The 57,671-nt window shown below is 60.0% G+C and carries 56 protein-coding genes (2 of these 56 cut by a window edge); 26 read left to right on the top strand and 30 right to left on the bottom strand.

Annotation, left to right across the window (positions count from 1 at the left end; genetic code table 11):
• From V9G17_16565 to V9G17_16550, 4 genes are all read right to left on the bottom strand, one after another.
• A protein-coding gene (locus tag V9G17_16565) for a tetratricopeptide repeat protein (protein ID MEI2754209.1) crosses the window boundary here: on the bottom strand, positions 1-110 show its 5' portion. It extends 328 nt beyond the left edge of the window; only the first 110 of its 438 coding nucleotides appear in the window; its start codon is at positions 108-110; its stop codon lies off the left edge, out of view.
• 35 nt (positions 111-145) lie between these two features.
• A complete protein-coding gene (locus V9G17_16560; GenBank protein MEI2754208.1) occupies positions 146-421 on the bottom strand; it encodes a DUF507 family protein in 276 nt (91 codons plus the stop codon).
• A 70-nt stretch (positions 422-491) separates the two neighbouring features.
• The gene (locus V9G17_16555; protein MEI2754207.1) at positions 492-773 is read right to left on the bottom strand and encodes a DUF507 family protein; all 282 of its coding nucleotides are present in this window, start codon (positions 771-773) and stop codon (positions 492-494) included.
• Between the two features lie 69 nt (positions 774-842).
• On the bottom strand, positions 843-1,253 hold the full coding sequence (locus V9G17_16550; protein ID MEI2754206.1) for a cyclophilin-like fold protein: 411 nt from the start codon (positions 1,251-1,253) through the stop codon (positions 843-845).
• 131 nt (positions 1,254-1,384) lie between these two features.
• Between V9G17_16550 and V9G17_16545 the strand changes: the two genes are divergently transcribed.
• From V9G17_16545 to V9G17_16510, 8 genes are all read left to right on the top strand, one after another.
• A complete protein-coding gene (locus V9G17_16545; GenBank protein ID MEI2754205.1) occupies positions 1,385-2,158 on the top strand; it encodes a ribonuclease H-like domain-containing protein in 774 nt (257 codons plus the stop codon).
• A gap of 17 nt (positions 2,159-2,175) precedes the next feature.
• A complete protein-coding gene (locus V9G17_16540; protein MEI2754204.1) occupies positions 2,176-2,964 on the top strand; it encodes a Stp1/IreP family PP2C-type Ser/Thr phosphatase in 789 nt (262 codons plus the stop codon).
• Between the two features lie 85 nt (positions 2,965-3,049).
• A complete protein-coding gene (locus tag V9G17_16535; GenBank protein MEI2754203.1) occupies positions 3,050-3,961 on the top strand; it encodes a nuclear transport factor 2 family protein in 912 nt (303 codons plus the stop codon).
• 75 nt (positions 3,962-4,036) lie between these two features.
• The gene (locus V9G17_16530) at positions 4,037-5,038 is read left to right on the top strand and encodes a hypothetical protein (protein ID MEI2754202.1); all 1,002 of its coding nucleotides are present in this window, start codon (positions 4,037-4,039) and stop codon (positions 5,036-5,038) included.
• A 389-nt stretch (positions 5,039-5,427) separates the two neighbouring features.
• Entirely contained in the window at positions 5,428-9,645 is a 4,218-nt protein-coding gene (locus V9G17_16525; protein MEI2754201.1) for a PilZ domain-containing protein, read from the top strand.
• A 106-nt stretch (positions 9,646-9,751) separates the two neighbouring features.
• Positions 9,752-11,032: an ATP-binding protein gene (locus tag V9G17_16520; GenBank protein MEI2754200.1), complete on the top strand. Its 1,281-nt coding sequence runs from the start codon at positions 9,752-9,754 to the stop codon at positions 11,030-11,032.
• A 1-nt stretch (position 11,033) separates the two neighbouring features.
• Positions 11,034-12,446 (top strand): sigma-54 dependent transcriptional regulator, encoded by a 1,413-nt coding sequence (locus V9G17_16515; GenBank protein ID MEI2754199.1) that lies wholly within the window; start codon positions 11,034-11,036, stop codon positions 12,444-12,446.
• Positions 12,447-12,635: 189 nt separating this feature from the next.
• Positions 12,636-13,778 (top strand): HD domain-containing phosphohydrolase, encoded by a 1,143-nt coding sequence (locus V9G17_16510; GenBank protein MEI2754198.1) that lies wholly within the window; start codon positions 12,636-12,638, stop codon positions 13,776-13,778.
• On the opposite strand, the gene recN is transcribed toward V9G17_16510, so the two are convergent.
• From recN to V9G17_16445, 13 genes are all read right to left on the bottom strand, one after another.
• Positions 13,775-15,472: a DNA repair protein RecN gene (recN, locus tag V9G17_16505; protein ID MEI2754197.1), complete on the bottom strand. Its 1,698-nt coding sequence runs from the start codon at positions 15,470-15,472 to the stop codon at positions 13,775-13,777. The genes V9G17_16510 and recN overlap by 4 nt on opposite strands.
• Before the next feature lie 18 nt (positions 15,473-15,490).
• On the bottom strand, positions 15,491-15,838 hold the full coding sequence (trxA, locus tag V9G17_16500) for a thioredoxin (GenBank protein MEI2754196.1): 348 nt from the start codon (positions 15,836-15,838) through the stop codon (positions 15,491-15,493).
• 106 nt (positions 15,839-15,944) lie between these two features.
• Positions 15,945-16,466, bottom strand: coding sequence for a hypothetical protein (locus V9G17_16495; protein MEI2754195.1), 522 nt, complete (start codon positions 16,464-16,466; stop codon positions 15,945-15,947).
• Between the two features lie 244 nt (positions 16,467-16,710).
• Complete coding sequence (gene lptD / locus V9G17_16490) at positions 16,711-19,068, bottom strand: LPS assembly protein LptD (GenBank protein MEI2754194.1); 2,358 nt, start codon at positions 19,066-19,068, stop codon at positions 16,711-16,713.
• Positions 19,069-19,195: 127 nt separating this feature from the next.
• On the bottom strand, positions 19,196-20,491 hold the full coding sequence (locus tag V9G17_16485) for a folylpolyglutamate synthase/dihydrofolate synthase family protein (GenBank protein MEI2754193.1): 1,296 nt from the start codon (positions 20,489-20,491) through the stop codon (positions 19,196-19,198).
• 115 nt (positions 20,492-20,606) lie between these two features.
• A complete protein-coding gene (gene accD, locus V9G17_16480) occupies positions 20,607-21,443 on the bottom strand; it encodes an acetyl-CoA carboxylase, carboxyltransferase subunit beta (protein MEI2754192.1) in 837 nt (278 codons plus the stop codon).
• A gap of 10 nt (positions 21,444-21,453) precedes the next feature.
• Positions 21,454-22,242, bottom strand: a complete 789-nt coding sequence (locus V9G17_16475; protein ID MEI2754191.1) for a 3',5'-cyclic-nucleotide phosphodiesterase — start codon at positions 22,240-22,242, stop codon at positions 21,454-21,456.
• A gap of 213 nt (positions 22,243-22,455) precedes the next feature.
• Positions 22,456-23,163 carry a hypothetical protein gene (locus V9G17_16470; protein MEI2754190.1) on the bottom strand — a complete coding sequence of 236 codons (708 nt, stop codon included), beginning with the start codon at positions 23,161-23,163 and terminating at the stop codon, positions 22,456-22,458.
• A gap of 60 nt (positions 23,164-23,223) precedes the next feature.
• Positions 23,224-24,276, bottom strand: a complete 1,053-nt coding sequence (gene moaA, locus V9G17_16465) for a GTP 3',8-cyclase MoaA (protein ID MEI2754189.1) — start codon at positions 24,274-24,276, stop codon at positions 23,224-23,226.
• Between the two features lie 62 nt (positions 24,277-24,338).
• Entirely contained in the window at positions 24,339-24,812 is a 474-nt protein-coding gene (locus tag V9G17_16460) for a molybdenum cofactor biosynthesis protein MoaE (GenBank protein MEI2754188.1), read from the bottom strand.
• Complete coding sequence (locus V9G17_16455) at positions 24,809-25,078, bottom strand: MoaD/ThiS family protein (protein ID MEI2754187.1); 270 nt, start codon at positions 25,076-25,078, stop codon at positions 24,809-24,811. Before V9G17_16455 ends, V9G17_16460 begins: the two co-directional genes overlap by 4 nt.
• A 1-nt stretch (position 25,079) precedes the next feature.
• Positions 25,080-25,577 carry a cyclic pyranopterin monophosphate synthase MoaC gene (moaC, locus tag V9G17_16450; GenBank protein ID MEI2754186.1) on the bottom strand — a complete coding sequence of 166 codons (498 nt, stop codon included), beginning with the start codon at positions 25,575-25,577 and terminating at the stop codon, positions 25,080-25,082.
• A gap of 154 nt (positions 25,578-25,731) precedes the next feature.
• Positions 25,732-26,916, bottom strand: a complete 1,185-nt coding sequence (locus V9G17_16445; GenBank protein MEI2754185.1) for a YncE family protein — start codon at positions 26,914-26,916, stop codon at positions 25,732-25,734.
• 291 nt (positions 26,917-27,207) lie between these two features.
• Between V9G17_16445 and V9G17_16440 the strand changes: the two genes are divergently transcribed.
• Entirely contained in the window at positions 27,208-28,566 is a 1,359-nt protein-coding gene (locus tag V9G17_16440; protein ID MEI2754184.1) for a dicarboxylate/amino acid:cation symporter, read from the top strand.
• 29 nt (positions 28,567-28,595) lie between these two features.
• Here V9G17_16440 and V9G17_16435 read toward each other — a convergent pair whose 3' ends face one another.
• Complete coding sequence (locus tag V9G17_16435; protein MEI2754183.1) at positions 28,596-29,867, bottom strand: DUF445 domain-containing protein; 1,272 nt, start codon at positions 29,865-29,867, stop codon at positions 28,596-28,598.
• A 95-nt stretch (positions 29,868-29,962) separates the two neighbouring features.
• Complete coding sequence (locus V9G17_16430) at positions 29,963-32,371, bottom strand: fatty acid cis/trans isomerase (GenBank protein ID MEI2754182.1); 2,409 nt, start codon at positions 32,369-32,371, stop codon at positions 29,963-29,965.
• A 248-nt stretch (positions 32,372-32,619) separates the two neighbouring features.
• Between V9G17_16430 and V9G17_16425 the strand changes: the two genes are divergently transcribed.
• Positions 32,620-32,931, top strand: a complete 312-nt coding sequence (locus V9G17_16425; GenBank protein ID MEI2754181.1) for a hypothetical protein — start codon at positions 32,620-32,622, stop codon at positions 32,929-32,931.
• Between the two features lie 217 nt (positions 32,932-33,148).
• Here the strand turns inward: V9G17_16425 and V9G17_16420 are convergent, their stop codons facing one another.
• The 4 genes from V9G17_16420 to V9G17_16405 all read right to left on the bottom strand — a co-directional run bounded on the left by V9G17_16420 (position 33,149) and on the right by V9G17_16405 (position 37,681).
• Positions 33,149-34,594: an ATP-binding protein gene (locus V9G17_16420; GenBank protein MEI2754180.1), complete on the bottom strand. Its 1,446-nt coding sequence runs from the start codon at positions 34,592-34,594 to the stop codon at positions 33,149-33,151.
• On the bottom strand, positions 34,591-35,274 hold the full coding sequence (locus tag V9G17_16415; protein ID MEI2754179.1) for a response regulator transcription factor: 684 nt from the start codon (positions 35,272-35,274) through the stop codon (positions 34,591-34,593). The genes V9G17_16420 and V9G17_16415 overlap by 4 nt, the downstream gene beginning before the upstream one ends.
• Before the next feature lie 240 nt (positions 35,275-35,514).
• Entirely contained in the window at positions 35,515-36,180 is a 666-nt protein-coding gene (locus tag V9G17_16410) for a glycosyltransferase (protein MEI2754178.1), read from the bottom strand.
• A gap of 460 nt (positions 36,181-36,640) precedes the next feature.
• Entirely contained in the window at positions 36,641-37,681 is a 1,041-nt protein-coding gene (locus V9G17_16405; GenBank protein ID MEI2754177.1) for a TIM44-like domain-containing protein, read from the bottom strand.
• A gap of 289 nt (positions 37,682-37,970) precedes the next feature.
• On the opposite strand from V9G17_16405, the gene V9G17_16400 reads away from it, so the two are divergent.
• The 10 genes from V9G17_16400 to V9G17_16355 all read left to right on the top strand — a co-directional run bounded on the left by V9G17_16400 (position 37,971) and on the right by V9G17_16355 (position 46,449).
• Positions 37,971-38,120, top strand: a complete 150-nt coding sequence (locus V9G17_16400; protein ID MEI2754176.1) for a hypothetical protein — start codon at positions 37,971-37,973, stop codon at positions 38,118-38,120.
• Positions 38,121-38,453: 333 nt separating this feature from the next.
• Entirely contained in the window at positions 38,454-39,365 is a 912-nt protein-coding gene (locus V9G17_16395) for a caspase family protein (protein ID MEI2754175.1), read from the top strand.
• A 41-nt stretch (positions 39,366-39,406) separates the two neighbouring features.
• Positions 39,407-39,925, top strand: coding sequence for a hypothetical protein (locus V9G17_16390; GenBank protein MEI2754174.1), 519 nt, complete (start codon positions 39,407-39,409; stop codon positions 39,923-39,925).
• 334 nt (positions 39,926-40,259) lie between these two features.
• Positions 40,260-40,499 (top strand): hypothetical protein, encoded by a 240-nt coding sequence (locus V9G17_16385; protein MEI2754173.1) that lies wholly within the window; start codon positions 40,260-40,262, stop codon positions 40,497-40,499.
• A gap of 338 nt (positions 40,500-40,837) precedes the next feature.
• Positions 40,838-41,323 (top strand): hypothetical protein, encoded by a 486-nt coding sequence (locus V9G17_16380; protein MEI2754172.1) that lies wholly within the window; start codon positions 40,838-40,840, stop codon positions 41,321-41,323.
• 180 nt (positions 41,324-41,503) lie between these two features.
• Positions 41,504-42,439 (top strand): dihydroneopterin aldolase, encoded by a 936-nt coding sequence (gene folB, locus V9G17_16375; GenBank protein ID MEI2754171.1) that lies wholly within the window; start codon positions 41,504-41,506, stop codon positions 42,437-42,439.
• The gene (locus tag V9G17_16370) at positions 42,436-43,284 is read left to right on the top strand and encodes a PHP domain-containing protein (protein ID MEI2754170.1); all 849 of its coding nucleotides are present in this window, start codon (positions 42,436-42,438) and stop codon (positions 43,282-43,284) included. Before folB ends, V9G17_16370 begins: the two co-directional genes overlap by 4 nt.
• Positions 43,285-43,456: 172 nt before the next feature.
• A complete protein-coding gene (locus V9G17_16365) occupies positions 43,457-44,866 on the top strand; it encodes a serine/threonine-protein kinase (GenBank protein MEI2754169.1) in 1,410 nt (469 codons plus the stop codon).
• A gap of 8 nt (positions 44,867-44,874) precedes the next feature.
• Positions 44,875-45,711, top strand: a complete 837-nt coding sequence (locus V9G17_16360) for a Stp1/IreP family PP2C-type Ser/Thr phosphatase (protein ID MEI2754168.1) — start codon at positions 44,875-44,877, stop codon at positions 45,709-45,711.
• Positions 45,712-45,720: 9 nt separating this feature from the next.
• Complete coding sequence (locus V9G17_16355) at positions 45,721-46,449, top strand: FHA domain-containing protein (GenBank protein ID MEI2754167.1); 729 nt, start codon at positions 45,721-45,723, stop codon at positions 46,447-46,449.
• On the opposite strand, the gene V9G17_16350 is transcribed toward V9G17_16355, so the two are convergent.
• The 3 genes from V9G17_16350 to V9G17_16340 all read right to left on the bottom strand — a co-directional run bounded on the left by V9G17_16350 (position 46,446) and on the right by V9G17_16340 (position 48,761).
• Complete coding sequence (locus tag V9G17_16350) at positions 46,446-47,048, bottom strand: cysteine rich repeat-containing protein (GenBank protein ID MEI2754166.1); 603 nt, start codon at positions 47,046-47,048, stop codon at positions 46,446-46,448. The two genes, V9G17_16355 and V9G17_16350, sit on opposite strands and share 4 nt — an antisense overlap.
• 123 nt (positions 47,049-47,171) lie before the next feature.
• Positions 47,172-48,185, bottom strand: a complete 1,014-nt coding sequence (locus tag V9G17_16345; protein ID MEI2754165.1) for a hypothetical protein — start codon at positions 48,183-48,185, stop codon at positions 47,172-47,174.
• 162 nt (positions 48,186-48,347) lie between these two features.
• A complete protein-coding gene (locus V9G17_16340) occupies positions 48,348-48,761 on the bottom strand; it encodes a secondary thiamine-phosphate synthase enzyme YjbQ (GenBank protein ID MEI2754164.1) in 414 nt (137 codons plus the stop codon).
• A 190-nt stretch (positions 48,762-48,951) separates the two neighbouring features.
• Between V9G17_16340 and V9G17_16335 the strand changes: the two genes are divergently transcribed.
• The 6 genes from V9G17_16335 (at position 48,952) to V9G17_16310 (ending at position 54,462) form a co-directional block, all read left to right on the top strand.
• Positions 48,952-49,716 carry an SH3 domain-containing protein gene (locus tag V9G17_16335; GenBank protein MEI2754163.1) on the top strand — a complete coding sequence of 255 codons (765 nt, stop codon included), beginning with the start codon at positions 48,952-48,954 and terminating at the stop codon, positions 49,714-49,716.
• A gap of 158 nt (positions 49,717-49,874) precedes the next feature.
• Positions 49,875-50,582 carry an HAD family phosphatase gene (locus tag V9G17_16330; protein ID MEI2754162.1) on the top strand — a complete coding sequence of 236 codons (708 nt, stop codon included), beginning with the start codon at positions 49,875-49,877 and terminating at the stop codon, positions 50,580-50,582.
• A complete protein-coding gene (locus V9G17_16325) occupies positions 50,579-51,511 on the top strand; it encodes a cobalamin-binding protein (protein ID MEI2754161.1) in 933 nt (310 codons plus the stop codon). Before V9G17_16330 ends, V9G17_16325 begins: the two co-directional genes overlap by 4 nt.
• Positions 51,512-51,518: 7 nt before the next feature.
• On the top strand, positions 51,519-52,394 hold the full coding sequence (gene hpnD / locus V9G17_16320; GenBank protein MEI2754160.1) for a presqualene diphosphate synthase HpnD: 876 nt from the start codon (positions 51,519-51,521) through the stop codon (positions 52,392-52,394).
• Positions 52,358-53,701: an FAD-dependent oxidoreductase gene (locus V9G17_16315; protein MEI2754159.1), complete on the top strand. Its 1,344-nt coding sequence runs from the start codon at positions 52,358-52,360 to the stop codon at positions 53,699-53,701. The genes hpnD and V9G17_16315 overlap by 37 nt, the downstream gene beginning before the upstream one ends.
• Before the next feature lie 89 nt (positions 53,702-53,790).
• Positions 53,791-54,462 carry a uracil-DNA glycosylase gene (locus V9G17_16310; protein ID MEI2754158.1) on the top strand — a complete coding sequence of 224 codons (672 nt, stop codon included), beginning with the start codon at positions 53,791-53,793 and terminating at the stop codon, positions 54,460-54,462.
• Between the two features lie 64 nt (positions 54,463-54,526).
• Here the strand turns inward: V9G17_16310 and V9G17_16305 are convergent, their stop codons facing one another.
• The 4 genes in view from V9G17_16305 to tldD are tightly spaced (at most 36 nt apart) and all read right to left on the bottom strand, a layout consistent with a single transcriptional unit that may run on beyond the window.
• Entirely contained in the window at positions 54,527-54,982 is a 456-nt protein-coding gene (locus V9G17_16305; GenBank protein MEI2754157.1) for a hypothetical protein, read from the bottom strand.
• A gap of 36 nt (positions 54,983-55,018) precedes the next feature.
• Positions 55,019-55,573: a YbhB/YbcL family Raf kinase inhibitor-like protein gene (locus V9G17_16300; protein MEI2754156.1), complete on the bottom strand. Its 555-nt coding sequence runs from the start codon at positions 55,571-55,573 to the stop codon at positions 55,019-55,021.
• 20 nt (positions 55,574-55,593) lie between these two features.
• Complete coding sequence (locus V9G17_16295) at positions 55,594-56,952, bottom strand: metallopeptidase TldD-related protein (GenBank protein ID MEI2754155.1); 1,359 nt, start codon at positions 56,950-56,952, stop codon at positions 55,594-55,596.
• A gap of 2 nt (positions 56,953-56,954) precedes the next feature.
• Positions 56,955-57,671: the 3' end of a metalloprotease TldD gene (tldD, locus tag V9G17_16290; GenBank protein MEI2754154.1), read on the bottom strand. It continues 720 nt past the right edge of the window; 717 of the gene's 1,437 nt are visible here — the last part of the coding sequence; its start codon lies off the right edge, out of view — the gene reads right to left on this strand; it ends in the stop codon at positions 56,955-56,957.

Raw genomic sequence — 57,671 nt, 5'->3', positions numbered from 1 at the left:
GCCTTGACCCCATAGTCCAACGTCAAGGGAACCAACGGTTTTGGCTTGGAGTGAGTGCAGGCGGGCAACAACACCACCATCACACAGAAAACCATCCAGAGAGCTTTCATGACACAACCTCGTCGAAATCGCGCGCGACGCCGGATTAGGGCTTGGCGCGCTTCTTTTGTTCTTCTTCAGCAGTTTTCCGATACATCACGTCCCATTCCTGACTCCCCTCCACGATGTGTCGGGAGTAGGAGGCCAGCTTGGTCCGGACTTTCTTATCGACCTCCGCTTCCAACACTAATTCTGCGGCCACTACCCGCTTGATCTCGCGCAGCACTTTCCCATCATCTTCAGTAAACCGGCAGTGCGAACTCTTCTTCAGGGCACCGAGGGCAAGGTGGGCAAGATGGCTGGCTTTATCGTCGCTGATCACGGGGTAGACTCCAGTCCTGAGGCGGCCTCTCCACGCTCCCACAAGGCGAACGTGGACGTACCGATCGCACCTATAAAATAATGCCGCGTTCGCGCACCAGCTTCTGCTTGATCATCGTGAACATCTTCTGGTAATCGACCTGTCCCTGCTCGATCTGTCGCTCGTACGGCTGCATCATCCGGCGTACTTCGGCATTGAGACGATCTTCGACTCCGAGTTCTTCCGTCATCGTCTGTTCCAACGAATCCCGCAACGCCTTCCGATCCCCGGTCACTTCCAGGTAGCCCAATTCGTGAAGCCGAGCGATGACTGATTCGGCCATGTGATGGACCCGCTCTTTTGCCAGCCTCATCGCCACACACTCCCCGTCGACAATCCGATGCACTCCACAACACCGATACGCATGAGCTTACCTAAGAGCTTACCCAACCGACGGCGCCTGTTCAATCCGTTCGACGCGGATCGTGCTCGCAGTCATCGCCTGCCGTAACGTCGCCGCATCCCCCACCACACGACCGACCACATTGACCCGATCGGCAGGCACGGGATCCGCGCCCATGCTCATCGGCGTGCGACCGAAGAAAATCGCCAACACCTGGCCGGCGCCCCAGAAGGCCACGTCGCCGACTTTGACTTGCGTCGTCGCCGTTTCACGATGGTCCTTCACACCGGGAATCTTAAAATAGAACTCTTCGCCCCAGACATTCAATGGGCCTTCAGCGGGCAGCGCCCGGTAGAGTTCTTCGGCCGTCCGCGTGCCTTTCAACTCTGCCTCCAACTGTATCCCGCCGACCTTGATTCGAATACGCTTCGCCGATCCGTTCGTGGTCATGTTCCCTCATCTACACCGTAACACTCTGTGCCGCTCACGTGTACGAAACTCCGCACCAGTCGCGGACTCTAACTTGTTTATCCCTTGAAATCAAGGCTACAATCCAGGCGGAAGGGGATCGCGGCCGCACGATGTTGACCTCGACATTCGTCCACCTGAAGGGCATCGGCCCATCCACGGAGCGGCGGCTCTGGGAGGGTGGCATCGCTGATTGGGCGGCCTTTCGCCGTGAGCCACATATCCCCGGCATCTCCCCCTCGCGCAAAACTCTGTACGATGACGACCTCGCCTCGGCGCAGGAACAGCTTGACCGCCGCAATGCCTCCTATTTTGCCGACTGCCTGCCGACCCGCGACCACTGGCGACTGTTCCGCACCTTCGGTCCGCGGGCGCTCTATCTGGACATCGAAACGACCGGACTGTCCGCGCACGAGGGGCAGGTGACGATCGTCGGCCTCTATCGCCAAGGTCGCATGCGTACTCTGGTCGGCGGACAGGACCTGACACGTGGCGCGATTCAAGAAGAAATAGACCAAGCCGACTTGCTCATCACGTTTTTCGGCAGCGTCTTTGATATCCCGTATCTCCAAACCTGTTTCAGTGGCTTGCAGGTGCCCATTCCCCACTTCGATCTCTGTTTCGCCGCGAGACGCGTGGGCCTGCAGGGAGGCCTTAAACACATCGAGCGCGAGTTGGACATCGCGCGAGAATCCGATCTGTTGACACTCGACGGAATGGAGGCCGTTCGGTTATGGCACCACTATCAAGCAGGCGACGAGGCGGCGCTGGATCAGCTCATTCGGTATAATGCCGCCGATACCAGAAACCTCGAGCCGCTGGCTGAGTGGCTGTACGACCGGCTCACGATGCGCTACGGTCCCCAGTCGCTCCTACCGATCGGATAACCTGAGCACGCACCGACATGTGGGAATGGACGGCATTCGGAGAAACGGACCGCGGGTTGGTCCGTCACACAAATCAAGACACGTTTCTCGTCGACAATCGGCATCGGCTATGGGCCGTGGCCGACGGGATGGGAGGCCATGCCGGCGGAGACGTTGCGAGTCAACTGGTGATGGACTCGCTGGCTGAATTGGCGCCGACGCTCGCAGAGAATGCCTCGGACATCAATGTCGACGACACCACGCACGCGACGGCTCGTCTTGAGACCATGGCACAGCAGGCGCAGACCTCCGTACTGACCCATGCGGAGCACCACCCGGCATTACGCGGCATGGGAACGACCCTTGTCCTGGCCCATCTTCTGCCGCAGCCGACGCCCCGTCTCCTCGTACTCAACATCGGCGACAGCCGCGCCTACCTGGTGAGAGCCGGCATCATCAGACAGTTGACGCAAGACCATACTCTGATTGAAGAGCACGTCCGTAGCGGGCGTCTGACGCCTGAGCAGGCGGCACGCCACCCGAACCGCCATGTGCTCACCCGCGCCATGGGGCTTGCCTCCCACCTGGAAAGCGACCTGTTCGTTGTCGATCTTCTCAACGGAGACCTTCTGCTCCTCTGCTCAGACGGCCTCACCAAAATGTTGACCGACGAACACATTTTGCAAACCGTCAGGCCTCATCAACAGAATCCAGCGCGCGTCACCCGTACCCTCATCGAGGCAACGCTTGATGCGGGAGGAATCGATAACGTGACGGTGGTGGCCTGCACCATTACTGAGATACCCAATGAGGCAAATATCGATTGACACCACTTCAAGACCCAGGTAGCCTCGCTCAATTGCCGCCTCGTACAATCCCGAGGTTTTCATCCACCTAATTCGCATATTATTTATGCCTGTTCAGTCCTTGATCTCCCGATACAACCGCCTGTGGTTACGGTCCCGGCTCTTCATCTGCGGCCTCTCGATCATCCTGCTCAGTTCGCTCGCAGCAGCCAAAGAGCCGCTTGATCCGGAAGCCACGTTGCGCGTCATCGTGCAAGCGAACGCCGACCGGGATCTCCCCACCATGTCCAAATACATGTCGCACGATGCCGACGCCGTCGGATACACCATCGATGGACATAAATATGTCGGCTGGACGGCCTTGGAGGCCGACATGCACACCGAATTCACCTCCGTGGCCAAGCTAGAACTTCCCATCACCTATCTGCAGTTCTGGCACAAGGGAGATATCGCCTGGTTCGCGATGGAATTGGACTATATTCGTTATCTCAATCCCGCAGACATGACCCAGCGTATGGTGATGCCGTTGCGTGAAACAGGGGTCATGGAACGACGGGACGGCACCTGGACCCTCGTGACCTGGCACGAGTCTACAAGACAGCCCGACACCGGCATGGGAACCGCCGTAGTTGCCCCCGACGCCACCATACGTCGCGTCTCCGACAATCCGGCGCCCGGGTCGAACGACGTCAATTTGAGCGGCGAATGGGAAGTCACTGAAGTCGAGGACAATAAGAAATATGTCGCCACACTGGATGCCCACGGCAACGGCCCCTATACCTGGCAGGGGGGGCAGTTTTCGACCACCAGTTTCAATGACCGGCGCTGGCAGGGTACCTGGAAACAAACCGGCAATGACCGTGAAGGGGCCTTCGAGGTCGTGATCTCCGAAGACGGCACTGAAGCCAAGGGCATTTGGTGGTACGTGCGGGTCGGCACCAGAGACAACATTCCGCCCCGGCAACATGGCGGCACGTACCAGTGGAAACGCCTCACCCCGCCCCCCACGACTCACTAGCGGGCGCCTGCATTGCTCGACATTGTTTCACACACACACTCACGGACGGCCGGTCTGTCATAACGAGGAGGGGCTATGAATCGTGCGCTACTAGTGATGGTCATGCTGCTGATGGGCACAAGTATAGGGTACGCCGACGGTGGCCACGATCACCACGCGATTCCGACGATGCCGAGTTTAGGCAACACGAAAATCACCATCGACGACCGTACGGTCACCCTCACATTCGGGCCTGTCGATTTGCCGACCGGGCACGACGGCGATCTGGCCTCCAGCATGCCCAAAAAAGTATTCCAGTTGCCGGAAGACACGTACATGATCGGGTATAAGTCCGAGGTCTTTACCCAAGACGGCCAACCGCTCCCGAAGAACTACCTCCATCACATTCTCATGCTTAACAACGACAAGCCCAGCGTCTCCTGTGACGGGGAACCGTTGTTTTTCGCCGGCGCCGGCTTGGAAATGACGGAAGCGCGATTTCCCGATGGTTACGGGGTGAAACTGGGCAAAGGAGAAAACCTCATGTCCGTGGTGGCGTTCTATCACAAAGCTCCACCGACAAAAGATGTGATGGCCCGGTTCACCATGTATATTGCGCCGAAGGGCACCAAGGTGCAGGAAATGGATGTCTACCAGGTGGGCGTCAACATTGTCTGCTACAGCAAGTTCGCCCAACGGGGCGCTGACCAGACCGACGAGGGTATCGAAATCAAGTCTGGCGTCTCCGTACTCTCCGCCCCCCTGAAATTCAACATGGACGGCTGCGTCAAGTTTGCCTATCCGCATGGCCACGACGAACTCCTCATGGTCGCCCTGGAGAATAAAACCCTCAACGAAACCCTCCTACGGACGGTTCCGGAAGTGGATGCCGACGGTACGTTTCGCGATTTTCGCCCCCACCAGGTCTACAGAAATGACAAAGGGTTCACGGTCACCAAACAGGATAATTATGAAATGGTGATGGTCCACCACCATCCCCTCCAGAATCCCAACATCCAGCATGGAATGGGAAACTACCTGCTGTATATGACTCCTGGGGTGTGCCCGCAATCCTCCCACACCGCCTCAGCGCACTAAGCTCGACAAGTCCCCGCTCACCGTAGTCATGTGACTGCGGTGAGCATTGCTCCCCATCCACTCCACCACCCCGGCCTTCAGATGGCCGACGCAATCCACCACCGATTCACCTTCCTTGCCATAATTGGCTCTGAATCCATGGATGTGATCATTTTTGTTCCCCTGTCATATCGAACGCCCCTACCGAAGTAGCCGCGCCCCCTCGGGCAGCGGGCTGGGATTCGCAACGCGGTGTATGATATTGAACCAATCATGCAATTCCACCGACTTCCTGAGTCCATCATTGTCCCGTTGGAAGGGGGAACATATTCTTCACCATACGGTAATGCCGTTCGAGAAGTCCGTCCAGCCGAAGCCCGGTGGAATGATGGTACCCCTGTTTGAGGACCATGAAATCTTCCATGTCGCTGCCTGAACCGACCCTCAATATCCTCCTCATCAATGAACGACCTGACGAAATCAAGTTGGTCACCTCCAGCCTGAGAGGGTTCTTTACCGGCTGCCGGATCGAGGCTGGTTACTCCTCCGAAGAGGCCCTGCTGTTCAGCCAACAGAACGAATGGCACATCATTCTTCTCGATCAGGACTTGGCACCGGAACGCGGCCTCGACATTCTTGCTCGCCTTCGTCGCAATGCGCCCTATGCGGCCATCCTCCTCCAGACCAACGACAGTGACTCCCATACAGCCGTCCAGGCACTACAAAACGGGGCCGACTTTCTTCTGTTCAAACGTTCACCCGGCTTCGTGAGCGAGCTGTTGTTTTCGGTGCAGGAAGCGGTTGAAAAGCGCGACCTCCAAATGAAACTCGACCACACCTTCCAACGCCACCAACGAGTGATCGAGACGTTGAGCGACTTGGTCTACGAACTGGATCGAGAAGGTCGCTTTGTCTACGTGGGCGCCAGCGTGACCGCCGTGTTGGGATACACCCCCGAGGAACTTGCCGGCCAACACTATTCGATCCTGCTGCCTCCCCTTCAAGAATCAAGTGGGCGATTCCGACTGAACGAACGTCGGGCAGGCAATCGTTCGGTACGCCGACTTGAACTCACCCTCTATCGAAAATCGGCATCGGATGAACCCCCGACGCCGATCGCGGTTGAGATCACCGCCAAGGGGCTCTTCAACTCAACACACCGCTATCTCGGCACCGTGGGCATACTGCGCGACCTTTCTCAACAGAAAGCGCAGCAAGACCGCCTCGCGGAACTGGAATCACGGCTCCAGGAAACCAACCGCCAGCTCACCCTGTCCCGGGAGGCAGCCCTGGTCTCGCGCCAACTCCAACAACCTCTCACCACGCTCTTACAGGACTCCCAACGGTTGCTGAGCTCCATTCAAGACAGCAAGATCGAACAGCATGTCGAAACGATGGTTGAAAAGGCCTCGCGGGCCAGCCAACTCGGCCACCAACTGGTCCAGGCAATCCATGCTCCCTCTTTGCAGTTCGCCCCCCTTTCGCTGAACGACATTATTCAGATGGCTCTGCACACAATCCGGCAGGAACCGGAGGGAGCGGAGGTCCTCGTCACCACGCGCTTTGCTGAACACCTTCCGCGCGTTCAAGGTGCAGCGGACGCCCTGGAACATCTCGTGAGAATCCTGCTCGGCTATGCGCATCGCCAGGCCACTGATTCCGGCACTCCTCCTACGCTCCTCCTTGAAACAGCTCCTCTCCCTGCACCCGAGCGTGGCGCCATGGCACGCCATACTCCTCCGGACTCGAGCGTTCCACAATCGTATGCGAGCTTCACCATCAGGGGAACCTCCGGACATCGCTTGGGAGCCTCGCGCGAACAGCTTGACAGCCCGACTTCACCTGAAGAGTTCTTTCGCGCGCACCAGATTGTCCAGGCACACGGAGGCGCTATCGAAATCGAGCACGCGCCAGAGGGAGGAATGACCATCACAGTTCGAATCCCTGCTTCGACTGATCTCGCGTACGCTGCCAGCACCGATCAGGCCCCCGAATCTTCGATCGTTACGATCCCGCACAGGACACGCAGCACGATTCACACACCTGCTCAACCCCCAGCACAACACCAATCAGACCGGCGCCGATCCGAGCGCAAGCTGTTCTCGCTTCCCGTCCAATTATCGATCGGAGGCACTGCCCTTCGAGGCCTGCTACGGAACATAAGTACGGGTGGCGCGCTCCTGACCGTCCATGATCTGGCGCCCTCCATCCACCTGCAACCGGCCTATGTCGTCATCAAAACACCGGTGAGTTTCCTCGAGCTGCAAGGCGTGGTACACGAACGGCCCGCAACGTCGGCCGACCTCCCCTTTCAAGCGATCACACACTTCGTGATCGCGTTTTCTCCCGGCAGTGAGCGCGATCGCAATGTCCTCCGGTCGCTGCTCGAGGGGTTGCAGGACGGCTCGACCGTCGTGACCTTCGAGGGGTTGATCCTTCCACTGTCTTCTCCCACAGACCGCCATCCCGCCGATGGCCTCCCATCCACGACAAGCCCCGCAGACAGACGTGAAGCCATACGCCTACACGTCCCATGTTTGATCCGGCAGGCCGGTACATCGACCCGCCCTCCCTGGCTTGCCCTCAATCTGAGCTTAGACGGAGCCTGCATCGAACTACCTGACGATTCGGAACCCTCAAAGATTCACCAGATCATTCACCTGGTCCTCATCGAGCCGAACACGCCTTCCCCGATCGACTCTCAGCTTGAAGGTTCCGAAGAACCGTGGCCGGCACGTATCGTCTGGACCCGTCGCCCCCCGACCAGGCCAACGGGGAGTCCGATGCTTCCAGAAACAGTGCGATGCCGACTCGGGATACGATTCGAAGAACTCTCTCCAGCACAAGAGCACCGACTCCGAAGCCTGCTTGCGCCGCGAATCCGTGCGCCGCAAGATCTGGCCGAATCGGTGGCCAATTCGCCAGTGCGCACCACCACACATACCGTACGCAATCCTGCGGGACTCACCATTGCCCTCAGCCACGATGTTCCCTCGCACACACACAGCGAACCGCCTCCGTTGATGCTGCTCTGCCCCGGGTATGGAGTCACGCAACAAGCCTTCGTGGGCTTCGCCTATGCGCTCGTCGGTTCAGGGGTACAGGTGATTCGATACGATCACAGCCGTCACATCGGGCTCAGTGGCGGGGATGCGGCGCAAACTACACTTACCTCCCTGGAAGATGACCTTGATGCGGTACTGAGTTTCGCACAGAAGGAATGCCCGGGAGCCTCGATCACTATTTTGGCACACGACCTCCTCGGGCGGATCACCCTACGTCGGCAAGACTGGCACCGACGGATCCGTCGCCTTCTCCTTCTCAACCCCACACTCGATCTCCAACATTGCCTGACGAGCCTCCATCAACGAGATATCCTGCAGGAACATCTCGCGGGGGTCCGACTGGGGCTGGGCAACCTCTTGGGTATTCCACTCGATATCGACCATTTCCTCGCCGATGCCGTGGCGGCACACTATACGGATCTGAAAGCACTCCAGGAGGATCTCACGCACTGTGAAACCGACGTCGTGCTTCTTACGGCCGGACCAGGTACGACGGACTCGCAGATACCCAACCCGACCCCGGCGCTTCTGGACGATGTGCTCCATCGACTCGGAGCACGAGGAAGCCGGGTGCTCCTCTCATCTCCTCTGCTGACCGCCGACACCGTCACCCCGACAGCACGCCACGCAACCTGGCAACGAATCGCACAGCTCTGTTCGAAGCCGGACACCTTCGCGCACCCCCCTTCCACCCTAGCCGCCCACGATCTTTCGCGCGCAACATCTGTTCGCGTCCGTTTCGAGCGAGATCAACTTCGCATCAAGTATGCGACAGGAATCGGTGGCCGAGAACGCCTTTGGGCTGCGCACATCGATCTCACGCGGACCTTGGATGAGCTCCCGGCGCACTGGCAATACGTCGACCAGCTGTATCAACTCCTCCAGCCACTCGACGGGGGACTGACGCTACTCGACGTCGGCTGCGGCATGCATTCCTTCTCCAGACTCTTGCTCCTGAATCTCTCCTACCGCCTCCGTGCGCACACCTGGCATCACAACCAGCCGCTGCACTATGTCGGCATGGACGTTTCATTCGCAGCGCTGCAGGACGCGCAATCCGCCACACACGACGCGCTCACACACGTAGATCAGTTGTTTTCAGGGCGTATCTCGGGACCGACCCCGGTCACTCAGCAGTGGGTGCTCGGCCGCTCGCTGGAAACTCTTCCCTTCGCAGACCAGTCATTCGATCGCATCGTGGCAAATCTCTCCCTCACCTTTTCACGATCTCCGCTCCATGCGCTTCGAGAACTCTTCCGTGTCCTTCGACCTGGGGGAAAGCTCGTCATCAGCGCCCTCACTCCCTTCGCGGATCTGGCCGCACTCTATCGCCCCGCCTTGCAGGAACAAGGCGTCGACGCGTTCACCGGAGAGGCCCGCCTGATACTGAACCGCATGGCCCAATCGTGTGTCGCGTTGCGTGTCGGTCAATTGCACGCATTCCAGGAGGAGGCCCTCTCCGCCCGCCTTTCCCAGCTCACGACGATTCCGCCGAGACTCGTGCGGACATTCTCCGGACAGATCCTGCTCGCCGTCGCCGAAAAACCTGATTCCGCTGGCTGAAACAAAACCGCGCCTATATACTTCATCCACAAGCACGAGTCATGCGGTGTCATGGGCGGCACTACCGATACGATGGTGCCCGGATCGATATTTTCTGCGCAGGATTATGACACTCCACGAGCACAGCCGGCATACCCCAACCCTACCCGGTTCCGTAGACCTCCTAAGAGTCATCGGCAATTTCGCCGACACGGTAGGTTGTGCGACCGACCTCCCACGTCTCGCTCAAAGCCTGTTAAAGACCCTGGCCGAACAGCTGCGCCTGCCGGAGGCGGCTCTCTGGATACAGGAGCCCGGCGGGCAGTATCGCCTGCTTGCGTCTCAGGGGCAGGACACCCCTTCGCGCCTCCCGCTGAGTCTGCCGGATGATCACGCACTCCCGGCGTGGCTGGCCGATGAGGCGCACAGTCTCCGCTACGACCAGAATTCATCTTCTCCGGCCGGTTTAGCCATGGCATCCCTACACGCAGCGCTGTGCCTTCCGCTTCGAAACGCCACGCACGTCCTCGGATTCTGCACGCTCGGCCCGATCAGCACGGAGCCTCGTCCGGATGAGGAGACCCTGGTTCTGGCCGAGACACTCGTCTGCATCGCCTGCAGTACGTTCGATCAGCTCCTGGCGCAAGACCACTTGCGGCGCTCTTCTACCTTGATGAGACGAACCGATCGACTGCGCTCGTTGGAGATTCTGGCCGGCGGATTTGCTCATGAAATCCGTAACCCCCTGACTTCGATCAAGACCTTCATTCAACTCGCTCCGCAACGGCAGCACGACCCGGTCTTCATCCGTGAATTCAGCCAAATCGCCATCCAGGACGTCCACCGCATCGAGCAGTTACTCCACGAGATCCTCGACTATGCCAGTTACATGACCCCGCAGCCGAGCGAGGTGGACCTGAACGAACTGGTCGTCTCCTGCCTCGGGTTCGTGTCATCTCCCGCGTCGCATCGAGGTATTCGGCTCCAGACGACGCTGGCGCCTCAGCTGCCGTTGCTGTCGCTCGATCGGCAACAAATCAAACAGGTGCTCCTGAACCTGCTCCTGAACGCCCTCGACGCCATGCCCAACGGTCACGGGTTGATTCAAGTCCGCACGCGATTGTTACCGCCGGTGGGCTGCACAACCTGGGTGCAACTACAGGTAGAAGACGAGGGGTGCGGCATTTCGCCCGATCATATCGAGCATATTTTTGACCCCTTCTTCACGACTAAACACACCAACAGCGCGAGTGATGGGTCGGGCCTTGGCTTGACCACCGCCCACCAGATCGTTCGTGAGCACGGCGGCGCCCTGCTGGTGGAGAGTCGAATCGGGGCAGGCTCCACGTTTTCCGTGAATCTTCCGATACCGGATGTGCGCACCACCGTTTCTGCAGTACGGGAGTAACATGAAAAAACGGGTATTACTTGTCGATGACGAGCCGCGAGTCCGAGCCTCGCTGAAAACGGTTTTGGAACCGACCTATGAGATTCTCGAAGCAGCGGACGCCGCTGAGGGCCTCAAGAGCTTCAAGCACGACGCACCGGACTTGGTCCTGCTGGATGTGATTCTCCCGGGAACCGACGGGCTGGCAGCGCTCCAAACGATGCGCACGGAAAACCGAGCCATCCCCGTGATCATGTTGACCGGCACCAAATCGGTAAAAACCGCCGTCGACGCCATGAAGCTGGGCGCCGCCGACTACCTATCCAAGCCGTTCGACGTCGAGGAGCTCCAGATCGTCATCGAGCGCGCGCTGGGCAAACAGGAGTTGGAGCAGGAGGTGCGCCACTTGCGCGCACAAGTCGTCCAGCGCTATGCCTTTCACAACCTGATCGGCAAGAGCCCGGCGATGCAGGAAATTTACGCCAAAATCGAGCAAGTGGCCGACAGCCGCACGACCGTCCTGGTCACCGGCGAGAGCGGGACCGGCAAGGAACTCGTGGCCAAGGCCATCCATTACAACAGCACGCGGCGAGAACGTCCCTTTGTGGCGCTGAATTGCGCCGCCCTACCCGAAACCCTTATTGAGAGCGAGCTGTTCGGTCACGAAAAAGGCTCATTCACCGATGCGACAGCACGGCGTGTCGGCCAATTCGAACTAGCTCACACCGGCACGCTCTTCCTGGATGAAATCGGCGATCTCAGCCCGGCGACACAGGCCAAACTCCTACGCGTGTTACAGGAACGGGAGTTCACCCGGGTCGGTGGCGTGCAGTCCATCAAAGTCGACGTGCGCATTGTCGCGGCCACGAACAGGAACCTGGATGAGATGGTGCGGAAAAACCAGTTTCGGGAAGACCTGTATTACCGCATCAACGTCATTGCGCTGTATCTGCCTCCGCTCCGCGAACGCGGCGAAGACGTCGCGCTCCTCGCCAAGCACTTCCTGGCCAAACGGATCGAAGAAGAAAAGCGCCCGCCTCAGGAATTCACCAAAGACTCCCTGGAGCTGGTTTCGCATTATCCCTGGCCCGGAAACGTACGCGAGATGGAGAACATCATCGAACAAGCATTCATCTGGTCGAAAGGTTCTCCCGTGATCACACCGGAGCACTTGCCGAATATCTTGCGGACCGACACCCGATCAACCTCGCTCCGTGACGATACCCTGGCCGGACGAATGTCGCTGGAAAAAGCCGTTATGGAATTCGAGCGAGAAATCATTCTCGACGCGCTCAAACGCACGACGTACGTACAAACTCATGCCGCCACCATGCTCGGCATCAGCCGGCGCATGCTGAAATATCGCATGGATACTTTGGGCATCAGCAGACCCGACAACGGGAGCACGTCTGACCCCTCACTGACTCATGAATGACACAGAGTGGGGCAACAGTGCTCTACAACCTGTGTCATTTCATCAAAGGCAAAAGTACCTACACCAAATATCTAGTGGCCACGATGCGCAAGACCTGCTATATACTGTTTGGTTTCATAGGAATATGAACGGTATGGGTTTTGCGTTTCACGTCCGCTAAAGCTTGCACTACACCCTGGAGCGCTCTGGATGGGGACCCATGCACCAGCTGAATCTGTAGGCACGAAGCCGTCGGTCCTGGTTGTCGACGATGAAACAGGTCCGCGGGACGCGCTCAAAGTAATTCTTCGCCCCTTCTTCACCATTCATTCCGCCGACAACGCCAAATCAGCCCTGCGAGTCCTCAAAGACCAGCACATCGACCTGATCACGCTCGACCAGAAGTTACCCGACCGCCAGGGTATCGACCTGCTGCAAGACATCAAACAAGACTACGCAGACATTGAAGTCATCATCATTACCGGCTATGGCAGTTTGAAGTCTGCGATGGAAGGGATCCGGCACGGCGCCGCAGGGTACCTCCTCAAGCCGTTCAACGTCACCGAACTGATTACGCTGATCAACCAAACGCTCGAGAAAAAACAGCGGCTCGACTACTTACGCTCGTTTCTGAAAACATCGACAGCCCTGTGGGGTACGGAGCAGGACGCGACTCAGGCCTGGAAAGATTTACACACCAACTATTCCGCCATCGGTAAATCCACCCCGGAGGCCGACGCCAATACAAACGATGTCACAACCTTGATCCCCCTATTGTCCGATCTCCTTGAAGCGAAAGACCGTCAGCTCTTGAACCACTGCAGCCGCGTCAGCTTTTACGCCTCGCTCCTCGCCAACCAATTGAATCTCCCCCTTCCCGAGCAGAAAGCACTCGCGCTGGGGGCATTCCTCCACGACATCGGAAAGATCTGTCTTCCCAACTATAAGTATTCACCGGATGATGAGGATGGGATTAAGAACGGCGCCCACGCCAAGGAACATTCCGAAGCCGGGGCGCGGATGTTGCTGCCACTCGGATTTCAGGCTGAGGTAGGACAGATCGTTGCCTATCACCATGAACGGTTCGACGGATTGGGCAACCCCCACGGCCTTGAGGGGGAAGGCATTCCACTCCTGGCGCGCATCGTCGCCATCGCCCAAGCCTTCGACAATTTGACGGTTGATATGCCGGGGCACCTACCGATGTCCATCGACGACGCCATCCGCAAGATCGTGCTTCAAGCGGATACCCGCTTCGATCCAAGACTGACCGAGCTGTTTGCCAAGGTGGTGCGGGAATGCAAGTCTTCTCTGCCCGCTCTCGCTATCGCGAAAACCTCACCTGCAAGTTAATCCGACCGCGCACGCCGCTCCTTAGCCCCACCGATCATTTCAGCCGCTGCCGCACGCGCGCTCTTGGTCACCGTGACCCCGGCTAACATTCGGGCGACTTCCTCTTCTCGTTCGCGCTCCGTCAGCAGCCTGACCTGCGTGACAGTGCGCTGCTGTCGCACCTGTTTCTCGACCAGATAATGCGCATGGGCCTGAGACCCGACCTGCGGAAGATGCGTCACGCACAACACTTGGTGATGCCGACTCAGGTCACGAAGGCGCGTTCCCATCACCTCAGCCACCGCTCCGCCGACACCGGCGTCGACTTCATCAAAAATTAGCACGGGCACTCGATCACTCTCGGCCAACACGGTTTTCAAGGCCAACATGACACGAGACAGTTCTCCACCGGAGGCAACCTTCGCGAGCGGCTTGAGCGGCTCACCAGGATTGGCCGAAAAGACAAACTCCACGGAGTCTTGTCCCGTCTGGGCATAGGTCGTGGCGCCGGTCAACGGAACGACCTCCACGCCGAAGTGCGTGCGCTCCATACGAAGCGCACTCAATTCTTTTGTCACCTGCATCATCAGCTTCTTTGCCGCCTCGACTCGCTTACGCGAGAGACGTCCGGCCAGCTCACCGACACGCCTCGCCCCATCGTCGACAGCACGCGCCAGATCCTCCAGCTGGGTCTCCGCCGTATCCAATTGGGCGAGCTGGATCCGCAGAGACTCGTGCAACGCCAGCATGGCATCCACTGAGCCGCCGTATTTCTTACTGAGCCGATGCAACCGATCCAACCGCTGCTCGATCTCCATCAATCGAGCTGGATTGGCCTCAACTTGATCCCGATAATGCCGGACCTGATCGGCCAGATCTCGTAAAGGCACAACCGCGTCGTCCACCACTCGCATCCATTCAACCGTAGTCGGGTCGATCGTCTCCATCTTCGCGAGCAGTTTGCGCCCGGATGCCAGCAGGCTCAGTACCCCCTGATCACCCGCGTACAATAACTGGTGGAGTTGATCGGACAGGTCGCCCAGTTGCTGGCTATGCATCAGTCGCGGGCGCTCCTGCTCGAGCCGCGCGTCTTCCCCTGCTTCCACGGCGGTATCGGCAAGCTCCTGAAATTGAAAGCGGAGAAGATCTTCCCGCTCCCGGCGCTGAACGATCTGAGTGCTCACCGTGGCCAGTTCGTCGACCCGTTCCTGCCACGCGCGATACGCTACCTGGTAGTCTTGACGCAAGGTCTGCAGTCTGCCGAAGGCATCCAGAGACTCCAACTGAGCCGAGGCAGACAGCAACGACTGTTGTTCATGCTGTCCGTGCACGTCCACCAATGCGCCGCCCAATTCTTCCAACAGATGAACCGGACACAGATTGCCGTTGAGATAGGTGCGATTGCGCCCGGTGCGGGAGATCACTCGTCGGACGACGATATCCGTCTCACCGGGATGTGAAAACTCCTTGGACTGAAGCAATCGAAGAATGGGATGATCGGGCGGCAACACGAACGCCGCTTCAAGATCGGCCTCTTCGGCCTGGGCGCGGATTTGATCAACGGAAGCGCGGCCCCCCACAAGGAGTGTCACCGCATCGATCAGGAGGGACTTGCCGGCTCCGGTTTCACCCGTTAACACGATGAAACCGGAGCCGAAACGAACGGCCAGCTGCTCAATCACGCCGAAATTCGAGATGCGCAGCTCGGTCAGCATGCCGCTGAAAATCAGGCGCTAGGCAGCGCCGGAATGTTGTGCGAGCAACGAATCGATAATTTCTTTGAACTGGCGTTTCGGACGCGCGCCGACTAACCGCTCAACCGCTTGTCCGTTCTTGAAGAACAAAATCGTCGGAATGCTCATGACCTGATAACGACCGGCAATTTCAGGATTTTCATCGGTATTGAGCTTACGAACCTTGATCTTACCAGTATATTCTTTGGCGAGTTCATCGACGATCGGCGCAACCATCTGACACGGTCCGCACCAGACTGCCCAAAAATCCACCATCACTAATTCGGATGCCTTCATCACATCTTCATCCCACGTCGCATCAGTCGCTTTCAACGCATCGCCTGCCACAGTGTCCTCCTTCGCTCAACCGACCTACGATACCATCGTTCTCAATGTGCTGAAGCGTCTCCACACACCGTTCGTCATCCTATAACATGATTTTACGAGAGTCAAATCACCGCCGCTCCCACTGCCACTCAGGAGGCACACCGGACCACCAGTCGGCCGGTTTTGCCCGCCGCCAGGCATCCTGCTCCTGCCAGAGCTGCTTCACCACGGCCGCATCCAACCGCGCCGCCATCGCCGCAGTGACGTCGGACTGTCGCTGTACCGCCTGCTGAATCACTTCTTTTGCGATCCGTGCAAGCACATCCGGCGGATCGATCAAATCCTCACTCCGTCCAGTCGCGAGATTCATGTACAGCTGCTCCACACGCACCCATTGATCGGTCGCCGAGAGGTGTTCAAGGTATCCATCAAGCGCGTGATACACATAGGTGAGAAACGCGTAGGTGCGAACCGAGGGACGATCCCGAACGGCCGCCTGACGGTAGTCACCGGCCTTCAGAAACACCACCGCACGTTGAAGATGGGAGGGCGGCTCCTCCGCGAACAGGTCAGAGGGGGCCAGGATCTGACTGGTCATCCAGCACAGCAGTCCGATCACTACGCAGAGCCAGGATTGCCTCATCCGCATGGGTCCGCCTCCTTCCCCCCCTCGTCACCACAACAATCAGCGGTCCTTCCCGCGCCGGCAACCGGTCAACGAAACCCGGAATCATGCCGGCCGTCATCAGCCCCTTGAGACCGAAGCCCGCCGGACCTATTCACGTGGAACGCCGCCGCAAGCACACGGGCAGTTCCCTTTGAAAACTGAACGAGAACAGCCTCGCCGGATGAGAGGATCGGATGACGGAGCAGGGAGGCATACATCGTCCAGCCTAATACCGACCCATCGGCATCGATTGAATCGGCAGAGGATTCTGGGTTCGACCATAAGGCCCACCATGTTCGGCCCAAGGCAAGCCGCGATCTCCGACCAACAGGGGCCCCAGAATACTGCGTGCCACGATCGTGCCGAAATTCTGCGTCCATCCGATCCCGGTCATGCTCAACATAAAGGAATAACTCTGGCGGTCCGGGAACTGCAGATAGTACAGTCCGAGCGACCAGCACTTGCACGGGTTTTGATAGAGGGCGACCACGTCGTATTCAGGGCTCCGGCCGCCTTTGACATCATAATAGCCCTTGGCCCCGATGCTCCACCCCCACGGCGTCCTGAAACCACCGCCGATCGTCGCGAACTGAATCTCTTTTGTTGGAGCATAGACCTCGTTAAACGAGACCGGATTCCAAATATCACCGCGTCGAACCCGGTTGCCGTCCTGACTGAATCGCTGCCCGACCTCGAAATACCAATAGTTGGATTGCTGCAGGCGAAGATCGGTATTCCACTGGCTGAAGGTCCCTCGGTAGGGATCGAGAAATGCATCGACCGTGAGATACGAATTCATCGGAGGCAGCATCTGCGTGGACGTCACGTTCTGCCCAAGCGCCTCGTTCACGGATGGGGGCCGGTAAAATTCCGGCGCAGTATTGCCGATCACCGCCCGCATCCAGAGATCGGACATCTTCCGCCCCTGCACGTCCACCATGGCCGGCTGCAGAGGTTGCGTCAGCGAACCCAAGAACGGTAGGACTCCGGGAGTAAACTCGCGCGCACGCGTCTGCACCGCACCCAGGTGGTAACTCTGCGCCACGGTGAGATCCAGCCAGTTGAACGATTGGCCATTGATTTGTTGTTCAAGCAGCTTGGTCCGGAGTGAGTAGGTCAGCAGGTTCTTCTTCGGAATATCGTCGACCTGATCGATCTGCGCAATCTGGGACTGACTGCTGCCGGGGACGTATTCATACATCACACTCGGCTCAATGGTGTGCAGAAAACTCCCGCCGTCTCCTCCGGTATACCGACGACTCAGTCGTGACGACGCATCCATGGCCGCCCAAAAGGTCTCGCGGTGAAGCGGGCTCGCCTCCTGAATCCCGCGCGTGTAATACACTTCCTTGAACTTCACATGCGGCGTCAGGCCGATCACGTGTCCGACATCGATCACATCAGTGGTGAGGCCCGGCATGAAATCCATGCGATTCACCGTGAACCCCTGTTCCCGATAGAAATTCACAAAATTGCTGTCGAGGTTCATGAGCAGCGGCAGCCCGAACGCCGAGGTATTCGGCAACACGTAGCCGACCTCCGGAAGACGCTGGAATGTATCGGGTCCGCCCGAATTCAACGGCTGGAGATACTGGCCCAGAAAATAAGCGCTGCCATACGGCAGACGTTGTGTGGCGAGCAATGTCGATTCACCACTGGGCGACGCCCGCTGCGCCCCCGAATTGCTGAGCTGCTGGAGATACTGCCGATCCGACACGAACGACGCCTGCCCTCGCACCAGGAGCGTGTCCGTCACCTGCTGCACATGCTGGCCGCTAATAATGCCTCGCAAACGCCGCTCGCCGCCACCGGCCTGGTCGACACCCGATACATTCGGCAATTGAGTCTGCTGAAGAAAGCTCGCGAACCACTGCCCGCTCGAACGCCGATTCATGTAGTAGCGATAGGTAAAATCGCTGCCGTATCCCAGGTTGGAATAATACGACGGCGCGATCGTCAGATCCTGGCTGGGGTTGATCGCCCAGAAATAGCCCTGCTGGTAATGCAGCCCGAACCGGTTGTCATACCCCGGCGTCGGGATGAGGAACCCGCTTTGGCGGGTGGTCAGAGGATAGGTCAGCGTCGGCACGGGAATGATCGGCGTATCGCGCATGCAGAGCCAGGCCCGTTTCAGCCCAATACTCTCACCCGTGTTTACGTCGAGATCGTCGAACTTGAAGCGCCAGGCCGGCACTTCGCCGTCCCTGGCGTCGCAATTGGTAAACGAGCCGTCCTTGATCCGGTAGTGATCTTCGGACAGCCGCCGGATGCTCCGTCCGGTGAAAAACGAATTGCTTTGCCGAATATACATCGATCCATGGGCCACGACTCCGGCTTCGGTATTCACATTCAATTCCAGCCGCTCCGAGGTCAGCTCGGAACTCGAGTCGGAGAAATGCACATGCCCGGTCGCCACTAACGTACCGGGCAGTGAATTAATCGTGACATGATCGGCGGTGAGCCGAAGCGACCCTTGCGTCACCACCACCGACCCATCCGCCTCGTAGACCTCCTGCTCCTGCAGATGATCGATGCGTTCGGCTGTGACGGTAAGGGGTTGGTTAGCCGGCGAAGCGGTGGTCACCGTTGACTCCGCCCGAGCAGATCCGACGAAGAGACACAGGCTGAGGAGGAGCGTAAGCAGGACCACCGGGAACGGACAACCAGTCGCCCGCCGCCATATGGGAGCCGAGTAGCAGTCTGGCCCCATCTCAACCACGAACAGGTGAGAGGGCACACCCTCGAAGAAGGGCCTTGATCTCGCCGACCAGCATCAAGGAACCCGTGACACAAATCAGATCGGACGGCGTGGCGAATCGCTTGGCAAGCGCCAGCGCATCGGCGGGGGTGGCCGCGACCAGGGCCGACGGCGCACAGTCGTGCAGCAGCGTGTGCAGTTCCGGGCCGGTGGAGGCACGCGGCAAATCCGCCTGCGTCAGGATCAACGTATCCACCTGTGGCAACAACGGCGCAAGGAATGCACGCGGATGTTTGTCGCGCATCATCCCCACAATCAGACTGACCCGCGCTCCGGGCCTGCCACGCCGCCAATCAGCGAGATACTCAGCCAACACAGCCGCAGCTGCGGGATTGTGGGCTCCGTCCACCATGATCGCCGGCGACTGGCCGACCATGTCCAAACGGCCTTCCCACGCGACATGTTGCAATCCACTCCGCACCGCCGGTTCAGGCACCACGAACCCGCGCTCGCGGGCAAGTTCGATCAAGGCGAGGGCGCAGGCGATATTGTCCAATTGAAACCGTCCTTGCAGCGAGCAGGACAGGTGATCGTACGTTGCCACCATTCCCGCATACCGGCAATCGGCCGTTGACGGACCGTCGCACTGAAACTCGCGCTCGAAACAAAACACGGGAGCGTTCACCTCCGACGCGCGCTGTTCAATGACCCGGCGAGCCAAGGATTCGATGCGACCGAGCACAACCGGCACGGCAGCTTTGACGATACCCGCCTTCTCACCCGCGATCGCCTCCAGCGTGGACCCGAGATACGCCTCGTGGTCCAGGCCAATCGTCGTAATGGCGCAGGCCAGCGGCTCCACGACGTTGGTGGCGTCGAACCGCCCGCCCAGCCCAACCTCAAGCACCGCCACCTCGACTCCGCATTCCGCAAAATACTGGAACGCCAACGCCGTCGTGAACTCAAAAAACGTAGGGGCGAGATCGGGTGCAGCGGCACCGCGCAAGGTATCGACCAGTCTGCCGACCGTCTCCTCCGAAACCATCACGCCGTTGACTCGGATGCGCTCGCGGAAGTCGATCAGATGCGGAGACGTATAGAGGCCAACTCGATACCCGGCGGCCTGCAACATCGCAGCGGTCATCGCCGCAGTGGAACCTTTTCCGTTGGTCCCTCCGACGTGGAGCACCGGGTAACGACGATGCGGCTCTCCCACCCTGGTCAGCAGGGTACGAATCGTCTCCAGCCCCAACTTGATGCCGTGCTGCTGCAGGCCGTACAGAAATTGAACGGTGGCGGAATAGGTCATCGTGGTTATTCGCGAGAGTTTGCCTGCACTAGAAGGCCGTAGGGAAATCCACTTTTTGCACCAGACACGACGACCCACTCACATGGCAGCTTGGAATCGAACTTGTCGCATCCTGCTAAAAATGCCCGACCAGCGTGCTCACTGCTTCTTTCAACTGCTTACGTTCGACGATCATGTCGATCATCCCATGATCCAGCAAGAACTCGGCTCGTTGAAACTGATCCGGCAATTGCTGCTTGATGGTTTGCTCGATGACGCGTGGACCCGCAAACCCGATCAGGGCCTTCGGTTCGGCGATAATGACGTCCCCCAGCATGGCGATACTCGCGGTCACTCCGCCGAAGGTCGGATCGGCCAGGATAGAGATAAACGGAACCTTGGCCTCTCCCAACTTCGCCACCGCCGCAGAGGTTTTTGCCATCTGCATGAGCGACAGAATGCCCTCCTGCATGCGGGCCCCGCCAGAAGCCGTCACGAGGATCAACGGCATACGCCCTTCCAACGCCCGATCGACGGCACGACAGATTTTTTCACCGACCACTGAGCCCATACTACCGCCCATGAACCCGAAGTCAAAAACGCACAGCGCGACCTTCCGCCCGTTGATCGCCCCCTGACCGATGACCATGGCGTCTTTGCGGCCGGTTTTCTCCTGCTGTGCTTTGATCCGGTCCTTGTACGTCCGCGTATCCTGAAACTGCAGCGGATCCTGCGGCTCCAACTCGGCGTCCCACTCCTTGAAGGTCCCGAGGTCGACCAGCAGATTGATGCGTTCAATCACCGAAATGGGGAAGTGATAGTCACACTTCGGACAGACCTTGTTGTTCCGGTCCACCTCTTTGCGATACACAATCTCCCGGCAATGATTACACTTCAGCCACATCCCCTCCGCTACTTTGGAGCGTTTGGGGGGTTCGGCTTCCTCGGTTTTGCCTTTTTTAAACCATGCCATCTGTGCTCACCTATAGTACAAGGGTTTGGCCCTCTTCGAGCGCGGTCAAATGAGGAAGCCCCAGTTGCCCGAGCTCCTGCCGAATCTGTTCGCGAAACCGCGGCTTGAGATGGTAGGCATAGACCGGCAACTCCGGCCGCGCCATCTTGGCAAATTCCTGTGCCAGCAACACCGGAGTCAGATGTTTAGCCACACGCGCCAGCTCATCCATCGCATTGGGAAACGAACTCTCGATAAACGCGGCCCGCAACCCGGTCACACCTTTTGCCCTCTGCCAAAGCGTATCCGTTCGATAGGTATCGCCGCTATAGAGCACCGTGTGTGCCCCTTCACGCAGCAAGAATCCCACGGTCGGCACGACATGGTTGACGCGAATCGGCGTCACGCCCAGCCCGCACAGCAGATCCTCTCGTCCCGCCTCCAGCTCATAGGGCACGAAGACGGGCCTAGCGGGATCGGGCAACCGGAAGAAATCAGGATACACCGTTCCATTAAAAATATGCGTACGGAGCCCATCCAACACTTCAGACATGGCCGCGATGACCACCGGCGCCTCGATCTCGCCGACCAGGTTATCGGCCAACGTCGGCAATTCGCGAATATGGTCGAAATGCAGATGGGTCAGCAGGACCACCCGGATTCGCCGCTGTTCTTCGAGGAACAGGCGCGACCCGATAGTGCCGGCATCGACCAGCAGCTGGTCATTGACCAGAAAGCCGCAGGTGCCGCATTGGATCGGACCGTTCGCCCCTGCAACCAACTGCCCAGACCCATGACAGCCCAGCACGCGGACATTCATAGCCGTGGATTCCCGGAACGTCCCTCGAATCCCGGCGCGCTCTCAGACGCTTGTGGATGAGTCCTCCGCACTGCGAGGCAGAATAACATACCTCTCTAAAAGGCGCACACAGATTTGCACGGACGGCTCTGCTTCCAGCACGTTCCTCTTGGAGAAGGTAACATTCGAACCTGTTCGCGAATGCGACAGACCCATGATAGGCACAGATCCCGGCTATGACCAGCCGCCGCCCAGTCCGATCCGGACCATCATGAGCAGTCCCAAGCCGATACTTGCGAGACAGGCCAGGCCCTGCATCATCCAATAGGCCCGGGGTCCGACGGCCACGGAATAGACCACCGGCAGACTCAGGATCGCCCCGACACCGACCATGCCGAGAATCGATCCGACCCCGAACACAACAATGTACCCGATGCCTTGGCCGATTCCCGTGACGGTCGAGAGCACAATCAACATGAGCGCCGCCGATCCCGCCAGTCCATGGGCCATCCCGATCAGGAGGGGCCGCAGCGATCCCTGATACCAATGCCCATGTGCATGACTCGGCTGCAGATGATGGCTATGTAAATGCATATGCGGCTGTCCATCGTGCTCATGCGTATGGAGGTGCCATTGCTCCCGGTAGATCCGACGGGCCAACGAGAGACCGAGGGCGACCAGCATTACGCCGACGGCAAACTCGAACAGGGTCGCCAACCGGTCGGGAATCGTGAGGTTCAAGGCCAACAGCAGGGTCCCGACACACAACAACATCAGCGTGTGCCCGAGCCCCCAAAAAAACCCCATGGCCGTGGACGCCCGCACGGTCGGACGCTCCGCCAGCACCGTGGAAAGCGCAGCAAGATGATCCGCGTCCAGGGCATGACGCAGCCCCAGCACAAATCCGAGACTGAGGATAGTCAGGGTATGAGGATCGAACATCGGCTGCTCCGAGAGAGGTGCGTCGTCTGCCCCTGTTGAAGGAACAACAGAAACTGACGCTCAACCTCCTCGCGCATGCATTTCCAGGTGGGGATCTTCGCGTAGACGGTTGATTTCAATCAGTCGCTGCTCTCGCAGACCCAGTACTTCCAAAGCTTTGCGCTCTTCGGCACCTCGATCTGCCCGCCCTTCCCAAGCGGCGGTAATCAACGATTTGATCTCGTCGCGGGACCGGCCTTGTCTCAGCGGCGCCCGCAAATCGAGTCCATCTTTCGCATACAGACAGAGGTACCACATGCCGTCCGCCGTGAGGCGGCTTCGGTCACACGAGCGACAAAAAGGCGTGGTGGTGGACGGAATGATGCCGAAGCTGGTGCCGTCCGGTAACCGAAACCGCTCCGCCGGCGCAACACTATTCTCAACGATCGGTTGTACCCCGCCGTAGTGTCGGCCGATCTGCTCCAGCATCTCCGACCGCGACAGTACCTGATTCATGGACCAGTCCGTGGCCCCTCCCACATCCATATATTCAATGAACCGGACCTCGCCGCCTACTGTTTTTCCATACTCGATCAGATCGATGAGTTCGTCGTCGTTGTAGCCCTTGATGATAACCGTGTCGAATTTCAGCGAGGGAAACCCGACCTGCACCACCGCCTTGATACCGTCGAACACCTGATGATGGAGATCGCGCTTGGTCAACGTGCGGAACCGATCGGCTCGCAGGGTGTCCAGACTGATCGTGACGCGATTCAACCCGGCAAACGACAAGTCGGCAGCCTGATCCGCCATCAGGACGCCATTGCTGGTGAGGGCGATTTCTGTGATCCGTCGATTTTCAGACAGCTGCCGGACAAACCGTGGCAGGTCCCGACGCAACAGCGGTTCCCCGCCTGTAAGCCGAACCTTGTCTACTCCCAACTCCGTGAAGATCGCCGTGAGTTCGGCCATCTCTTCGAACGTCAGGATGGTATCGCGCGGCAACCAGGCATAATCGTCCTCGGGCATACAATACTTGCACCGAAGGTTGCAGCGGTCGGTCACAGAAAGGCGCAAGCTACGGAGCGGACGCCCTAATCGGTCGAAAATCGTGGGAGCGGGTGTATCGAGCATGCTGTGATCCATAATGACTCGAAGGCGCGGGCCTCTCCCCCCTGACGGCGTGCCCCTGAGGGCTATGGGTGCTCCTCGACCCACACCTCTCCTTCGGGGGTGTGCTCGAGTTTCCAAATCGGCGTAATTTGCTTCAGTTCATCGATCGCCCACTGACAGGCACGGAAAGCCTCGGCGCGATGCTCAGCCGCGGCAATGATCAAGACAATATTCTCTCCGATGGTGATCTCGCCATACCGGTGCAGGACCAGCACTTCGATCACACCGAAATCTTTGATGGCGCGTTCACGAATCTCGCGCAGTTTCTTCTGCGCCATGCCTTCGTAATGCTCGAAGGTGATGCCGTCTACATCCTTCCCCTTCGAACGGTCACGGGCCGTCCCTAGAAACATGGCAATGCCGCCGATCCGTTTGGAGCGCCGGCGCACCCGCCTGAGTTCCTCATCGATCGAAAAGTCTTCCCGTTGGACGCGGACCAACATCGCCTCATCGTCGGTCGCGGGCTGGTCGGCGTTGGTGACCTGCTCAAGACTCATCGTGTGCTCCTATGATTTCCACCCGCGAAGGGCGGTAATAACGCAACTTCATCTCCGTCGTTGACTTCAAGATCCTCGTGCGCGATCTCTTGATTGACCGACACCAGCACCTTTTTTTTCTGCAGCAATTCGCCGATCTTCGGATAAGCCGCGTCGATCACCGACACCAGATCCTTGACCCGCTTCCCGTCGTGCAGCGCCAGAGACAGCGTCCCTTGATTGCCGGCCAGCATCTTGATCATGCCGAAGAGTTGTATCGTCACCATTTCAGCCGACCTTCCTGGAATAGAGGCCGGACTTCCCGCCGGATTTCGTCAACAGGCAGATGTCGCCGAAGCTCATGCCACGGTCCACAGCCTTGCACATATCGTAGATCGTCAACGCGGCCACCGACGCGGCGGTCATCGCTTCCATTTCCACGCCGGTCGGACCGGTGGTCTTGGCCGTGGCAGTGATCGTGATCGCGCAACGACCTTCGTGATTGGGCTCGGCTGTTTCGGTAAAAGAAATATCGACGCTGGTGAGGAGGATGGGATGGCACATGGGAATCAAATCCGGAGTCTTTTTCGCCCCCATCACCCCGGCAACCTGGGCAACGGCCAGCACATCTCCCTTGGCAATCTTCCCGTGCTGGATCTTGTCGAGGGTGGCAGGCTCAAGAAACACCGTGGCCTGCGCCGTTGCCAGACGTTCGGTGGAGGCCTTCGCCCCGACATCGACCATCCGTGCCCGCCCCGACTCGTTGAAATGCGTAAACTCGGCCATTCTCTACGCCAAATCAGCTGGTTGTCGCCTATGAACCGCCGAATTATAGGAGCCGATGAAAATGGGAGTCAAGAAGGGAAGCGGGCAGAACAGGCCGGTCCCTCGCGTTCCTTCAACGAGGATCCCATCGCCCAATACGGCCATTCCGCTCCAATTACTCGAGCCGGAGACCTGCGCGCAGGTTGCCCTGCCGGAAATGATTCGGCAGCAGCATAATGCAATTCGGATTGAGTCCTTGCGCTTTCAACGTGTCGATACTCCCCAGCACGGTCCCGCCTTTGGCCAGATCGATCACCGTGATAGACCCGTCGCTCAGGCCTTCCAGATTGAGCAGACTGTTTTGGACAAAGAGATAGCGTTCGTCGGGCGACAGGACGCTATGGTGAGCACCCTGGGCTGCAGGAATGGCCTGGAGAAACTTCGGATGGCTCGGGTCGGAATTGTCGTACAGATTCACAAATCCCGGCTTCGCCGTCGTGACGAACAATCGGTCACCTGTCGCATTGTAGAGCATCTCCAGCGGCATACCCTGGTGCCGGGGGCCGTAATCGTCCACCTGCTGAAACGAGAACGACTGACTCGCCGCATCCCAGATACCGGTCCACAGCGTGCCCTCCAACATGTTGGTGATCTGCACCACCGGCGGATTCGAATTGGGCGCAAACATCACTTCGACCGGAGCGGCCTTGGCGGGTGACGGTTTGGACGACACTTTGTGCGTCGAGAGCACCGCCCCAGTACTGGCCTGCAAGACTGTGACGGAGTCGCCGGCCTCCGACATATCCGGCTTCACCGTGCTCGTGATCAACACACGATCGATCCCGCTGTGAATGGCGATGCCATGCGGATAGAGCACGGACGCGCCCCCGCCGCCCGGCGTGCGGACGGTCTTGATCGGTGTATCGTTCACGGCATCGCCCATGATCACGGCGCTCGATCCCATACAGGTTAGGTACCAGGTCCGGTTATCGTCCGATACCACCAGATCTTCCAATGCCTGGCAATCCGGCACATTGATGGCGCGAAGCCGATAGGGAAAGCGAGTGAGGTCCACGACGTGGAGCACGCTCTTGCCTAAGGCTGTGATGTAGGCTTTCGTCCGATCGCGGTTGAAGAAAATATGGTGGGCGACAAGGTCCGGCGGAAGCGGAACCTCCATCAGAACTTTCCCGAAGTCCGCCGACTCGGGATCGATGTCCATAATCGCAATCCCTTCCCGCCTCACCGATTGGTCAGGTTTACTTTCATAGTTGAGCAGAGCCAGCAGTTCCGCCAAGGCCGGCGCCGTAGAAACAAGCAGTAATCCGAGGGTCAGGAAGAGGAGTCGGAAGCGTGTCATGATGGCCTCCTTCGGTTGGGTGGGAATGCTTAAGAAACTACTCCTTTCACCCATTCTCCGCAATGGGCGGCGCAGCAGCTGATCTCCGTCACCGGACTTCGGCCCCATGCCCTCCGTCCGTCGCCAGGATGTTTCAGCGATGCCCTCCCGGGGAGCTCGATCAAAGCCTGTGGATCCAGAGGAGCAGAGGGCGGAGACGGCTCTCCTGAAAAGTCAGGGCTAGTCTTTCCCTCAATCAGGATGTTATCCAGTGGAGAAACCGGTATCCTTCCGCCTCCACGAGAGACCGACATGAAGCCGACGCATCACTGGATCCCGCTGCCGCTCTATACACAAGTACTCATCGCCGTGATCTGCGGCGGGCTGCTCGGTGTCATCTTCGGGCAGGAGCCCTATCTGGGCGGTCTACGCAATGCGCAACTGGGAAAACTCGGCCTCTTTGTCGTCACGTTACTCAAGACGCTCGCCATTCCGCTCATTTTCTTTGCAATCCTCGATGCGCTCATTCGAACGACCATTCCGCTCCGCCAAGGGGGCAAGCTGGTCCTCATCTGCCTCGTCAACGTCTCCGTCGCCATGGCCATCGGCCTCGCCATCATGAACACCTGGCAGCCAGGCCTGGCCTGGCAGGGCCGCGTCGACGCGCTGCTTCAACTGGTGCCGGGCACCAAACCCTCTGCCACCGTGCAAGCTACCGTGCAGGCCGGTTCGGAAAACCCGATTGAGTACCTCCTCTCCTATATTCCCCGCACCATCGCCGACCCGTTTTCAAGCAACAACATCATCGGCGTCGTCCTCCTCGCGCTGGTGCTCGGCACCACGCTACGGCTGGTACGGAGCGACAAAGACCAGACCACCGGGCTGGTCAACGCCCTGGTGCGCGGCATTGAGTGGGTCTATGTCTGGCTGGTGCAGATACTCGAATGGATCATCCTGGTGGTACCGCTCGCGGTATTCGGCGTGGTCGCCCAGGTCGTCGGCAAAGCCGGTATCGGAGTCTTTTCCGTCCTGTGGATCTTCCTCGCCGCGATGCTCGCGGGACTCGCCGCCCATGCGCTCATCTATTACCCGCTGCTCGCCTGGCTGATCGGAAAGAAGTCGCCGAAGGTCTACCTGGGCCAGGGAGCCGACGCCATCCTGACCGCCGTATCCTGCAACAGCAGCCTCGCGACCGTGCCCGTAACGCTCCAGTGTCTCCACCGCATGAACGTCTCGCCGCAATCCTCGCGCCTCGCGGCCTGTGTCGGGACGAATCTCAACAACGACGGCATCACCCTCTACGAAGCTATGGCCGCCCTCTTTCTCGCGCAGGCGCTGGGCTTCGACCTGCCGATGGCGAAACAGGTCTTGATCGTGCTCGCCTCCATCATCGCGGGAGCCGGCGTGGCGGGCATTCCCGAGGCCGGACTGATTATCCTGCCGCTGGTATTAGCCGCCGCAGGCCTGCCGGACCATGTCATCATTGCGGCCATTCCCCTCATCATGACCGTGGATTGGATCATCGCCCGCGCCCGCTCCGGCGTGAATGTCATGAGCGATATGCTCGTCGCCATCTTGCTCGATGCCGGGCACGTCGCGCCTACCGCCGAACCGGCCACCATTCCTCACCGGTCCGGCAAGCAGAATGCGGGAGAAGCCGAGGCGTCCTGAGCAGCGTGCCGGTTGTGCCTGGCCGGAACTTATTTCCCGCTCCCGATCAACAGAGCCAGGGCATGCAGGAGTAGTCCCACCAGACCTCCGACGATGGTCCCATTGATGCGAATGTACTGGAGGTCTTTGCCGACTTCCCGCTCGATGGTCTCCACCATCTGAGTCGGCGACCATTCCCTGACCGTGTTGGCCACCAGCTCCCCGATCTTGTCGCTGTGCCGCGTGGCCAGTGCCTCGACCAGACCCTGCACCCCATCATGCAACAGGGCGCGCAATGCGGCGTCGTTCTGCAACGTGCGCCCGACCTCGGCCAGGGCAGCATCGAGATAGGCCCGAATGTCGGACGGCTCCCGGCTCAAATCGTCCAGCATCCACTGCTTGAGCTGGTGCCATGACTCGTCCAGAAACTGCAACAGCGTCTCGTACGCCAGTAGCTGTTCTTTGAGGGAAGCCTCTCTCCTCAACGCGTCGTCGGACTGCATGAGCCACTCCGACAAGGCATGGAGCCGGTCAATCACCTTCCGCCGCATCGGATCGTGCGGAGCGTCTCGCATCGTACGGAGCGTGTCGTAGACAGAATCCAGCACTTTGTGGGAGACAGAATAATCCAACTTCACAAAACTGAGGACGCGAGACCAGGGGAGTTTTTCAGCCACCGTCCTGCCCAACGAGTCTCTGTTGGCATCCACGTACTCGAGCACAGCGGAGAGGATGTCGTTCAGGAGGCGATCCCGTTGGTGGCTCCCGAGAAAACCTGCCAGCATCCGACCGGCAAGGGGTGCGACGCTCACGCCACGCATGACCTTGGTGGCAATCTCGCGAAGCATCCTCTGCATCGCCGTATCTTCCGACGCGTTCAGCGCCCGGACAAGCAGCTGCGCGACCTCGTGGGTCAGTACACGCCTACGTTCCGGAGCGAGTAACACCTCGATCAGTTCTTCAGGGATCCGCCAGGAGCCGACCAACCGGGCGATCCCCTCTGGTGTGACCAGCTTTCGCTGAGTCAGACTCCCGATGTTGGAGGCAATACGCTCGGTATTCCCGGGGATGATGGCCGTGTGCGGGATCGGCACGCCGAGGGGATGCTTGAACAGCGCCGTCACCGCGTACCAATCGGCGAGCGCCCCCACCATCGCCGCCTCGGCGAAGGCGCGGAGCCATACGAACCAGGGATGTGCCTCTTGTTGAATCAGCGCGACGACAAACAGCAGCGCCATGAACAACAGGAGCCCGGTTGCCAAGGCCCGCATGCGAAGATAGTCTTCAGTTTTCGTCGGCAAGGTCTGCTCTGTGGCACTCACGGCACGTCTCCTCTCTCACAGCGTGAACAGAGCGATCAGAGCCTTCATGCCCTCGCGCTATGAGGCATCGGCCTTCCCCTCCTCCGAGCCACAGCCTACCGATTCTCCAACCGATTGTAGTCCAACAGTCCGGCTTCGAGAGGGTCAATGCGGCGGTAGGCCTGGTGAACAGCATCGCTGTGCGCCCAGAAGTGCTGGTGCGTGCGCCGCACGGCGAAACGTTCGGCGAGCCGATGATAGTCTGCTTCGCTCGTGAGGCCGGCCAGAGCCGCGATGAACTCCGGCAACGCCGCCTGTTCGACATGAAAGAACACATTGGGGTACGCGCCGATGACTCCCTTCGCAACAGTCAGCGCATCCTCTGCCGGAAGACGACGGGACTCGGGGTTGAAGACAGACGCGAGGTTACTGTAGCCGTCGTCGTGCAAGAGCGTGTAGAGGCGGTCATGACGAACGTCGCCGCCGGGCCGGTCCGTAATCGTCAGCAGGGCCACTTCGGGAAACCATTGCAGCGCCTTACCTTTAATATGCGCCAATGCTCGCAACTGAGCGCGGAGCGTCGAATCAAGTTCGTCGTTGATATCATGGAGCGGATTTCGGACCCCGCCGACGTGTTGACGCAGTAACGCGAGCAACTCCTGCTTAGGTTGATTCGTCCGATATCGAATACCGCTTTCTTTTCGAACCTGGAATTGCAGTCCGTAGACATAATCTTTGACCGACTGGGACGCATCCCGATACCAGAAGTCCCGCACCCGCTCTCGTTCCTGCGGCGGCAACAGCAACAGGAAGTTCGATTCCCCTTCCATACGCAGAAAATCCATGTAGAGCCGGGTATCGAGCTGGTGCCCCGCAAAGCCGTAGACGTCGAAACCGGCCACCAGCAGATAGAAAATACGCTCGAACAGATCGTAGGAGACCAGCCACGCGGTTTTGGGTGCCTCGCCGATCAAGCCCTGCACGGCGGAGCCGCTATCGGCGTGACGGAACAACGTGAGGGCCGCGCTCGACTGCATTCCCCGTCTGTTCCAGATGAAGGAGAGATCGGCCGTCTCACTCCGAGGTTGTAGCGCTTCGATATACGCCTGTTTGGCCTTGAGAAAACTTTTCTGCATGCGGGAGTATTTCAGCCAGGAACTGAGGCCGAACCGGCTCACTCCTTCGGCGGTCGGCAAGTAGAGATGGCTGCTGTTCTCCGCCAGGAACGTTTCGCTCTGGTCCAACGCGGCGCTGTCCGGATCGGTGAAGAAAAGCCAGAACCGTTCATCGATGACATCCAAGGCGACCTGTCCCCGACAGACCGGTCCTTTCATGAACTGCATGAAGAACGTGTGGGAGTCGTCGAGCAGAAAACGGTAGCGCGAACGGAACGGCAGAGCCCGGAAGGCCACGAAAGGATTGGAGGCCACACTCACGTCGTATCCTGGCAGAGCGTCCACCTCATACGGCGCGTCGAGAAAGAGCTCGGCGTACCGCTGCTTGCGCGCGGGACTCAGTACGTAGGGAATATGGGTCTTGGCGAGGAGACTGCCGCGCACCGGCTGAAGCCGATAATAGACGCGAGGTACGCCTGGATCATCGTAGGGCCGCCGCGTGACCACCAGATCGATGGGCTGCCCCGGCGCAGAGCGGGATCGCACGAGTCGAAACCACTGGCGGTCGGAGAGTCCCTCGAAATAGAGATGGGTGAGAGTGAGATGCTCATAGAGATAGCGGCTCATCAATTGCTGTTTAGGGGAGTCCCCATTGAAGAACGCTTCCCATTCCTCGATCTGAGCGATGGACATGGGCGAGGCCGGCTCCACGTCCCGGTAGGGCGCGCCCTCCTCGATCCATCGCATGAGAGTCTGGTATTCCTGCTCGTTCACGCCCGGCAAACCGTACGGCATGCCCCAGAGCGGGTGATCGGCAGCAAACGCATCAAACTGAGACTCCGTGGGACATTGTTGCTTTCGATCAAGCGAGAGATCGAACGTCTCGGGGAGCAGCGGCTGCGGAGGCAGGGGGTGTGTCCGCTTGAGCGCCAAGATACGCGCCAAGACTCCGGCGCGGCGCGCCTCCTCAGTCGCCTGCGCTCGTTCCTCAAGGACCGGAAAAAAATCCTTCTTGCGCCAGGCCTCCACCGATTGGGCATCTTCGAAGAGGCGGGTCGGTTCGGCCGTCACCAGGCGCGTTCCCTCGTAGACGGGTTTTTTATTCGCCCCTCGGGTCAGCCCTTCATAGGCGGTCAGATTCAGCTGGCACGGTGAGTCGTAACAACCATGGCACACGGCACAGCGTCGCTCGACAATCGGTTGCACATCCCGCCAATAGTCGACCGTGCCGATACCGGCCGTGCTGGGAGGAAGTGCGGAACGTTGGCTTGAGTCGACTGCCCAGGAAGGGGTTGGCCCGGCGCAAACTGCCAGCACCAGCACAGCCACACCACACAGCCAGGCCGAACACACACGAAGCGCCGAGCCCTGTTCCTTGTGTTTGGGATAACACTCATCTGCGTGGCGCACGCTCGTAGGCTCCCTATCAGGGTCTAACGGGGTCTGACTCTAGCACAAGCCTCTACACCTGCACTATGGATAGACTCGAAGACGGGACACCGGGTCGTACATCGACCAGTCATCTCATGATCGGTTCCCGAGTCCTCCTGATCGCCGCTCCTTTCTCGTGCGGGAGTCCCGATGCAATCGCGACCCCGGATCGAGTACAGTGTATCGATCACACATCGGTATTTGATGGCAGGAGGAACAGAGGAACAATGGCGAGATCGAGACGACCCGAGTTGGAAAAAGATAACCCGACTGCCCCGCAACTCTATGTCGGGCCCAGAAGAAAGCGCGCCCTCTCCCGGGCCACCACACCGGCCCATCCCGCTCCACAGGACCCGATGGCTGCAGCCCTGCGAACGTTGCTGGATGCCGCGGAACAGTTCGTCAACGGCGTGCCCTATGTGCAAGAGCTGGACAAGGAACGCAATGCGCTGCTGGAGGCGATCACGGACGCGCAGTCGCTGGTGTCGGTCGAGCGCGGGACGGTGACGCGACCGGCTCGGGCGAGGAAGAAGGGCTAGCCCGAATTATTCATGAGCGCTTCTGCTGCAATCGCGGATTCGCAGCTGCGACCAGCCTGTCGGCGGGCGGGCTCGCCGCTCGGTCGGTCGACATCCTGTTCAAGGATGCCTTCCTCCCTCACGACTCCGCGCGCCCGTCTCGCTTTGCGACTCCGCACTTTCGCGACGAACCGTCATGAATAATGCGGGCTAGGACGGATTGAAATACGTGGTCACGTCAGGATGACGCCAGGCTGTCCGGCTGGCGGCCAAGCGGCAAACGGATGGTAAATTGCGACCCTTTACCCGGCTCCGTGTCGACGGACACCGTCCCCCCGTGGGCTTCGACAATTCCTTTGACGATAGCCAACCCTAAGCCGATCCCTCCGGACTCCCGTGCCCTGGCCTTGTCCACCCGATAGAACCGATCGAAGAGGAACGGCACATGTTCCGCCTCGATTCCGGGACCCGTGTCTCGGACCGCAATCTCCAGCGAGTCATCGGAACGGCGGAGTTGCACCGTGACCGAACCGCCGGGCGGCGTGTACTTCAGGCTATTGTCCAGCAGATTGATCAGCGCCTGTTTCAACCACTGCTCATCCGCCGAAATCGTGGGGACGGGCACGACATCGAGGGAGAGCGAGAGCTGGCGGTCATCGGCCAGCAGCTTCAACTCGAGGACCAGTTCCTGCAACAAGGGTTCCAGTTCGAGGGGAGCGAGTTGTAACGGCGGCCGATCGCCGGTCACCTTGGTGAGCGTCAGCAGAGCCCGCGCCAGCGCGATCAGTTTCTCCACCTGCTCCAGATTCCCGATGAGGGCCTCACGATACTCCTCCGTGGATCTGGCCTTTTGAAGCGCGACTTCCAGGTTCCCCTGCAACACGGTCAGCGGCGTCTGCATTTCGTGGGCGGCATAATCGACAAACCGGCGCTGGCTTTCGCAGCTCTTCTGGAACCGGTCCATCATGGCGTTAAAGGCTTGTGTCAGGCGGTGGAACTCTTGAAACGGAGAATCGAGCGATAATCGCTCGCCCAGATCCGCTTCCGACATGGTTTCCGCGCGCCGGCTCAACAGACTGATCGGCGTCAGAACCGTCCGCGCGATCCAGGCGCTGCGGGCCCACGCCACCAGGATGACGAGGCCCGACCCGAGCGCCAGCAGAATCGCGAGCCCCTTCAGCGTTTCCTGTGAAAAGTGGAGCGACTCCTCCGCTTGCAAAATATAGCGGACCTCGCCGCGCCTGGGCACCGGGATAGACACGCGGCGCACAGGGGCCCCCTCGCGCAAACGGACCACATCGAAGACGGTCTGGCCCTGCTTGACCTGTGCGAGGAGGGATTCCGGCACGGGAGGGCGAGGCACGACATCGGACCCCTTCCACAGGAGCTGTCCGTCGATCGACAGAATCCGGACGCTATGCGCGCCCTCCCGGAGTTCATGTTGTTCTTCCTGGCTGCGGCCTTTCTCCCCCAATACGACCAATTCATCACTGGCCCCACGGATCACGTCCGGTCGCTGCTCGATAATGCGTCCCAATGTTTCCGCCAGCTCGAGCAACCGTCTATCGACATACCCGTTCAGCAGCGTTTCGCCCCCGATATAGATCAGCGCCGAAAAACCGAGGAGCAGCCCTCCCATCAAAATCACGGCCGTCCGTCGGATCAACCGTCCCAGTGAATTCACCGTCCGGATTCCTCATCTTCCAGCATATAGCCGGCACCCCGCACGGTCGTAATCAACACGGGAGAAAAGTCGCGATCCATCTTCGCACGCAGCGACCGGATATGCGCGTCCACGATATTCGTCATGGGATCGTAACTGATGTCCCACACATGCTCGATGATGGCGGTCCTAGTCAGCACACGATTCTTGTTGCGTAAGAGAAATTCGAGCAGCGCATACTCCTTATTCGTCAGTGCGATTTCAGTGCCGTTCCGGCACACGCGGTGAGTCGCCGGATCCAGCTCCAGATCGGCGGCCGTCAACCGCGTCTGCAGCGGGGGCCCGCCGCGCCGCAACAACGCCCTCGCTCTCGCGAGGAGTTCTGCGAAGGCAAACGGTTTCGTCAAATAGTCATCGGCGCCCAGATCCAGGCCAGAGACCTTATCCTGCACCGTATCGCGCGCGGTCAACAGCAAGACGGGCGCCGTCACACCGGTGCTGCGCAGACGACGGCAGAGCGACAGGCCGTCGAGCACCGGCAGCATGATGTCCAGGATCATCAGGTCGTACGGATTCGCGATGCCGAGCTCAAACCCCTGCTCGCCATTACAAGCGACATCCACCGCATACCGTTCCTCCTTCAGCCCCTTCCGAATAAATTGCGCGAGATCGGAATCATCCTCGACGAGAAGAATACGCATGGCAATCGGTGCTCCGAACCGGCCGGACGGTGAAAAAAATGAACAACGGTGAGGCCCCCACCACGGAGGCCCTCACCATCATATTAATACATCAGCCTGGCCCTAATCGATCAGAGAGAGGGTCCTAGGGGAAGAGAGACTCGGATGCGTGAGCACGAAATCCCCTGAAGACGGCGCCCAGGGGAACTGAGAACGCGCGACGATCGGCGAGCCCGGCAGGCGCTCGCCGACCGGCCGGCATTAGTATGGAAATGTCGCGACAGATCCCTGTTCAACCCTGCCACCGTTCAGGCTCCTGACAGGACGCAGGTGAGGAGCCGCGCGGTTTGGGCGGTCAAGACCGAGTGCGCGCCACTCATATACCGCCTCATACGTGCGCGCAATCTTCGCCACGGCCGCCGGGCCGTTCTTCGCCTCACGCATGTCCGCATACGGAATCACGGCCTGCCAATTCAAATCCGGCGCGTGGGTGAGTTGCTCCGCGGACATCGCGATCAAGGCCAGCTCCTTAAACTCACGATAGACCCTGATGACTTCAGGGACATCCAGAGATTCATACACCGTCGCAACGATCGGAATCGGGCTACGACGCATCAACGGCAAACAGGACAGGCCCGAATGCACGTGGATGATGTCGAACGACGGCACCGTGGCAAACGCTTTCTCCAGTGCGAGCATCGCCAAGGCCTCCGCAAGATGGCGCTTGGGGGCAGGATACGACCGCATCGAAAAAGGAGCGACCGGGACTACAGTCCCGGCTGTCCTGCTGTCCCCGCTGGCAAACACCGTCACGTCATGTCCCAGCCGGGTGAATTGCTCCGTCAAATGGACAATCATTCCGCCTTGTGGGTGCTGACTCTCGACTGAAACCTGTTCCCAAAACGGGCTGATGTGGCCAATCCGCATTGTGTGTTCCCTTTGTCCGATCCAGCCGGAGACGTGCACTTCAGACTCGCCGGTGCCGGCGACGGCGCACGCGAGTCATCGACGGGTCAGCGATGGGCGCTGCGATGAATCTATGGTTCTGAGGGGGCCTTGCGGGCAGTCGGATAGCCGCCCGCTCTACGTTCAAAGAAACGGTACAACGGCCATCATGAAAATTCGGCGAAGAGGTGGTGAAGTCATCATGAAGTGATCGCACGATGCCCGAGACGTGGAGCCGTCGTGCGATCTCTCAAGCAAGCGGGTCTGCTGGGGGCTCTTGTCGGGACGTTCAGGAAAGGGCTGCATGACGTTCGGGGAAACGGCACCGCTGGATGGTCTATGCCGTCCTTCATCGGAAACAAAACGGGGGCAGCCACCTGCGTGACCGCCCCCGTATCCAACTATCTCGCGCTGTCCCCACCGGGGACCGCTCGACTCAATCTTACGCCACCTGCTGAATCGCGGACAGCAACCACTTACCATGCTGATACCGCATAAAGGTCCAGACCTCGGTCGTTTCGATGGGCTTCTCCGCACTGCCTTCGATGAGATACCCAGCGTCCCCCGCGGCCTTTGACAAGGACACGGTATAGTCCAGGGCACTCCAACGCAGGCTGACCGTCGCGTACTGCACCGTGTTTTCAAGCCACGACTCCCGGACTTCAGCTTGGAGCAGCACCACATCCTCCACACGGTTCACCTGATCCCGGCTGGTCAGTTCGGCCAGGCCGGTGCTGAAATACTCCAGCATTTCCGGCGTCACCAGGCGGCGCAAGACGGACAGATCCTGCTTACCCCAGGCGGTTTGAATATCGGTCAACGATTGCTGGAAGTCAGCCTTGTCGGCTGAGGTGATCTCGCTATCGATCGTGGCCGTTCGAAGCGTCGCCACGGGCGCATCTTCCAGCAGGGTTCCACTACTCGCCGCGCGGCTCCGTGTGATGCCCGAGAAATCAGGCGCCACCGCAGGCTTGCGGGATCGCATATAGAAAAACAGCGCCCCGGCTCCCATCAACAGCAGTAAAATGAACATCCCGCTCGGGCCGGACGATCCGGCCTGACCGTTGTCTCCGACCAGCTCACCCGCTTCGTTCGTCCGCGCGCTGCTGTCGGTCGCCCCGAACAGCATATGACCGATCCATGATCCGGCGAGACCGCCGGCAATACCCGCGAGCAGGGGATTGCGCTGCAGCCACGAGGGCTGCGCAGCAGGCGTCGGCCTGGCCGTCGAGGCCGGACCGCTGGCCACGGAAGGCGGCGGGCTCGTGGCCTGCCTGGCGGTCGTGGATTGCTCGATCGGCTTCGCGCCGTTGTCCTGATAGGTGCGTGACCCGCGACTGCCCATGCTGCCCGAAGAGCTACCGCCGCGCGACCCGCTGGAGAACCCACCCCCCGATCCACCCCGCGCCTTCGCAAAGGAAATGGTCGGCACGCCGACCAAAGACAACACAAGACATGCAGCCATCAATTTAGTGGTATTCAAGCGATACGTCCTTTCTATGGAACGTGAGAACAGTCTGAAACCTCACCCGAATCTTGCATGAGCGCGTCTGCGGCGGGCTCGCAATGCGACTCCTCGGTTTCGTAACGAACCGTTAGGAATCATCCGGGTTACGGTTATCCTACCAGCAATGTCGAAAGAAAACCTAGATTTCATCCCCGGCTCCTGCGAATCGCATCGCAGCCGGCTTCCTTGTAAGATAGCCGTGACGCATTCGTTCGACGCTCTCGTTTCTGGAAACGACGCGGACTTTACCTCGAAAGGAGTCATCGTGAAACAGGGATATCGGTTGATCGTCGTGGATAAAGATGGGGTGTTGGTGTCGGAATTCCAACTGACGGAGCAGGCGTTGGCCGCGCCGGAGGCGTTCGTCACCGCACTGAAGGAATCAGTCGAGGCCATCGAAGAGGCGGAACCGTGAGGGTTACGCCCTCCCGATGTGTTGGCGACTATCCCCGGAACAACTCACATCTACCTAGACTCAGGAGGCAGCAAAGATAGGTTAGGTAGTGTGCTGGCCGAAACCTCTTCCGTCTGGCCCTGCTCCCCACTGGCTCTATTCCGGTTCATCCGGTTGGGGGATGCGATGGATGGAGAGAACGCTGTGACGTTCACCCTGCCGCGGGTCGCTTCAAATACCAGTATTTGCCGCATGCTCTCCGTTGACAGATTGCGTGGTAACGACTACCGTACCGCCATCTTTTGACATCAACGACTTCATTCTGATCGCTTCTCACCGACCACGGAGGTACGTATGGCCAAGACCACCTCGTCATCCAACAGCAAACCGAAGGGACTCTCCTTACACATCGGCCTGAACGCCGTGAGCCCCGCCGCCTATGGTGGCTGGAGCGGCGACCTCGCGGCCTGTGAGTTCGATGCGAAGGACATGGCGGCGATCGCCACCTCGCGCGGCCTGAAAGCCACCCTGCTGCTGACCAAGCAGGGAACGCGAGCCAAGACATTAGCCGCCATGCGCAAAGCCGCCAAGACACTGCGGAAAGGCGACTTCTTTTTTCTGACCTATTCGGGCCACGGCGGTCAGATCCCCGATGTCACAGGTGAGGAATCTGACAAGCAAGACGAAACCTGGTGCCTGTTCGACGGCCAGCTGATCGACGATGAGTTGTACTTCGAATTGAGCCGCTTCGCGGCGGGCGTGCGCATCCTGGTGCTGTCCGACAGCTGCCACAGCGGCACCGTCACCCGCAACATGCCCCCGCAATTCGATCCCGGCCGATCGGTCGGGCGCTCGAAAATGATGCCGATCTCCGTCGGCCTCCGCACCTATCGCGAGCACCGGAAGTTCTACGACACCTTGCAGCAGGGCGTCGCCAAAGTTGCCGGCAAGGCCTCTGTGGCAGATCCGGATAGTGTGCTCGCCCAACTGGCCGTGAGTCCGCGCCTGACGGCCATCGCGAAGGCATTCAAACCATCCGTGATCCTGATCTCAGGCTGCCAGGATAACCAGACCTCCATGGATGGCGAGCAGAACGGGGCGTTCACCGAACAGTTGCTGAAAGTTTGGAATCATGGGAATTACAGCGGGAACTATGCCAAGTTCCACGCCGCCATCCGTGCGGGACTGCCGGCCAGCCAGACACCCAATCTGTTTACGCTCGGAGCCGTCGCCCGGTTCTTGAGGCAACAGCCGTTCTCGGTCTGACGAACGTTCGCAGGGAGCGCATCTCCCGGGAGGCGACGCGCATGAGCCTGAAGCAACTCCTCGGCATCGTGGTGATCGTGCTGTGGCTGGGGTATTCAGGCACGCTCGCCGCGGCGGACCTGACTGGCGCATGGAAGGGTCTGCTCAGCAGCGCCGACGGCAGTCAGGCTGAAGTACAGATCGACTTCAGTCCGCAGGGCTTTCCCCTCTACTCGTACACCAACAACAAGGGGCTGACGCGGCAGGTGGAGTTGTCGCACGCGGGTCAAACGGTGGAATACGTCCCGCCAGGCGGCGGCGTGCAACGGATGATCGTGCAGCGTGTCGACAAGGGGCAGGGGCGATTGTCGGTCGGTATCGTCGGTTCCTTTGAGCGGGCGAGTCAGGGCTATCTGGATCAACGGCAGGAAGCCGCCCTCTTCGAGTATACCCTCGTTCCCGGTGGCCTGAAGATGCGCGTCACCACCAGTTCGACGGCTCACTTCAGCGACAAGGATCTGATGGTGAGAGGCGATCCGAACGCCGTCGTCGCGGAGGGAGTTCTGCAGAAACTTCGTTAAGGTGACGCAAACGAAGAGAGCCCGACGGACAGCCGCCCGTCTGCGTCACCGAGACAGTGCGGTGTTCGACATTCTCCCGGTCACACAGGCGGGAGCCGCCATCATGAGGCGGCAGTGAGGCCCCAACGGAACCGGATCAGCGACCCTTCTTCGCGCTTTTTTCGGCGCGCTTCTCCATGAGCGTCTTAGCAGGTTTCTTCTTAGCCGTCTTTTTCTGCTGCATGCCCTTCGCCATACCCACCCTCCCGTGGTAAATGAATGCCTATGACCCTGTCGATATCAGTGCCCCTCGTTCATACACGCAATCCGAACAAAATGGAATAGGCGCGATCCCATGGCAGGTCCACCTCCGTTGTCTTTTTCCAACTCGCTCACCGCGGCGCAACGCACCGCCTTTTATGAGAGGCACAAACCCATCGCGGTGGCGATGATCCTCCTCGTCTTCCTTCTCCCCTTCGTCGGCGTGTATCTGGGCGGCTTGATCGGCGCGGTGTCGGGCGTGATCATCTCGGTCGTCTGTTATTACCTCACGCCCTATCTGGTGCTCACGCTCCGTGGACGAAACGACCACTAACCTAGCAGGATGCGGAAAAAGTCCGCCAGCAGCGTTCTCGCGGCGCTCAGCGGCTCACCGTACGACGCGAGTACGATTCGCCACTTCGCTTGCTGCGGCCTTGCTGGACGTCCTTTTTGCGCATCCTGCGGGACACTCTCAAATCGACACGGCGCAGGACGTATGAGTGGATCGTAATGTATTACGTAGCCATCGAGTTTTTCTGCAGCCTGCTAGAGTACAGCGTGCGCCACACTCGCGCGCCTCCTGCAGAAATTCAGTCTTTACTACTCCGAATGCCCAACCTGCCCTACAATTCCTTCGAGACGTGTGCTTATTCACGACAGGAGGACTGTGGGATGTTTGGGAAGTTTCTCCCCTCACGATGGTTCGGTTCGAAAAACCGTCGCACACCATTGCAACTGACGCCACGTCGGTTCACCGGTCAATCCGTGGAGGAACAGATCCAGCGGCTCCAATCGGCATGGGGCGATGTCCTCTCGCTGCCCTTGTGCCTCGTGGCGCTGGCGCTCTACGAGTGGTGGCGCTGGTTGTTCTCCATCCCCTCGAACCCGTTGCTCCTCACCATCGTGGCGGCCGCAGCCATTCATGCCACCTGGCGGCGCCGCGCCGTGTATACAGCGGACCTGAAGCAGCTGCGCCTTGGCCGGACCGACGAAGCGACCGTGGCTCAACTGGCGGAGCTGTTGCGCCTGACCGGCGCGCGCCTCCTACAGCGCATCACGAACATCCATATCCCCTCAACGGTTCTTTCCTCGATCCGCCCGGCTTGCGCGTCGCTCGTGAAACGTCGTTCGTCTCTCGTCCGGATCTTTCATGTCTGACGTTCACCTTTCACGCTTCACGTGTGACCTTTCACGCCTTACGGTTCCCGGATCGACGCGTCGTTCGGCTCTCGTCCTGGCGTCTTTGCTATCAGCTATACGCCATCAGCCATAGGCTCTTCCTTCCCGCGTCCCCCACCTTGCTTGACAGTCCGAAAGTCCATCCACGACAATGCCGCCATGGCGCAGCGCATCATCATCGAACGATTGGAATTCTACGGCCGCTGCGGCGTCACCGAAGAGGAACGCCGCAAACCACAACAGATCGCGATCGATCTTGAGTTGGAAGCCGCGCTGGACGCCGCCGGACTGTCAGATCGCCTCGATGAGACCATCGACTATGCCCAGGTCGCAGAGCGCCTCGTCGCGCTCGGCGGTTCGCTGACCTGCCGGCTGTTAGAGTCCCTGGCGGAACAGCTGATCGCCATGTTGTTCGCCGAATTCCCGGTCGATCGGATACACATGTGGATCCGCAAGCTCCACGCGCCGCTCGCCATGGTCGCCGGGTCGGTCGGCGTCCGGTTCGAACGCACGCGGGTCGCCCGCCCTACTCCGCGCACAGGACCGACTCCTGCCCCGTTTCTCACACAGCAACTGGGACGATTCCCCACAGGTCGGGTTCTGGATGTCGCCGCAGGCCGTGGCCGTCATGCCCTGCATCTCCTGTCTCACGGCCTACAGGTCGAAGCGATCGATCGAGACGCGCAGGCGCTCGCGGCGCTGGAAACGGCCGCGGCGACGCAAGGCCTCTCGGGCCTCACCACCCGGGTACTCGATTTGGAAGAGAAGCCCGACCATCCTCCGAGTTTGGGCCAAGAATGTTATGATGCCATCGTGGTCTTTTTTTATTTGCATCGTCCGCTGTTCCCTGTGCTGATGGACGCCCTGAAACCGAACGGCCTTTTGCTCTACGAAACCTTCAGCATCGAGAACTACTTCCGCTATCAGCATCCGCGCCGATGGGAATTCTGTCTGGCGCACAACGAACTCCTCAGACTGACCGCCCCTCTTCGTGTGCTGCATTACGATGAGGGTGAACATGACGGCCATGGCGACGGGCCATGTTACACCGCGCGCTTAGTCGCGCAGAAAGCGGGGCCTGAGATACCACGATGAGCCGCATTGATCTTCACCTCCATACCACTCATTCGGACGGCAGCTTTTCCACCCGTGAGGTGATGACCTTCGCCAAACAGGCCGGCGTGACCGCGCTCGCGATCACCGACCACGACATCGTGGCGGGGATTGCGGAAGCCACCGCCATCGGGACCGAACTCGGCATCGAGGTCGTCCCCGGCGTCGAAATCAGTTCGCGCCTCGGCGAGAGCGAACTCCATATCCTCGGCTATTTTTTGAACTGGACCGATCCGCTCCTGGCCCAGCGCCTGAGCAGCTTGCGGGACAGCCGCCATACGCGGAACCCGAAGATCGTCCAACGGCTCAACGAGCTGGGCATCCCGATTACCTATGAGGAAGTCCGGGCACTGGCCGGCACGGAATCCGTGGGCCGCCCCCACATCGCCCGCCTCCTGATGGAGAAGAAATTCGTCACCTCGGCTAAAGAAGCCTTCGACCGTTATCTGGCCAACGGCCGGCCGGCATTCGTCGATCGTGAATTGCCGCTACCGGCCCAGGCGGTGCAATGGATTCGTGAGGCCGGCGGGGTGCCGGTGCTGGCGCACCCGACCTGGGTCAGAACGTCGGCAGACGGCTTGCGCACCCTGGTCCGTGACCTGAAAGTCACCGGCCTGGGAGGCATCGAAGTGCACTACAGCACGCACACGCCCAGCCAAACCACCGAGTACCTGGAGTTGGCGAAGCAGTGCGACCTCGTCGTGACCGGAGGAAGCGATTTCCACGGCGTGACCAAGCCCGATATCGAGGTCGGCATCGGACGGGGTCAGTTGAAGGTTTCCGAGAAACTCCTCGATCCGCTCAGAAAAGCCGCGACCACCGCCTAACCCCCCGACACGTGCCCACAGACTGAGGCGTCTCGCCCGTTCCACTCGGCCGGCACTCGTCCGTCCCCCAGGGCAGGCCTCGCCTCGTCTCACGCTGCACTATTCCCTCGTTTCGTTGACACACCAAGACCTTCCGCTACACTGAGGCTCAGGCACCACGCGACTCCAACACATGACCACATCCTGGGGCTGGATCGGCCCGTATCTAATCGTTATTATCCTTGCGATTCTGGTGGGGCCATTGTTGGCCACCCTTCCGCTATTCACGCACAGCTTCATCCCGCCGTTGGGGATGAATGCGGCACAGGCCGTCCGATTACTCGCCGACGGCATTTGCCTGTTCATGATCTGGCTGGCCGCCTCCCGAGCCAGACAGGACCTCGACGACAACGGGAAGGGCCAAACGTTTTTTCGTGCCATTCTGTTTCCCTCCGCAGGTCTCCTCATCGTCCTCGTGGCCTCACGTGCCTATGATGCCCACGGGATTCCTGTGCTTGGCCCTCCCAAACAACCGCTCTACAACTGGCTGATTACCGGCGGCCTGATCGGCGCGGCCACCTGGCTGACGTTTGCCTGGGTCCGTCATGCCGAGGCGTTGACGCAAGCCTTCACCGGGCCTCCACGCCGTCGTCCGCTTGAGGAGGAGGAGGCACCAGCCGATGCGACGGAAGAGGCCCATACACCCGCCAACGAAAGCACTCCAACCCCGGCCCGCGCCACCGGCCCCATTGCCCTGCGCACCGGGACCGCAGTGCCCAGCACGCTTGGGCGTTATCAGGTCGTGAAAGAGCTCGGTCGAGGGGCCATGGGCGTCGTCTTCCTGGGAAAAGACCCGACGATCCACCGCCACGTCGCCATCAAGACCATGCGGTTGGACGACATCGAGAACGAACACGAGCTCAAAGAATTCCGCGACCGGTTCTTTCGTGAAGCCGAATCGACCGGGCGGCTCTCGCACCCCAATATCGTCACGGTCTACGACGCCGGGGAGCAAGAGGGCCTGGCCTACATCGCGATGGAATATCTGGAGGGCACCTTGCTCAGCGGCTACTGCCAGAAGACGACGATCCTTCCCGCGAAACAGGCGCTGCAGGTCGTCGCCACCGTCGCCGATGCGCTGGACTATGCCCACAGCCAAGGCGTCGTCCACCGCGATGTCAAACCCTCGAACATTATGATTCTGAAACACCGACTCGTGAAGGTGATGGATTTCGGCATCGCCAAGATGGCCAGCGCCTCGAAGACACAGACCAGCATGATTCTGGGTACCCCGCGGTACATGTCGCCGGAACAAGCCACGGGAAAAGAGGTGGACGGCCGATCCGATGTGTTTTCTCTCGGTGTCGTGCTCTTCGAGCTGTTGACCGCCGAACGTCCGTTCGACGCCGAGAACATGGCCGCCCTCGTCATACGCATCGCCAAAGCTCCGCATGCCCCGCTGCTCAAATACCGCCGCGATCTTCCCTCACGTGTCCAAGCAATCGTGGATCGCGCACTCCAAAAAGACATTCCCAACCGGTATCGCCATGCCAGCGACATGGCGCAAGACCTACGGGACGTCTTTCAGGTGATGCCTCGATAGGCCACTCCATGCACTCGTTGCACATCACACATGGAGCGAGTTCGGATATCGGGCTGATCCGCCAGCAGAATGAAGACCGCTTCCATGCCGATTCTGCGACCGGCCTGTTCGTCGTCTGTGACGGGATGGGCGGCCACCGAGCGGGGGAAGTCGCCAGCCGTCACGCCGTGGACCGCATCTCTCGACACCTGGCTCAAGCCCAGGCCGACCCGTCGCTTCCGCTGATCGGCGCCGAGCGGCCTGAATTTTCGTCCACCACCAATCAACTCGCGAGCGCCATCCGCCTGGCGAACCACTACGTGCATCAGGAAGCCGCGCGGCATGCCGAATACACCGGCATGGGCACCACCGTCGTGGCAGCCTGGCTCGTGGGATCGATCCTCTCCATCGCCCACGTGGGTGACAGCCGCCTCTATCTGATTCGCCGCGGCGCACTGCAGCTTTTGACTAGGGACCACACCCTGGTCCAGGAGCAGGTGCAGTCCGGACTCCTGACCGCACCTGCTGCCGCGCATGCGCCCCACAAACATGTGCTGACTCGGGCCGTCGGAGTCCAGCCACTGGTGGAGGTCGAGCTGGGAGAACTGCCTGTCTTGCCCGGCGATCTCCTCCTCCTCTGCTCCGACGGGCTGACCGCCGGAGTGTCCGCCGATACCATCCTGCGCGTCGCGCAGGAGTCCTCCGATCCGCAGGCCACCGCCGACCGACTCATTGCCCTCTCGAACGCCGCCGGTGGCACCGACAATACGACCGTCATCGTCGCACGCCTCACACCACGCGCACCGGGTCTATGGAATCGTATTTCTGGCCGCCTGTTTACGTCACCTCAAACGGAATCCGACTAAGGAACGACCATGTCACAGCACCACCCTGCGCCCCACACGCTCCTCGTGAAATCGCCGCACAGCGGCACCAGGGAGATTGCCCTGTCCCACACGCCCTTTACCATCGGGCGGAAGACAGACAATGACTTGTGCCTGGAGGATGTCGCGGTGTCCGGGCACCATGCGCGCATCGTGAAAGTTCAGGAAGTGATGTTTCTAGAGGATCTCGGCAGCACGAACGGCACCTTTGTCAACGAGCACAAGATCGAGCGGCGGCAGCTCCAAGACACCGACAGCATCCGCCTGGGGACACATCGCCTCATCTTTCGAGGAAGTCAATCGGCGCAGGCAGACACACTGGCAGCGATTGATATCGTGACGGCCGACAAGACGATCGTCGTCTCCGAGGCCTCATCCGTCACCAACCCGGCACCTGAACCGCAGGTCGGCGTGGTGGAGATTCTCTCAGGCAAAACCAGCCACTCGCAGTATCCTCTGACCAAACACATTTCATTGGTCGGGGCGCAGGACGATGCCGTGATCACCATGACCGGCTGGTTTGCACCGAAAACCGCGGCGGCCATCAGCCGGAGAGGCGAGGGATATATGGTGAGCCAGACGGAGAGCGGGAAACGTATTCTTCTGAACGGCCGCCACATTGAGGGAGAACATGCGCTTCGCAACGGGGATGTCGTGGAAGTGGCCGGGATCACGATGCGGTTCTTGCTGCGCGACCGGAAGAGCCCCGTGGCGCGCTAATTGAGCAACCGGCCCCGTTTCGGCAAGTGTTGAAAGCACTGGTCAGAAACTTCCTGCGCATGAGATTCCAGGCACTGCATCATCGCCCCACCGCCTAGCGGCACGTCTCGGCAGAACTGCTTCCGGTCCGCTTCACAGGCCACGCGCAACTGCTGCCTCTCCCCTTTCATCCGCACCAACCGCTCCCGCAACATCGGTCGGCAGGGGGCGGAGAGTTGCGCCGCTTTGCGCTGCAGGCACGCCTGGCGCTCTCCTTCCTCCTCCGGACACAACGCCTCAATTTCCATGTCGCACTTCACATTCTTCATGAGGGCCGAAGACGCGCCCGGAGAAGGTCTCGACGCCTCGGCCTGAGGGAGCGGCTGCCCGTCCTTCACCACGACTGGCTGCGCCGCCAATTCGGGTAACGACTGAGACGGAACCGTGGCGATCGATGCCGCAGGTGGTGCAGGCGGCGAGGGAGGGGACAGCGGCGACGGATCGGGCAGGATGTCGTTTTGTGGCAAGGTGTGCAGCACGAGGCCCCAGACCGCGCCCAAGGCCACACAACTGAGGACCGTCACGATCACGATGGAGCTAAGTCGCGATGGGCCAGCCAAGGAACTCCTCGGGGATGGGATATCGATTGTCGGTGATCAGCAGGGTCCTGGCAACGGCTTCCCATTGCCCATTCCATACTGCACCACCGCGACACGCATCGACGCCGTTCCGAACGCCGCCGATCAGTTCTCAGGCGCTTCGACGATGTGGTTTTCGAACCGAGTGCACCCTTCGGCCAACAATCGATTGGTCAGCATTTCCCCCGGCCATTCGATTGGAAGGTCGGCCGTGAATACCCACACGTCCGGCGACGTCCACACGGGACCATGATCCTCCGGCAACTCCGGATCGAAGAGATCGGTCCAGACAGGCATGTACACCCCGTTGCCGCATTGGGTATGGAGGTGCGCGATAGTCCGCGCCCGCACCATCGGATCAAGATCCCGCCAGACCGCAGCGGTTTCATCGGCCAACCGGTGCAATCGCACGGCGTTCTGCGCATCGAACAACGCATAGGACGCGTAGACGGGCACCTCCAGCGTGTCCGGGGCCAGAGCCAACTCGGCGCATTGCGTCACCAGGCCTTCGAGCAGCGCCCGGCGTTCAGGCTCCTCCAATGAATCGGGCAACCCTGGATCAGGCATACCGATCAGTTGGAAGAACAGAAACGCCGTGTTCTCGACGGGGGGATACAGACGGGAGGCGATCGCCTGAGTGCGTTGAGAATCCGCGATACTCACCAGATGTTCATTCAACGCCTGCAGCGTCAACCCTTCGAGGGTCGCATCGGTCAGGAGTCGGGGCTCCACCCGGACCACCACACCGGCAGGAATTTGCAAATGTCGATGCAGCAGATCCGCGGTCGCCACGGGGTCGATCTTCAACCCGAGCGGCTGCCCCAAGTTAGCTTGGAGCGGGAGTTCCAGCGCAGCCATCAGGGCATAGGCGCCCTTATCGTCATCCGGCCCGTCCATGATGACGGCGCAGGAGGCCTCCGCCACCAAATCAAACATCCACTCCGCCATCTCCTCATCGAGCGCCGCCAAGACGGTCAACAAATCCTGTTCACGTCCCTGCTCGATGAAGGCTTGCAGCGTATCGATCGCGGCATCTGTGTCTCCGTGGTCATGGCGACGGGCGTTGATCAGGTGGATCAAATCCCTCGTGAGCGGATCCGGTCGTGACCAACTCAACATGGCTGACCTCCCATGTCGATACGATGTCCTGCTGAATGGTTTTTCTGCATCCTGTTGTCCATGTTGCCAAACTTTCCAGAACGTAGCAAGCGCGAATGCGGTTCTACGTCGAGCTCACCGGCGGGCCCGTCGGCGCAGCCTCACCGGATCCCATTCAACGGATCACTCCCCGATGACCTTCACCAGCACACGCTTCCGCCGCCGCCCATCAAACTCTCCGTAAAATATTTGCTCCCACGGCCCGAAATCCAATTTCCCATCCGTAATGGCGACGACCACCTCCCGCCCCATGAGCTGGCGCTTGAGATGCGCATCCCCGTTGTCTTCACCGGTGTCATTGTGGCGATAGGTCCCCTCTTGCGGTGCGAGCCGTTCGAGAAAACTGTCGTAGTCGTGCAGCAACCCTACCTCATCGTCGTTGATATAGACGCTGGCCGTGATGTGCATGGCGTTCACCAACACCATCCCCTCCCGCACACCGCTTTTTCGCACCACCGCCTCGACCTGCGCCGTAATATTCAGATACGCGCGCCGGGTTTTCGTCTCGAACCAGAGTTCTTCTCGATACGACTTCATCGGCCTCGGCGCTCCGGGTGGTGCGCGATTCTGCAACGAGGATGTTCGAACTTGCAAGCCCTCGCACACAATGGAAGCCCTGTGGACAATCTGTCGTTTTCTTGAACAAAATTGACACGCTGTGTGGCCGGTGATAAGTACCTACGGAGTGACAGCCCCGCGCTCTTGTTTCGAATGAGGAGGTCCTCCGATGGTTTCAACGATGGGCATTCCTGCCATACGCAGCGAGTGGGGGAACTGGCACCTCCTCTTCGCAACTCAACCGGAGCCTGACCTGGAATTTACCGAGGAAGACCTCGACGAATCGACGTCGCCCCCATCCCCTCCGATGAACGCGCCCAAGCGGTCGGGCAAGAAACCACTGCTCTGGATCCTGTTGCTCCTCCTGTTGGGAGGGATCGGCTATGTGGCCATGGATCCCGACGGGGCGATACAACTGGTGGAACCCTATCTGGGTGGTGACGAGGACACCGCGCCACCCGCCCCCCAAATGCCACCGGCCACAGCACAGACTCCGAAAGCTGCACCAACCGTGGCCCCACCCGCGCCACCCGTGGTGGCCGACCGCACTCCACTGGCTCCGGCTGAGATACCCGCTCCGCCGTCGACGCCAGTGGCTGCCCAGCCTACGCCCTCAACACCGGCACCCGCCGCGCCGGCCCTCAAGCCTACGGCACCGGCCGCCAAGCCTGCGGCGCCGACCGTCTACGTCGCAGGGCCGCTCTATGCAGAGGGCCAACGGGTGACGGTCATCGCCGATCCGACCAGGCCCAAGTCTCCCATCCCGCTCTTCGTTGATGCCGTAGGAACCAAGACCAGCACGACGGTGTTGGCCGGCGCCACGCTCACGATCCTGGACGGCGATCACCAAAAGCGCGGCTGGGTCTACTCCGTACGAACTCAGAATGGCCGAAAAGGCTGGATCCCCGAACGCAGCCTCCGGCTGAAACGCTGAACGCATCGCGCCAGGTGCGGTCTCGTCCGACGGCCCGTTCCTCCCCGGAACGGGCCGTCGTCTTTTTTTGTCGGCATGCGCTTGTTATAATGCCGCGCCCACACAACCGACAGCCCGACATCCGAGGAACTACGCACGGGGGTACCCGAATCACGACCATGAGCGAACTACGCGCCATCATTTTTGATTTTGACGGAGTCATCGCCGACACCGAACCCTTGCACTTTGCCGCCCTGCAGCAAGTCCTGGCCGGCATTGAGATCACTCTTACCGAAGCAGAGTACTATACCGACTATCTCGGGTTCGACGATCGCGGCTGCTTCCTGGCTGCCCTGCAGTCGCATCAACGGCCCACCTCTCCCGCACGACTGAGTGAATTGATGGAGCACAAAGCGCACGCCTACCTGGCTGCCGTCAAACAACATCTCGCCATTTTCCCCGGCGTGCGTGAGTTGGTCCAGGAGGCCGCCGCGCGATACCCGCTCGCCATCGCCTCCGGCGCCCTGCGGCATGAAATCGAATTGATTTTGGAAGAGGCCGGACTTCGTAAGGCGTTTCTCCACATTACCAGCGCCGAAGATGTGACTCGTGGCAAACCGGCACCCGAGCCGTTCCTCCATGCGATGGCCGGGTTGAACTCACGACCGAACCAATCCGCACTTTCCCCAAACGACTGCCTGGTCATTGAGGATTCGTTACCCGGCATCAGAGCCGCGCGCGCCGCCGGCATGAAAGTGCTGGCTGTCGCCAATACTCACACGGCGCAAGATCTCGGGGAAGCCGATGCCATTACCCATTCGCTCGCGGACACCAGGCTTCCGGACCTGCAGGCACGCCTCTGGGGAACAGCACAAGGCCGCTCATGAGAATTTGTTCGCTGGTGCCGGGTGCCACGGAAGTCGTCGCGGCCTTGGGGTGCCAAGACAATCTGATCGGTATCAGCCACGAATGTGACTTTCCGCCGAACCTCGCCCAGGTTCCGGTGATGGTACGCCCGCGCATCGAAGGCCATCACCTCTCCAGCGCCGAGATCGACCGGCAGGTAGGCGAGCTGGTTGCCGCCGACGGAGGCCTCTATGAATTGGATGAGCCCCGGCTCTTGGCCGCAAGGCCGGACCTGCTGATCGCCCAGGCTCTGTGTGATGTCTGCGCTATTACTCCGTCTCAATTGGAACGCGTCGTGCACACGCTCTCGCCGTCGCCCCGCATGCTCACCCTCAGTCCCAGCCGGCTCGATGACGTCCTGCGAGATATTGAAAGGATTGGAACGGCCATCGGGAAGAAAGAAGCCGGAGCACAGTTGGCGGCGGCGCTCCGCCGCAGGCTCGACACCGTGCGGGCCAACGTCAGCACCCACACAACGCACCCCAGAGTCGCCTGCCTCGAATGGCTCTCCCCGCTTTACACCGCAGGCCACTGGGTTCCCGACATGGTGGCCGCAGCGGGAGGCCTCGATGTCCTGGCGCAGGCCGGGACAACCTCCAGGAAATTGGACTGGGACGCACTCGTGGCCGCTGCACCGGACGTACTCGTCCTCATGCCCTGCGGATTTACCATCCCGCGCACGAAAGCCGAACTTGCGCTGGTGACAGACCATCCCCAATGGAACGCCCTCCCCGCCGTTCAGAAGGGAGCGGTCTATCTGGTTGATGCGCTCTCGTATTTTAGCCGCCCGGGTCCACGCCTGATCGACGGCGTGGAGCAATTAGCCACCATCTTGCACCCAGCCTGTTCTGAGCACCGCCTCCCCGCGTCCGTCGAGCGACTTGCGGTCCAGACAACACGCTCACACTGATGACACGATGATGACACCAGCTGAAGCCCAAACGTACTGCACGACCCTCACCAAGAAGAGCGGGAGCAATTTCTACTACTCCTTTCTGTTTCTGCCGAAAGCTCGTCGTGAGGCAATGTACACGGTCTACGCCTTTTGTAAGGAAGTGGACAATGCCGTGGACGAACCGCCCCCCGGCAGTCATCCGCAGGAGGAACTCGTGCGCTGGCGGCGCGAACTGGCCGCCGCCTACGACGGCACACCGACATTTCCGGTCACCATCAGCCTCGCCAAACATGTGCGGGAATTATCCATTCCGCAGGCCTATTTCGAAGAGCTCATCAAGGGCGTCGAGATGGACCTCACGAGCACGCGCTACGCCACCTTCGACCAACTGTCCCTCTACTGTTATCGGGTCGCGTCGGTGGTGGGACTGATTTGCCTCCACGTGTTCGGCACCACCTCTCCGCGCGCACAGGATTATGCGGTCAATCTCGGCATGGCATTTCAATTGACCAACATTCTCCGCGATCTGGGAAACGATGCAGAATGTGGCCGCGTGTATGTTCCGCAGGAGGACCTCGCGCGGTTCGCCTACCGGGAGGAAGATCTCATGCATCGGCGGTACAAACCTGAATTTACGGAATTCATGCGGTTTGAAGTTGACCGGGCAAAGGAGTTTTACGCCAAGGCGGCGCGGGCGCTCGATTCATTGCCGCCCGCCGAACGCCGAGCCCTGACGGTGGCGGAAATCATGCGCGGCGTGTATAGCCGGATCTTGCAGCGGATTGAGCAGTCCGGGTACCGCGTGTTGGGTGATCGGGTGACGCTGACTCCCCGTCACCGGCTGGCTGTGGCGGCGGGCGTGTGGTTGCGTTCCCGTCTTACCTCTTCGACTCCATGAGCCGGACGGTGCTGATTCTCGGCGGCGGGATCGCCGGTCTGACGGCAGCCTTACACCTTGCCGCCGACGGCCATTCAGTCACCGTGATCGAGCAGGCCGACCACGTGGGAGGCCGACTGAGCCAGGCACCGCCGCCCTTGCTCCTTGAAGCCCACCATGCGACCTGGGCTCTCCTCAAGACCCTGGGCAAAGACCTCCACACCAGGCGGCTTCGGCATACCCCGCTGGAATTTCTGCAGACGACCGGGGCTCGCATCCAATTCCTCCACCTTCCTTTACCCTCTCCGCTCAACACCCTCCTCGGAACCACCCTGTTCCAGGGCCTCTCGATGCGGGACCGGTGGCACCTGCTCTCGTTCCTTGAGCGAACATGGGAACAGGACCCTCCGTTGCCGAACGACCTCGACGCGCGCGTCGCCGACGAATGGCTCGCAAGCATCGGCCAGTCGGAACAGGCCAGACACGGAGTATGGAACAGCCTGGCGCGACTGTTACTGGGGGCCGCGCTGCCGCAGGTGTCTGCGGGACTCTTCATGCGCACGCTGAGACGCTGCTTCTTGACCGGCGCCCGCGCGACGAAATTACTCATCCCTCCGCACGGACTCGACACCTTTCTCATCACGCCGCTGAGAACACGACTCGACCGGCTGGGAGTCCGGATTCACCTGAACACCACGGCCACGCAACTGCAGTTTGTCCGAGATCGTGTCGCCCACGTCGAATTGGCGGATCGCACCCGGCTCACTGCCGACTGGTACATCTCCGCCCTACCGCATCACCGGCTCACGCCGCTGTTGCCGGAACGGGTGGTGACGCACTATGCCTATTTCCAGCAACTCAGCCGCTTGAGCGAATCGTCCCTGGTGATCGTGCGCCTGCATCTGGCCCAACCGATCGAGCAAACACAACTCGTCCTCTTGGAGCGAAACCGATTCCATTGGATGATTCGACATCCGGACGAAGAACGACACGAGCAGGCGACCGTCTTGTGGGCCGTGGCGGTCGATGAGCCGGACCTGTTGCCGCAATCGAAAGACGACCTCGTGCGGTTGACGTTGGGCGACATGGAGCAGGCGTTTCCCGGCGGCTCACTGCCCCGGCTCATCGAGGCGGATATCGTTCGTCTCCCGTCGGCCATCCTCACCACGAAACCGAGCACGCAGCAGTGCCGACCACTCTCAAATGGTCCGTTCACCAATTTTCTCGTCGCCGGTGCCTGGACGGACACCGGCTGGCCGGCGAATCTGGAATCGGCCATTCTCAGCGGCCAGCGTTGCGCCGCGCTTGTTCCTACCGGTGCGCCCTGACGCCCACCTCGCTCAGACCGGTCACAACACTACATTGACAACCCCTCCCCTCGTGACTAAGATTTGTCGCTCCACTCAATGGAACGGACATGTCTTCATCTCTGACCTCCCTGCAGGAACTCGCCGACTCGCTACACAATTGCCAACGCTGCCCGCTCGCGAAGCTCGGTCGGCGCCAGGTCGTCTTCGGCGTGGGGAATCCGCACGCATCCGTCATGTTTGTGGGAGAGGCGCCGGGATTTCACGAGGATCAGAAGGGCGAGCCCTTCGTCGGGGCAGCCGGACAATTGCTCAACGACTTGCTGGAGTCAGCGGGGCTCTCGCGCGCGGATATCTATATCGCCAATGTAATCAAATGCCGCCCGCCGAATAATCGCGACCCCGAACCGCAAGAGGTCGAGACGTGCAAACCCTTCCTCCTGCAACAGATCGCGATGATTCGGCCGACGCTGGTCTGTTCTCTCGGCAATTGGGCGACGCAGACGCTGCTGGAACGAAAGGTCGGGATTACACGAGTACGCGGGCAGGCGTTTTACCTGAAGGAGTTCGTGCTGTTTCCGCTGCTCCATCCCGCCGCCGCGCTGCATCAGGGGACTATGTTGCAGCCGTTGCGGGAGGATTTCCAGAAACTGAAGGAGTTTCTCGACCGACACAGTCAGCCCCCCGCGACACAGGCGGGAGCCGCTGCGAGCAGCACCGGGACGTTGCGGATCGACGCCCCCACTACGACCGCGCAACAAATGGATTTGTTCGGGTCATAACCACAACGCCCCACAGACGAGGAGTCAGGAACAACAGCCCGTCCTGATCCGTCACAGATACCGTTCAGGTGCGGGCAGGATCCTTCGCGGCCTCGGGGGTCGACGCCTCTTCGGCGGTGGCTTCGTCGGAGGGCTCCTCATCGTCCGGAGCGCCGAACCAGGCGACCAGCATCTCTTCCCACCAGGCCTCATCGATGTCTGGGCCTGGATCCACACCGAGAAACGCCACATCATCGGCTGAAATGCCTTCTCCGACCAGGTGCGGCTGAAACTTCGCGCGATCGATCACTTCCTTGGTGGCATACCCGCCCAAGATCCAGGAATCCGGATCCGCCCGCCTGGACTTATACGCCTTAAGATTGAGCTTCAGGTACATGAACACCTGCTGCTGACGCTCATCCCCCACCCCGCTCTGAGGCAGACCGAGTGTCTTCTCAATCTTTTTTCTCCAGTGCCGATCCTCATATCGCGAGGTGATCAACTGCAGCATGGTCTTTCCCAGTTCGGCATCAAGAGACATGGTCTGTTCCCTTACTCTGTTGTAATAATTGTTCGCTTACCGACCGTACGTGCCGGTGAAAGATGCTTTTCCGATGACGTTCTGATTGAGATAATACCCGACCATCGCGCCGGGGGCCTCTTTTTTGAGCGGCAACTGATCGACCTTCAACGCGAACACCGTGAAGATGTACCGGTGCGGTTTATCTCCCGGCGGTGGACAGGGCCCACCAAAGCCTGGCTGACCGAAATCCGTCATGCTCTGAATGCTCCCTTGAGGCGCACCGGCATTCTCCGGCTGTCCCGCTCCGGCCGGCAAGTGCGTCACACTCGAAGCAATATTGAAGATCAGCCAGTGCCACCAGCCGCTTCCGGTGGGGGCATCCGGATCATAGACCGTCACGGCGAAACTCTTGGTGTCCTTCGGCGCATGATCCCATCGCAACTCAGGCGACACATTGCCGCCTGTGCAGCCGAACCCATTAAACACATGCTCGTGGCCGATGGTGCTCCGATCCTTGATCGTCGGACTCGTCAGCTGAAACTCGGCCGCGCTTCCGACCGCAGGAACCACCAGCAGGGCACAGATCATCGAGGCCATCAGTCGTCGCATCGCCCCTCCCCCTTCATCAACTAGTTCCCTGCCAGCGTCATTTCCGCGAGCTTCACGGTGGGGCTGGCGATCCGTCCACGAAAGACGAGATCCGTGCCGATCGTCTCGATATTGGCATACATCTGCTTCAGATTGCCGGCGATGGTAATTTCCTCCACCGGGTAGGCCAACTCGCCGTTTTCGATCCAGAACCCGCTGGCCCCGCGCGAATAGTCGCCGGTCACCATGTTGATGCCAAATCCGATCAAATCCGTCACATACAAACCTTGCTTCACAGACGCCAGAATCTGTTCCGGTGTGGTGGTGCCTGGGACCATATAAAAATTGGTCGGCCCGGCGGAGGGACTTTCTCCGATGCTCCGCGCCGCATTCCCGGTGGAAGGCAGTCCTAATTTTTTCCCCGAATAGGTATCCAAAATATAACTGGCTAGGCGACCACGCTCGACCATCGCCTGTTTCCTGGTCGGCAGCCCCTCCCCGTCAAATGGTCGCGTCCCCAGGCCGCCGGGCATCCGGCCGTCGTCATAAATGGTGACAAAGTCCGGAGCAATCTGCTGGCCGAGTTGTCCGATCAGGAAGGATGCCCCCTTATATAAGGCATACCCTGAGAGGGCACTGCAGAGGTGACTGAGCAGGCTCCCCGCAACTTCCGGATCAAAGATCACCGGCACCCGGCAGGTAGAAACTTTGCGCGCACCGAGCTTCCGAACCGTCCGCCTCGTCGCTTCCTGGCCGATGGCTTCCGGACTGTCCAGTTTCGCAAACGCGCGATTCACCCCATACCAGTAGTCCCGCTGCATCCCGGCCGCATCCGAAGCAATCGGCGAGACGGACAGGGAAAAACTACTATTGGCGTACTGCCCGACAAACCCATGGCTGTTGGCCAGGATGATCCGGCCGGATGACGAATCGCATTCGCCCCCTTCCGAATTTGTGATACGCGAATCGGCGGCAAACGCAGCTCGCTCCGTACGCAGCGCAAGGTCGATCTGCTGGTCCGTCTGCAGTTTCGTGGCATCGTGAATATTCAACTCAGGGAAGTCGGTGGCGAACTGGCCCGGCTCCGGAAGGCCGGACACCGGATCTTCGACAACCGCTTGCGCCAATGCACAGGTTTCGCCGACAAATCGCTCCAGGGAATCGCGGGAGAAATCGGAGGTCGAGGCGCTGGCCGACCGCTGGCCGAAAAAGACCCGCAGGCCGAGCCGCTTTTCACGGGCCTTCGTGAGTCGATCGACGGCGCCCATCCGGACCTGCACCGATAGGGTTTCCCCGTCGGCCACCATCACATCCGCCGCCGTCGCACCATGATTCTTCGCACGCGTCAGCAAATCCTGCGCGATATTCGTATAGTCCTGTTCCACGATCACACGTGTCATGGTTATGCTTTCGTCCCGCCGACGGTGATTTCATCAATACGAATGGTCGGAAGGCCGACGCCGACCGGCACCGACTGCCCATCTTTGCCGCAAGTTCCGATGCCTTCATCGAGTTTCAAATCGTGTCCCACCATGGATACCTGCTTCAGAATATCCGGCCCGCTGCCGATCAGCGTCGCACCTTTCACCGGCTTGGTGATCTGCCCGTCTTCAATGAGGTACGCCTCGCTGGCGGAGAACACGAACTTCCCGTTCGTGATATCGACCTGCCCGCCGCCGAACGATACAGCGTACAACCCCTTCTTTACGGACTTGATGATGTCCTTCGGGTCCGACTCTCCGGCCAGCATGAAGGTATTGGTCATCCGCGGCAACACAACGCTTTGATAACTTTCGCGCCGACCATTGCCCGTCAGCGGAATGCCCATCAGCCGGGCGTTCAGCTTGTCGGTGATATACCCGCGCAAAATGCCCCGTTCGATCAAGACCGTGCGACTGCTAGGCGTGCCTTCGTCATCCACGTTCAGCGAGCCGCGCCGGAATGGAAGGGTCCCATCGTCCACGATCGTGCAGACCTCCGAGGCCACTTTCTTCCCCAGCAGGTTCGAGAATGCGGAGGTTTTTTTGCGGTTAAAATCGGCCTCCAGCCCATGGCCGATGGCTTCGTGCAGCAGAATCCCCGGCCATCCCCCGCCCAGTACCACCGGCATGACGCCGGC

This window comes from Nitrospira sp. (assembly GCA_037045225.1).
Taxonomy (GTDB): Bacteria; Nitrospirota; Nitrospiria; order Nitrospirales; family Nitrospiraceae; genus Nitrospira_A.
This window is presented reverse-complemented; position numbering and strand designations above follow the sequence as displayed.

Bases quoted from the DNA above. Each gene is read 5' to 3' on its own strand.
- V9G17_16555 (MEI2754207.1), bottom strand. From the start codon at position 773: ATGAGGCTGGCAAAAGAGCGGGTCCATCACATGGCCGAATCAGTCATC.
- V9G17_16550 (MEI2754206.1), bottom strand. From the start codon at position 1,253: ATGACCACGAACGGATCGGCGAAGCGTATTCGAATCAAGGTCGGCGGG.
- V9G17_16545 (MEI2754205.1), top strand. From the start codon at position 1,385: ATGTTGACCTCGACATTCGTCCACCTGAAGGGCATCGGCCCATCCACG.
- V9G17_16540 (MEI2754204.1), top strand. From the start codon at position 2,176: ATGTGGGAATGGACGGCATTCGGAGAAACGGACCGCGGGTTGGTCCGT.
- V9G17_16535 (MEI2754203.1), top strand. From the start codon at position 3,050: ATGCCTGTTCAGTCCTTGATCTCCCGATACAACCGCCTGTGGTTACGG.
- V9G17_16530 (MEI2754202.1), top strand. From the start codon at position 4,037: ATGAATCGTGCGCTACTAGTGATGGTCATGCTGCTGATGGGCACAAGT.
- V9G17_16525 (MEI2754201.1), top strand. From the start codon at position 5,428: ATGAAATCTTCCATGTCGCTGCCTGAACCGACCCTCAATATCCTCCTC.
- V9G17_16520 (MEI2754200.1), top strand. From the start codon at position 9,752: ATGACACTCCACGAGCACAGCCGGCATACCCCAACCCTACCCGGTTCC.
- V9G17_16515 (MEI2754199.1), top strand. From the start codon at position 11,034: ATGAAAAAACGGGTATTACTTGTCGATGACGAGCCGCGAGTCCGAGCC.
- V9G17_16510 (MEI2754198.1), top strand. From the start codon at position 12,636: ATGGGGACCCATGCACCAGCTGAATCTGTAGGCACGAAGCCGTCGGTC.
- recN (MEI2754197.1), bottom strand. From the start codon at position 15,472: ATGCTGACCGAGCTGCGCATCTCGAATTTCGGCGTGATTGAGCAGCTG.
- V9G17_16495 (MEI2754195.1), bottom strand. From the start codon at position 16,466: ATGCGGATGAGGCAATCCTGGCTCTGCGTAGTGATCGGACTGCTGTGC.
- V9G17_16485 (MEI2754193.1), bottom strand. From the start codon at position 20,491: ATGACCTATTCCGCCACCGTTCAATTTCTGTACGGCCTGCAGCAGCAC.
- accD (MEI2754192.1), bottom strand. From the start codon at position 21,443: ATGGCATGGTTTAAAAAAGGCAAAACCGAGGAAGCCGAACCCCCCAAA.
- V9G17_16475 (MEI2754191.1), bottom strand. From the start codon at position 22,242: ATGAATGTCCGCGTGCTGGGCTGTCATGGGTCTGGGCAGTTGGTTGCA.
- V9G17_16470 (MEI2754190.1), bottom strand. From the start codon at position 23,163: ATGTTCGATCCTCATACCCTGACTATCCTCAGTCTCGGATTTGTGCTG.
- moaA (MEI2754189.1), bottom strand. From the start codon at position 24,276: ATGCTCGATACACCCGCTCCCACGATTTTCGACCGATTAGGGCGTCCG.
- V9G17_16460 (MEI2754188.1), bottom strand. From the start codon at position 24,812: ATGAGTCTTGAGCAGGTCACCAACGCCGACCAGCCCGCGACCGACGAT.
- V9G17_16455 (MEI2754187.1), bottom strand. From the start codon at position 25,078: ATGGTGACGATACAACTCTTCGGCATGATCAAGATGCTGGCCGGCAAT.
- moaC (MEI2754186.1), bottom strand. From the start codon at position 25,577: ATGGCCGAGTTTACGCATTTCAACGAGTCGGGGCGGGCACGGATGGTC.
- V9G17_16445 (MEI2754185.1), bottom strand. From the start codon at position 26,916: ATGACACGCTTCCGACTCCTCTTCCTGACCCTCGGATTACTGCTTGTT.
- V9G17_16440 (MEI2754184.1), top strand. From the start codon at position 27,208: ATGAAGCCGACGCATCACTGGATCCCGCTGCCGCTCTATACACAAGTA.
- V9G17_16425 (MEI2754181.1), top strand. From the start codon at position 32,620: ATGGCGAGATCGAGACGACCCGAGTTGGAAAAAGATAACCCGACTGCC.
- V9G17_16415 (MEI2754179.1), bottom strand. From the start codon at position 35,274: ATGCGTATTCTTCTCGTCGAGGATGATTCCGATCTCGCGCAATTTATT.
- V9G17_16410 (MEI2754178.1), bottom strand. From the start codon at position 36,180: ATGCGGATTGGCCACATCAGCCCGTTTTGGGAACAGGTTTCAGTCGAG.
- V9G17_16395 (MEI2754175.1), top strand. From the start codon at position 38,454: ATGGCCAAGACCACCTCGTCATCCAACAGCAAACCGAAGGGACTCTCC.
- V9G17_16390 (MEI2754174.1), top strand. From the start codon at position 39,407: ATGAGCCTGAAGCAACTCCTCGGCATCGTGGTGATCGTGCTGTGGCTG.
- V9G17_16385 (MEI2754173.1), top strand. From the start codon at position 40,260: ATGGCAGGTCCACCTCCGTTGTCTTTTTCCAACTCGCTCACCGCGGCG.
- V9G17_16380 (MEI2754172.1), top strand. From the start codon at position 40,838: ATGTTTGGGAAGTTTCTCCCCTCACGATGGTTCGGTTCGAAAAACCGT.
- folB (MEI2754171.1), top strand. From the start codon at position 41,504: ATGGCGCAGCGCATCATCATCGAACGATTGGAATTCTACGGCCGCTGC.
- V9G17_16370 (MEI2754170.1), top strand. From the start codon at position 42,436: ATGAGCCGCATTGATCTTCACCTCCATACCACTCATTCGGACGGCAGC.
- V9G17_16365 (MEI2754169.1), top strand. From the start codon at position 43,457: ATGACCACATCCTGGGGCTGGATCGGCCCGTATCTAATCGTTATTATC.
- V9G17_16360 (MEI2754168.1), top strand. From the start codon at position 44,875: ATGCACTCGTTGCACATCACACATGGAGCGAGTTCGGATATCGGGCTG.
- V9G17_16355 (MEI2754167.1), top strand. From the start codon at position 45,721: ATGTCACAGCACCACCCTGCGCCCCACACGCTCCTCGTGAAATCGCCG.
- V9G17_16345 (MEI2754165.1), bottom strand. From the start codon at position 48,185: ATGTTGAGTTGGTCACGACCGGATCCGCTCACGAGGGATTTGATCCAC.
- V9G17_16340 (MEI2754164.1), bottom strand. From the start codon at position 48,761: ATGAAGTCGTATCGAGAAGAACTCTGGTTCGAGACGAAAACCCGGCGC.
- V9G17_16335 (MEI2754163.1), top strand. From the start codon at position 48,952: ATGGTTTCAACGATGGGCATTCCTGCCATACGCAGCGAGTGGGGGAAC.
- V9G17_16330 (MEI2754162.1), top strand. From the start codon at position 49,875: ATGAGCGAACTACGCGCCATCATTTTTGATTTTGACGGAGTCATCGCC.
- V9G17_16325 (MEI2754161.1), top strand. From the start codon at position 50,579: ATGAGAATTTGTTCGCTGGTGCCGGGTGCCACGGAAGTCGTCGCGGCC.
- hpnD (MEI2754160.1), top strand. From the start codon at position 51,519: ATGATGACACCAGCTGAAGCCCAAACGTACTGCACGACCCTCACCAAG.
- V9G17_16310 (MEI2754158.1), top strand. From the start codon at position 53,791: ATGTCTTCATCTCTGACCTCCCTGCAGGAACTCGCCGACTCGCTACAC.
- V9G17_16305 (MEI2754157.1), bottom strand. From the start codon at position 54,982: ATGTCTCTTGATGCCGAACTGGGAAAGACCATGCTGCAGTTGATCACC.
- V9G17_16300 (MEI2754156.1), bottom strand. From the start codon at position 55,573: ATGCGACGACTGATGGCCTCGATGATCTGTGCCCTGCTGGTGGTTCCT.
- V9G17_16295 (MEI2754155.1), bottom strand. From the start codon at position 56,952: ATGACACGTGTGATCGTGGAACAGGACTATACGAATATCGCGCAGGAT.